The organism is Curtobacterium sp. NPDC098951 (genome assembly GCF_044759965.1).
Classification (GTDB): Bacteria; Actinomycetota; Actinomycetes; order Actinomycetales; family Microbacteriaceae; genus Curtobacterium.
This window is the reverse complement of sequence record NZ_JBIWAG010000002.1, coordinates 738767-796112: the sequence shown is the minus strand read 5'-3', so window position 1 is coordinate 796112 and position 57346 is coordinate 738767. Positions and strand designations below refer to the sequence as shown.

The following is a 57346-nucleotide window of genomic DNA, read 5'->3' as shown; positions in this document are numbered from 1 at the left end:
CGGTCCGGCGGCGGTCACCGCCCGGTCGTGGAGCTCGCGCACGACGGAGTGGTCGGCGGGCAGCGCGAGGCGGCTGATCCGGTTGACCTGCCCGAACCGCCAGCTGCGTCCGGTGAGGAACCGCGTGCCGGCCTCGTCCTCCGGCACGGCGCCGTGGCCGGTGGGCGGCACGAGGTACCCGGGGCCGGAGGCCGGGCCGACCTGGCTCGACACCGCGTACGTCTTCCACTGCGTGCGGCCGTCGGCGCGGGCGAGTCGTTCGAGGTGGTCGGCCAGCAGCGTGCCGATGCCGCGGCGCTGGTGCTCGGGTGCGACGGCGACCGCGAGCCAGCAGTTCGGGGTGCCCGCGGCCTGCTTCGTGTCGTAGGAGCCGGCGGCCACGACCTCCCCGCCGGCGTCCCGGACCACGAAGAGCCGGCTCGGTGCCGCGCTGTCGAGCAGGTACGGCAGCTGCTCCTCGGGGGTCCAGAGGATCTCGGGCAACCCGGTGACGGCGACCTCGGCGGCGTTCTGCACGCGGACCCAGTCGCGGAAGGACTGCACCGTCGCGGGGTCGTCGCCCATCGTCACGGGCACGTCGATCTCGTGCACGGTGTACGCGGTCATGTCGTTCCTCCCGGCCGTGTGACGCCGCCCGACGCTGGGCAGCCTCGCAGCTTACCGGCGCCCGTGCGGCTGCCGCTAGGCTCGTCGCGTGCTGCTCTCCGACCGCGACATCACCGCCCAGCTCGCCGAGGGCCGGATCGGCCTCGACCCGTACGACGCCTCGCTCGTCCAGCCGTCGAGCATCGACGTCCGGCTCGACAAGTTCTTCCGGCTGTTCGACAACCACAAGTACCCGCACATCGACCCGGCGACGGACCAGCCCGACCTCACCCGGCTGGTGGAGACCGACCCGGACGAGGCGTTCGTGCTGCACCCGGGGGAGTTCGTCCTCGGCTCGACGTACGAGGTCGTGACGCTCCCCGACGACATCGCGGCGCGGCTCGAGGGCAAGAGCTCGCTCGGTCGCCTCGGGCTCCTGACCCACTCGACGGCGGGCTTCATCGACCCGGGCTTCTCCGGCCACGTCACGCTCGAGCTCTCGAACGTGGCGACCCTGCCCATCAAGCTCTGGCCGGGCATGAAGATCGGCCAGCTCTGCTTCTTCCAGCTCTCGAGCCCGGCCGAGAAGCCCTACGGTTCGGCCGAGTACCAGTCGCGCTACCAGGGCCAGCGGGGGCCGACACCGTCCCGCTCGGCGCAGAACTTCCTGCGGACGGACGTCTCCCGCCGCCCCTGACGCCGGTCGACCGGACGACATTTCGCATTCTGTGTATCGTGGCGACATGTCCGTAGCCACCCCACGACCCGTGCTGCCAGTGTCGGCCGCCGGGCTCATCCGGGACGCCCGTCTCCGCGCCGAACTCACCCAGGTGCAGCTCGCGGAGCGCGCCGGCGTCACGCAGAGCGTCATCAGCACCTACGAGAACGGGCGTCGCGAGCCGTCCCTCGCCGCGCTGCAACGCCTCCTGCTCGCCGCCGGGTTCACCACCGAGATCGACCTGCACCCCGTCGAGGAGTCGCCCCCGCTCCGCGAGCGGGTGATGGCAGCGCGGCGTGACCTGGTCGCGATCGTCACGCGACTCGGCGGCCGGAACCCCCGGCTGTTCGGCAGTGTCGCCCGTGGCGACGACGGTCCGGCGAGCGACGTTGACCTCATGGTGGACCTCGAGGCGGGGCTCGGCATCTTCGCGCTCATGCGGATCCAGGACGAGGCCGAGCAGCTCCTCGGCGTCCGGGTCGACGTCGTGGACGCGGCCGGCATGGGCGCCGACGCCGTCCGCGACGCGGTGCCGCTGTGAGCCGTGACCTCGAGGACCGGCTCGAGGACGTCATCCACGCGTGTGGGGTCATCGGGCGGTACGTCGACGACGATGCGCTGCCGGAGGACCTCGTGTACGACGCGGTCCGGATGCGGCTGGTCGAGATCGGCGAGGCGGTGCGGATGCTCCCGAGCGCGGTGACGTCGACCGAACCCGGCATCCCGTGGTCGCGTGTCTCGCTCCTCGGCGAGCGGCTCACCCGGCGGTACTTCGACACCACGCCGGCCGTCGTGTTCGGGACGGCGCGGGTGGACGTGCCCTCGCTCTGCGCGGCGGTGCAGCGCCTGCGCGCCGCGCACACGGCGCGCGGTGACCGACGGAGCGCGACCGGGGCGGTGGACCGGACCGGCTGACGGACGCGGGATGCGAGTCGCCCGGAACCGTGCCTCCCGTCCGCACGAGGCTCGGCCGACGGACGTTCCCGGTCGTGGCGCTGACCGTCCTGGTTCGCGATCACCGGGTTCCGTGAACCGGAACGGTCACCGTCGCAGGAGAGAACGGTGCACCGCGAACGCGGGACGGCCCCGTCTCGCCGGAGCGAGACGGGGCCGTCGTCGTGCTGTGATCGGGGAGATCAGCCCTTCTTGGCGAGAGCCTCGAGGGTGTCGTTGCCCTTGTAGGCCTCGACCGCGTTCTCCTTGGTGACGAGGACCGGGGTCAGCTCGATCGCCGGGACCGTCTTGACGCCGTTGTAGTTGTTCGTCTTGTCGATCTTGGTGTCGGGCTTGTCACCCTTCGACAGCGTCGAGACGAGGTCGATGGCGGCCTGCGCCTCTTCGGTGGTGTTCTTGTAGATCGTCGAGTACTGCGTGCCCTGCATGATGAGCGGGATCGACGCGGTCTCGGAGTCCTGACCGGTGACGACGGGGTTCGGCTTGCCGGCGGCCTTCGTCGCGGTGAGGATGGCGCGGGCGAGCGTGTCGTTCGGCGACAGGACGCCGTCGAGCTTGGTGTCACCCGAGTAGTACTGCGAGAGCAGGTCGGTCATGCGCGACTGGGCGTTCTGCGCGAGCCAGCCCTTGGTCTGGACCTTCTGGAACGTCTCCTGGCCGGACGTGACCTTGACGGTGCCGTCCTTGATCTTCGGCTCGAGCACGTTCATCGCACCGTTGAAGAACACGGTCGCGTTCGCGTCGTCCGCCGAACCGGCGAAGAGCTCGATGTTGTAGGGGCCGTCACCCTTCTCGGCCTTGAGGCCGTCGAGGAGTGCCTGCGCCTGCAGCTGGCCGACCTTGTAGTTGTTGAACGCCACGTAGTAGTCGACGTTCTTGGTGTTCAGGATGTTGCGGTCCCAGGCGATGACGGTGACGCCCTTCGCCTTGGCGGCCTTGACCTGCGAGCCGAGCTGCGAACCGTCGGCGGCGCCGATGATGACGACCTTCGCACCCTTGGTGACCATGCCCGAGATCTGCGACTGCTGGTCCGGGACGGGGTTGCCGGCGTTGGCGTACTGGATGTCGGCCTTGAAGCCGGCGTCCTCGATCGACTTCTCGAACGCGGCGCCCGCGAGCACCCAGTTCTGCGAGGTCTTGGCCGGCAGGGCGACACCGATCAGGTCACCCTTCTTGATCTCCGTGCTGGCGGAGTCCGAACCGGAGGTCCCGCGTGCGGAGCAGCCGCTGAGGGCGAGGCCCGCGACGAGGGCCAGGCCGATGCCGGCGATGAGCTTCTTGCGCATGAGATTGCTTTCTCTTCGTTGAGGGGTGGTGCTGTGGTGGTGGGGATTCGTGCGCCGGGCGGACTGAACCGCCCGGCGCCACGTTCTACTGGGTGTTGACCTTCTGCGGCTGGTCCTCGATGGACCGCGGCTGCTGGGCCTCGACCGTGTTCTGTTCGGTGTCCTTGCGCTGGAACTGGCGCATCATGCCGCCGATCAGCGACGGACGACCCTGGGACTTCGAGTAGACGTCGAAGGCGACCGCGACGAGGAGCACGAGACCACGGATGATCTGCACCTTGTTCGACTCGATGCCCATGAGCTGGAGACCGTTGGACAGGAGCGCCATCACGAGACCACCGATGATCGACCCGGAGATGGTGCCGATGCCACCGGCGACCGCGGCGCCACCGACGAACACGGCGGCGATCGCGTCGAGCTCCCAGCCGGTGCCGTCAGCAGGGCCGGAGGCGTTCGAGTAGCCGACGAAGACCATGCCGGCGACGGCGGCCAGGACCGACATGTTCGCCATCACGAAGAAGTTGACCTTGCGGGCACTGACGCCGGAGAGGACCGCGGCGCTGGCGTTGCCACCGACGGCGTAGACCTGGCGGCCGAAGATCGTGTTCTTCGTGATGAAGCCGTAGATGATCGTGAGGACGCCGAGGATGATCGCGACGATCGGGATCGACGTGCCGACGGGGCCGGCGGCGAACAGGTAGGTCGCGACGAGCGTGACGGCGACGAGGATGCCCGTGCGGACGATCGACACCCACAGCGGCGGGACCTCGGCCTGCATCTTCTTGCGGCGGCCGCGGCCACGCACCTCGATGACGATGAGCGCGATGATCGTGGCGAGGCCGATGAGCAGCGTGCCGTTCGAGAAGCCGAAGTCCGGGCCGAAGTCGCCGAGGTAGCCGGCACCGATGACGTTGTACGAGTCCGGGGTCGGCACCGAGGTCGACTGTCCGATGATCTGGTTCGCACCGCGGAAGATGAGCTGACCGGCGAGCGTCACGATGAAGGCGGGCACGCGGACGAACGCCACCCAGAAGCCCTGCCAGGCACCGACGAGCGCACCCACGGCGAGGCCGAGGATGATCGCGGCCCAGACCGGCCAGTGCCACACGGAGATCGACTGCGCGACGATGATGCCGACGAACGCCGCGACCGAACCGACCGAGAGGTCGATGTGGCCCGCGATGATCACCATCACCATGCCGAGCGCGAGGATGAGGATGTAGGAGTACTGCAGGAACAGGTTGATGACGTTCGTCGGCTCGAGGATCAGGCCGTTCGTCGTGATCGAGAAGAAGATCACGATCGCGATCAACGCGATGATCATGCCGTACTGGCCGATGCTGTTGCCCTTGCCGAACAGCAGTTTCAGGTTCTTCATGAGACGAGAGCGCCCTTCCGCGCGGAGGTCATGCTGCGCATGAGCGTTTCTGGATCGGCCTGTTCCGAGGGGATGTCGGCCGTGATCTGGCCCTCGAAGATCGTGTAGATCCGGTCGGAGAGGCCGAGGAGTTCGGGGAGCTCGGAGGAGATGAGGATGATGCCCTTCCCCTCTGCGGCGAGCTGCTGGATGATGCCGTAGATCTCGAACTTGGCGCCCACGTCGATGCCGCGGGTCGGCTCGTCGAGGATGAGGATGTCCGGGTCGGTGAACATCCACTTCGACAGGACGACCTTCTGCTGGTTCCCGCCGGAGAGCTTCCCGACGTTCTCCTCGACGGTCGGCACCTTGGTGCGGAGCATCTTGCGGTACTTCTCGGCGACGTTGTACTCCTCGAGGGAGTCCACGACGCCGGCCTTGGAGATCTTCGGCAGGTCGGCCGCGACGGTCGACCGCTTGACGGTGTCGAGCAGGTTGAGGCCGAGCGCCTTGCGGTCCTCGGAGACGTACCCGATGCCGTGCTCGATCGCCTGCTGGACGTTGGCGACCTTGATCTCCTCGCCGTCCTTGATGATCTGGCCGCCGAGCCACGTGCCGTAGGAGCGGCCGAAGATGCTCATCGCGAGCTCGGTGCGGCCGGCGCCCATCAGGCCCGCGAAGCCGACGATCTCGCCGCGCTTGACGTGGAAGTTCGAGCCCTTGCAGACCAGACGCGAGGAGTCGAGCGGGTGCTGGACGGTCCAGTCGCGGACCTCGAAGAAGGTCTCGCCGATCTTCGGGGTGCGGTCCGGGAAGCGGCTCTCGAGCGAGCGCCCGACCATGCCGCGGATGATGCGGTCCTCGTTGACGCCGTCGCCCTTGACGTTCAGGGTCTCGATGGTCTTGCCGTCGCGGATGATCGTGATCTCGTCGGCGATCTGCTCGATCTCGTTCAGCTTGTGGCTGATGATGATGCTCGAGATGCCCTTGGCCTTCAGCCCGACGATGAGGTCGAGCAGGTGCTGGGAGTCGTTCTCGTTCAGGGCCGCGGTCGGCTCGTCGAGGATGAGGAGCTTGACGTCCTTGTGCAGGGCCTTGGCGATCTCGACGAGCTGCTGCTTGCCGACACCGATGTTCTTGATCTGCGTGTCCGGGTCGTCGGCGAGGCCGACGCGGGCGAGCAGGTCCTGGGCGCGGAGCTGGGCGCTGGTCCAGTCGATCACGCCGAACTTGCCCGGCTCGTTGCCGAGGAACAGGTTCTCGGTGATCGAGAGCTCCGGGATGAGCGCGAGCTCCTGGTGGATGATCACGATGCCGGCCTGCTCGGACTGCTTGATGTCCTTGAAGCGGACCTCTTCGCCCTCGAAGACGATCTCGCCCTCGTAGGTGCCGTACGGGTAGACGCCGGAGAGGACCTTCATGAGGGTCGACTTGCCCGCGCCGTTCTCGCCGCAGATCGCGTGGATCTCGCCGGCACGGACGCTGAGCGAGACGTCGGAGAGCGCCTTGACACCAGGGAACTCCTTGGTGATCGAGCGCATCTCGAGGATCGTCTCGGGTGCGGTGATCGACCGGGTCTCGAGTCCGGTGTCGATCGGGGTTGACGCCACGGTGCATCTCCTTCTGCCGCTGCGATGCGGCAGTCCTTCGGGTGGTCCTGCTTGCGGCAGCGAAGGCACAGGAGGTCTGTGTGGACTTCGTTGTCGCGTCCGGTGTCCTGCCTGTGTGACGGTCCATGTGACCGTTCACATCGGCGGAACGGAGGTAATACTACGCACGGGATCGGCGCGCCTGTCAATTCGGATTGGTCGCGTTTTCGTAACGGCCCGCGTGATCTGGCGGAACGCGGGTCCGCACGTCCCCCGCGTTGGGGTACCGGGGCGGGTCCACAGGGGCCGGGAGGCGCGGCTCGGCTCCACTCGGCACCCCGCGTCCGTTCCGTGGTGCGGGAACACGCACGGTGCTGGGCAGCGCGTCGGCGCTTGCGCGGGGGCGGCGCGTCAGCGCTTGCGCGGGGCGGCGGGTCGGCGCTTGCGCGGGGGCGGCGGGTCAGCGCTTGCGCGGCGCGCTCGTGGAGCCGCGGACGACCAGCTGCGGCACGAGGTCGATCGGGCGGAGCATCGCCGCGTCGTCCCCGGGGAGCAGCTGCTCGACGCAGCGCCGACCGAGCTCGGGGAAGTCCACCTGCACGGTCGTCAGCGGTGGCCAGAGGTGCTTCGCCTCCGGGATGTCGTCGTAGCCCACCACGGACAGGTCACCCGGCACGTCGAGGCCGTACGACCGGGCCGCGTGCATGACCCCGAGCGCCATCGCGTCGTTCGAGCAGAAGATCGCCGTGCAGTCGCGGTAGCGCAGCAGCTCGCGGCCGGCGTGGTACCCGAAGTCCGCGGTCCAGTCCCCGAGGATCGGCGGCACGACGGGCATGTCGCGGTCGGACATCTCGCGCAGGAAGCCCTGCATCCGCGCCTCGGCCTCGATCCAGTCCTGTGGTCCGGCGATGTGCCGCACGTACTCGTGGCCGAGGTCGAGCAGGTGCGCGGTGGCGAGCCGGGCGCCCTCCATCTGGTCGATGAAGAGCGTCGACGGACCGTCGGCGTGGCTCGTGCGGAGCGCGACGTAGGGCGTCCGCATGCCGAGTTCCTCGATGAGGTCGAACACCCGCTGCTGCGGCGCGATGACGATGATGCCCTCGACGTCCTGGTCGAGCAGGTGGCCGAGGCCGTCCCGCACCGCCTCGTCGGTCGCCGCGGCGATGTTCGCCGTCGTGACCGAGTACCCGCGCCTCACCGCGGCGTCCTCGATCGCCTGCATCGTGGCCGCGGGACCGTAGTGCGACCGCTGCGCCGTGAGCACGCCGATCGTGTGCGTGCGGCTCGTCACCAGTGCCCGCGCGGCGCGGTTCGGCCGGTACTGCAGCTGCTCCATCGCCGCGAGGACCTTGTCGCGGGTCTCCGCGACGACGGCGTCCGAGTTGTTGAGGACCCGTGAGACGGTCTGGTGCGACACCCCGGCGACCCGCGCCACGTCGCGGATGCTGGGCGACCGCGGTTGTTGTGTCCGCGTCGACGCCATTGCTACTCGTTCCTGCCCGGGGCCGAAGCACGTCGATGTGCACGTTCACATTCCGAGCCAGATCATTATGCACGCCTCCGGCATGCATGCCACCTGAGTTGTCGTTTCCGGATCCGATGGGTTACCGTCAACCCGTATCCGGCATATCGCCCGAGCCGGAGCACACAACTGCAGATCGGCCGTCCGCCCGCGGACGGTAGTCGCTCCAGACCTCAGAGAACAGCCACACCCGCAGCGCACCAGCGCTGGGGTGTCGCTGTTCTCTTTTTTGCGTCCACCGAACCCCCACCCACCACGAAGGAGTGGTCTTGACCAGAGCCCGCAGACTGACGAGCTTCATCGTCCTGTCGATGACCGGCGGTGCGATCTTCCAGGTCGCGTACATCCGGTTCGTGTTCCTCGCGGACACCGCGCACGCGCTCCACCTCAGCATCCAGCGCTACGGCGAGATCACGTCGGTCTTCGGCGCCGTCGCCGTGCTCATGTACTTCTGCGGCGGCTGGTTCGCCGACCGCTTCTCGCCCAGGGCGCTCATCGTGATCGCGCTCGCGGGGATGGGCGCCGTCGACCTCTGGCTGTCCACGGTCCCCGGCGAGACCGGCATCGTCGTCGCGCACGTGCTCATGGCCGTCCTCGGCATGGGGCTCTACTGGTCGTCGCTCGTCAAGCTCGTCTCGATGCTCGGGAACGCCGACGAGCAGGGCAAGCTGTTCGGCTGGCTCGAGGGCGTCCGCGGCATCACGTCCACCGTCGTGGGCTTCATCGGCGCCGCCATCGTCGCCGCGGCGATCGCGGACACCGGCGGCGTCCTCTGGGTGATGCGCATCTACGGCGTGCTCTGCCTGGCGTTCGCGGTGCTCGTCCTCGTCGTCGTCCGGACCGACCGCGACGCCCTCGGCCAGGTCGGGCGGCAGACGGTCACCCTCCGGGAGCTCGGCGCGGCGGCCCGCAACAAGTACACCTGGCTGATCGGCGCCTCGATCATGCTCATGTACTGCTTCTACACGCTGCTCGGGTACCTCACCCCGCTGCTGCAGGACGGCTTCGCGGTGCCCGTCGTGCTCCTCGGCGCGATCGGCGTCGTGCGCACCTACGTCTTCCAGATCGTCGGCGGACCGGTCGGCGGCGTGCTCGTCGACCGGTGGACGAGGTCGTCGCCCGCGTTCCTCCGGTGGGCGTTCGTCGTCGCCGCGGTGAGCGCCGTCGGGTTCCTCGTCCTGCCGCACGAGCCGGCGCTCGTCTGGGTCGCCGTGGCCCTCATGACCGTGATGTGCCTCGCGGTCTTCACCTCGCGCGGGATCTACTGGGCGCAGGTCGGCGAGGTCGAGGTCCCGCTCGCCCAGCGCGGCGGCGTGATCGGGCTCGCGTCGGGCATCGCCTACCTGCCGGACGCGTTCCTCCCCGCCCTCGGCGCCTGGTGGGTCGGCGACCCGTCGAACGGCGTCCCGCAGCAGGGCGGCGGCTACACCACGATGTTCGCCGTCCTCGTCGGCGCAGCCGTCCTCGGCGTCCTCCTCACCACCCTCACCATGCGCGTCCGCGCGCGGGAACTCCGGAACCGTCGGCCGTCCGACGTCGCCGTCGCCGTCTGACCCACCTCGAAAGGACACTGCACACCCCATGGACATCCGCGACTTCTCGATGGACCTGTTCTCGCTCGCCGGCAAGCGGGCCATCGTCACCGGCGGGAACTCCGGCCTCGGCCAGGCCTTCTCGCTCGCACTCGCCAAGGCCGGCGCCGACGTGTTCGTGCCGAGCGTCGTCGACGACGACGGCACCACGCGGGCGCTCGTCGAGGCCGAGGGGCGCCGCTACGCGTTCCTCGAGGTCGACCTCACCGCCCCCGACGCCCCGACCCGGATCGTCGACGCGTGCACCCGGGCGCTCGGCGGCATCGACGTGCTCGTCAACTCGGCCGGCATCTGCCTGCTCGACGACGTCGAGGCGTTCGACCGCGCGAAGTGGGACCCGATGGTCGCCGTGAACCTCACCGCGCCGTTCGCCCTCGGGCACGCGGTCGGCAAGCACCTCGTGGCGCAGGGCTCCGGCAAGATCATCAACATCGCGTCGCTGTTCGCGTTCCTCGGCGGCCAGTGGTCGCCCGCGTACGCCGCGACGAAGCACGGGATCGTCGGCTTCACGAAGGCGTACTGCGACGAGCTGGCGCAGCACGGCGTGCAGGTCAACGCGATCGCGCCCGGGTACTTCGCCACGAAGATCACCGAGCAGACCCGCACCGACCCGGTGACGAACCAGCGCGTCCTCGACCACATCCCGGCCGGCCGCTGGGGAGACGTCGCCGACCTCATGGGTGCGACCGTCTTCCTCGCCTCGGGCGCCTCCGACTACGTGAACGGGCACACCCTCACCGTCGACGGCGGGTACCTCGTCCGCTAGTCCCTCCCACCGCACACCCGACCCACACCACCGAAGGGCTCACCACCATGATCGAATCGACCGCCACCCTCGACCGCGCCGGGATCCTCGAGCGTCTCGCGACCATCGTCCGTCCCGACCAGCTCGACACCGACGAGCAGCACCTGCTGGACGCCAGCGTCGACCGGTTCAAGAAGTACCAGTCCGTGCACGGCATCCACGACGCTCCGACGCCCGTCGCGATCGTCAACGCCGAGTCCACCGAGGACGTCGCCGCGATCCTCGCCTTCGCCGACGAGCACGTCGTGAACATCGTCCCCCGCACCGGCCGCACCGGCACCGAGGGCGGCCTCGAGACGAGCGTCGTCGACACGGTCGTCCTCGACTGCTCCCGCATGGACGCCGTCCTGCACGTCGACCCGGAGAACATGCAGGTCACGGTGCAGGCGGGCGTGCCACTCCAGCGACTCGAGGACGAGCTCCGCCTGCAGGGCCTCACCACGGGGCACTCGCCGCAGTCCAAGCCCCTCGCCCAGTACGGCGGCCTCGTCGCCACCCGGTCGATCGGGCAGTTCTCCACGCTCTACGGCGCGATCGAGGACATGGTCACCGGACTCGAGGCCGTGTTCCCCGGCGGTCGCGTCCGTCGGATCAAGTCGGTCCCGCGCCGCTCGGCCGGCCCGGACATCCGCCACGTCGTGATCGGCAACGAGGGTGCGCTCTGCGTGATCACCGAGGTCACGATCAAGGTCTTCAAGTACATGCCGGAGAACAACGAGTTCCACGGCGCGCTCGTCGACGACATGCGCACCGGGGTCGCGATCATCCGCGAGGTCGTCGTGAACGGCTTCCGCCCGTCCGTCGTGCGCCTGTACTCGCCGGAGGACGCGAACCAGCACTTCTCGCACTTCTCGAAGGGCAAGTGCGTGGTGGTGTTCGTCGCCGAGGGACCGAAGGGCATCGTCCGCGCAACGAGCGAGGAGATCCAGCGCGTCCTCGGCCAGCACGAGCACGAGCCGGTCGACCCGTCGCTCATCGAGTCCTGGTTCGAGCACCTCAACTGGGGGCAGGACAAGATCGACGCCGAGAAGCAGGCCATGCTCACCGACCGGCACCTCGGGTACACGACCGAGGTCTCCGCGGACTGGTCCGCCGTCGCCGACCTGTACGACGCGGTCATGCGCCGCATCCGCGAGGAGTACCCGTACGCCGACGACCTGACGATGCTCGGCGGCCACTCGTCGCACAGCTACCAGACCGGCACGAACATGTACTTCGTCTACGACTACCGCATCGACTGCGCGCCCGAGGAGGAGATCGAGAAGTACCACATCCCCCTCAACGCGATCATCGTGGAGGAGGCCCTCCGCCACGGCGGGTCGATGGTCCACCACCACGGCGTCGGCAAGTACCGCACCCCGTGGGTCGAGGAGGAGCACGGCTCGGCGTTCGCGATCATGCAGGGGCTCAAGGCGCAGTTCGACCCGAAGGGCATCATGAACAAGGGCACGATCTTCCCGGCACCCGGTGCGATCCAGGCGGCCGCCGCCGACCCGGACACGTCGTTCCGGCGCGCGAGCGCATGACCCGGTACGTCGTCGGCATCGACAACGGCTCGCAGTCGTCGAAGGTCACGGTCTTCGACGAGCGGGGCGGGGTCGTGTCCGAGGGGCGCGTGCCACTGCGGCCGAACCGGTCGCCGGCCCCCGGCGTGGTCGAGCATCCGGACGACGACCTGTGGGACTCGATCGCCGCGGCGTGCCGGATCGCGATGGCGGCGTTCCCCGGCGACCCGTCCGAGATCGTCGGCGTCGGTCTCTGCACCATCCGGTTCTGCCGGGCGGTGCTCCGCGCCGACGGGTCGCTCGCCCAGCCCGTGATGAGCTGGATGGACGCCCGCGTCGGCCGGCCGTTCGTCGCCGAGCAGGACGACGTCGGCTGGGTCACCACCTCGTCGGGCTACGTCACCCACCGGCTCACCGGGACGTTCCGGGACACCGCCGCGAACTACCAGGGCATGTGGCCGATCGACACCGACACGTGGCGCTGGAGCGAAGACGGGGCCGCGTATGCCGCAACGGGCATGCATCGCGCGCAGTTGTTCGAGCTCGTCGACCCGGGTGCGGTCCTCGGCGCCGTGACGCCCGATGCCGCGGCGGCGACGGGCCTGCCGGTCGGCCTGCCGGTGGTCGCGACGGCGAACGACAAGGCCGTCGAGGCGCTCGGCTGCGGGCTCCTCGACCCGACGACGCTGCTGGTGTCGCTCGGCACCTACATCGCCGGCATGTCGGTCGGGACCCGGAACGTGGCGGACGCGACGGACTTCTGGACCAACTTCGGGGCCGAGCCCGGGCGGTACCTCTACGAGTCCGGCGGGATCCGTCGCGGCATGTGGACCGTGAGCTGGTTCCGCGACCTGCTCGGAGCGGACTTCGCCGAGGCGGCCGAACGGACGGGTGAACGCGCCGAGGACCGGCTGAACCGCGAGGCCTCGGCGGTCCCGGCAGGATCGGACGGCCTGCTCACCGTGCTCGACTGGCTCGCGCCGGCCGATGCGACGTTCCGGAAGGGCTCGATCCTCGGCTTCGACGGACGCCAGGGCCGCGCCCACGTCTACCGGTCGATCCTCGAGGGCATCGCGATGACGATGCGCGACCGCGGCGACGCGATGGCCGCCGAGCTCGAGACCCCGTACGAGCGCGTCGTCGTCTCGGGTGGGGGATCGTCCTCCGACCTGATGATGCAGATCGTGTCGGACGTGTTCCAGGTGCCGACGATCCGGGTGGTGGGGGACAGCGCTGCGGGGCGCGGTGCGGCGATCTGCGCGGCGGTCGCGACCGGGGTGCACCCGTCGTTCGCGGCGGCCGCACGGGCGATGGTCGTCGAGCGGGACCGCTTCGGTCCCGACCCGTCGACCGCGGCCGTGTACGACGCGCTGCGCGCCGTGCACGCGGACGTGACCGCGCACACCGACGAGGTCTACCGGCGGACGGCGGCCATCGTCGGCTGACGCCCGACGAGCGGCCCGGTGCGGGACGGGAGGCGCGGTGCGGGCCCGCACCGCGCCTCCCGTCCCCTCGCCCCGCGACTACAGCCAGTTGCGCTTGCGGAAGATCGCCCAGAGCACGCCCATCAGCGCGAGCATGCCGAGGATCGCGACCGGGTACCCGTAGCGCCAGTGCAACTCGGGCATGTGGTCGAAGTTCATGCCGTAGACCCCCGCGATGAGTCCGGGAGCGAAGAGGATCGCGGCCCACGAGGAGATCTTCTTGACCTCCTCGCCCTGACGGTGCGCGGCCCGCGCGAGCTGTCGGCTCTCCTCGCCCTGCGCCAGACTGGCGCTCGTCATCCGGCGCATGGCCTCGTTCTGCTCCTGGGACACCAGGGTCGAGTGCAGCGTCAGGGCGTTCTCGAGCAGCGCCCGGAACGAGTCCACCCGCTCGGTCACCCGGAACGCGTGGTCGAGCACGTTGCGCAGCCGGTGCTGGACCTCGTCGTCGACGCCGTACTTGTCCGCCCCGCGGAGCAGGCCCTTCACCATCGCCGGTACCGGCTTCGTGGCGCGCTGGAACGCCAGGACCTCGCTGAGGAGCTGGTAGATCCGCTTCGAGACGCCGGGGTCGACCTGGCCGGCGAAGAGTTGGTCCTCGATGGCGTCGATGTGGTCCTGCAGGATCTCGACCACGGGGGCGTACCCGTCGACGACCTCGTCGAGCACGGCGGCGGTGACGGCCTCGGAGCCCCGCGCGAGGAACTCCGGGTCGGCCTCCACACGGGCGCGGAGCGCCGCCAGGTCTGGCCGCTCGGCGTGCCGGACGCTCACGACGAACCGGTCGCCGACGAACAGGTGCACCTCGCCGAACTCGACGGTCTCGGCCCGGGTGTCGAACCACGCCGGGCGCAGCACGAGGAAGAGCGTGTCGCCGTAGCGCTCGAGCTTGGCGCGCTGGTGGCCCTTGCGGGCGTCCTCCACCGCGTTCTCGTGCAGGTCGAACTCGACCGCGACGGCCTCGAGCTCGGCATCGTCGGGTCGGAAGAGCCCGATCCACGCGAGGTCACCCCGCGTGGCGAGCGACAGGGTCGACGGGGACTCGACGCGTCGTCCCGCGACGTCCACCGCGTTGTCGATCAGTGCCATGTGCGTGCTCCTCTCGGGAGCAGGCAGGCGCGATTCCCGGGGCACCGGGGAGCAGGCGTGGTTCAGCGAACGGGCGCGCAGATCGTCCGGGACCGGAGCCGGGGCACGATCTGCTGGCCCGATCGAGGATGGTCACCCGACATCGCGCCTCACCTGCCCTTCTCCTGGTCCGTCGGCCGCGGACGGCGGCCTCGCGGCCACACCCGTGGCCGACGTCCGACCCTACTCCGCTGGCCCGGTCGAGCCAAGTGAACGAACGCTCACATGCCCCAGACGTCGCGGTCGGACGACGCCACCGCGACCGCTCCGGCACCGAGCGCGGCCACCACGTCGGCCTTGTCGCACACCAGGCCGCCGGCGATGATCGGCACGTCCGTGTCCTGGCGCAGCCAGGTGATCACGCGCGGCATGCACCCGGGGAGGATCTCGATCGCGTCCGGCCCGGCCTGCTCGACCACGCGGGGGAGCTGGTGGTACGAGAACGAGTCGACGAGGAAGAACCGCTGCACGGCCACGAGTCCGGCACGCTTGGCGGCGCGGACCAGGTTCGACTTCGTCGAGAGCACGCCGTCCGCACGGGTGTGCTCGGCGATCCAGGTGACCACGACCTCGCGCGCCGCGAACCCGTCGAGCAGGTCGACGTCCACGAACACGGTCTTGCCGGCGTCCTTCGCCCGGGCCACGATGTCCGCGACGTCGAGCACGCTGCCGTAGAGCACGAAGACGACGCCCCGGTCGGACGCGAGGACCTCCTGCAGGGCGGACGCGTCCTTGATGCTCGCGATCACGGGGTCGTCACGGAGTGCGTCGAGCACCGGTCGCGCGACATCGCGTTCCGTCGTCGTCATACCGACCATTGTCGATGGCGCGGGGTGGTGGCCGCTGCCCGCTCGGCGGATCCGTCAGCGGGTGATGTGCAGGCCCTGGGTGGCGAGCTCGGTGAGCTGCCAGCCGAGCCAAGGGCTCCACGCGAAGGGCGCACCGGCCACCGACTCGCGGAGCGCCGCCTCGGAGACCCAGGCATACTCGGCGACCTCGTCGTCGGCCGGGGCCGGGACGTCGTCCGTGACCGCACGGAACACCGGGCAGACCTCGTTCTCGACGATGCCCGACGCGTCCACCGCGCGGTACCGGAAGTCGGGCAGCACGAGCTCGACGTCGCGGACGGTGATCCCGAGTTCACGCGATGCCCGCCGGGCGATGGCGTCCTCGAACGACTCGTCCGGCCCCGGGTGGCCGCAGAACGTGTTCGTCCACACGCCGGGCCACGTCTTCTTCGTCAGCGCACGACGGGTCACGAGGACGTCGCCGTCGGTGTTCCGGACGTGGCAGGAGAAGGCCAGGTGGAGGGGCGTGTGGTCGGTGTGGACCGTGAACTTGTCGGCCGTGCCGATCGGGACACGGTCATCGGCCAGCAGGACCACGGATTCAGGAAAAGTCGTCATCAGCTTGGATAGGTTAGGCCAATGAGCGAGGAAGCGGCCACCGTGGCGCACATCGACCTCGCGCTCGTCGACGACTGCCTCGAGCGCTTCTTCGCCGTGTCGTCGGCCCGCGCCGAGCGGTACGGACGCCCGTCGGAAGAACTCTGGCGGGTGCTCCGCAAGGCGAGCATGGGCGGCAAGCGCTTCCGACCGCGCATGGTGCTCACCGCGTACACCGGCCTCGGGGGTGACGACCTGCACGCTGCCGCGCACGTCGGGGCCGCCTACGAGCTGCTGCACACCGCGCTCGTCGTGCACGACGACGTCATCGACCGCGACTGGTCGCGCCGCGGGCAGCCGAACGTCGCCGGGTCCTTCCGCGACACCGGCACGACGGGTGGTCTGCCGCTGCCCACCGCCGAGCACCGCGGCATGAGCGCCGCCGTGATCGCCGGCGACCTCGCGCTCGCCGGTGCGCCCCGGTTCATCGAGTCCGCCGGCGTCACGGGCGACCGACGCGCCCGGCTGCTCGAACTCCTCGACGAAGCCGTGTTCGCCAGCGCCGCCGGTGAGATGACCGACGTCGACCTCGCGCTCGGCGTGATGCCGACGGTGGACGAGGTCCTCCGGATGGAGCGTGCGAAGACGAGCGTCTACTCGTTCGAGGCGCCCCTGCAGTCCGGCGCGGTCCTCGCGGGGGCCCCGGAACCCGTCGTGCAGGCACTCGGTGCGTTCGGCCGCGAGATCGGCATCGCCTACCAGATCGTCGACGACCTCCTCGGGGTGTTCGGCGACGAGGGCACGACCGGCAAGACCGTCCTCGGCGACCTCCGCGAAGGCAAGCGCACCATGCTCATCGCGTACGCCGCGACCACCGACTGCTGGCCGGACATCGCGCCGTACCTCGGCGATCCGCACCTCAGCGAGGAACGCGCGGCCGAACTCCGTGCGACCCTTGTCACCTGCGGTGCCCGGGCCGCCGCCGAATCGCGGATCGCCGAGCACACCGCACTCGCCCGTGCCGAGCTCGCCGGACTGCCGTACGAACTCGCCGACCGCCTGGAGGCCCTCGTGACCGAACTCGTGGAGCGCGCCCGGTGACCCACAGCCGAACGGAGCCGCGTCCCACGACCCGGCTCCCGCTGTACGACGCCACGGCCGAGGCCGCCTCCGGGGTCGTGATCGACCGGTACTCGACGTCCTTCGGACTCGCCAGCCGGCTGCTCACGAAGGACACCCGCGAGCGCATCCGCAACGTCTACGCCCTCGTCCGGGTCGCCGACGAGGTCGTCGACGGCCCCGCGACCGAGGCCGGGCTGGACCACGAGCTCGCCCGGACCGTCCTCGACGAGCTCGAGGCCGACACCGAGCGGGCGATCGCGATGGGCTTCTCCGTCAACCCGGTGGTGCACGCCTTCGCGCGGACCGCCCGGGTCACGGGGTTCGGTCCGGAGCTGACGCGTCCGTTCTTCGCCTCGATGCGGATGGACCTCGAGCGCACCGAGCACGACCAGGAGTCCTTCGACCGCTACGTCTACGGATCGGCCGAGGTCGTCGGGCTGATGTGCCTCCGTGCGTTCGTGCACCGTGCCGGCACGCCGACCTTCGACGACTCGGTGCTCGTGGACGGAGCGCGGGCCCTCGGCGCGGCGTTCCAGAAGGTGAACTTCCTCCGCGACCTGCACGCCGACTTCGAGGTGCTCGGCCGCTCCTACTTCCCCGGAGTCGACATCCGGAGCTTCGACGAGGCCACCAAGTGGCGACTGGTCGACGACGTCCAGGCCGACCTCGACCGGGCCGCCCGCACCGTCCGGCTGCTGCCGGCCGACGCGCGGAACGCCGTCGGACTCGCCCACGCGCTGTTCCAGGAACTCAACGACCGCATCGCCGCGACGCCGGCCGACCGCCTGGTCACGACCCGGGTCCGCGTGCCGAACCCGGTGAAGGCACGCCTCGCCGCGCAGGTGCTCGCCGGACGTGCGCCGCTGCGGTCGCGCGCGACCCACCACCGGACGGGAGGCACGGCGTGACCCCGCCCCGCGCGTCCGGGCCGGCACAGGCCGGCTCCACGACCACGCGCAAGGTCCCCGCGCGTCGCGCCGTCGTCATCGGCGGCGGCATCAGCGGGCTCGCGTCCGCGGCGCTCCTCGCGCGGGACGGCTTCTCGGTGACCGTGCTCGAGCAGCGCGGGCAGCTCGGCGGCCGAGCCGGATCGTGGGAGCGGGACGGCTTCCGGTTCGACACCGGGCCGTCCTGGTACCTCATGCCCGAGGTGTTCGACCACTTCTTCCAGCTGCTCGGCACGACGGCCGACGCCGAACTCGACCTGGTGAAGCTCGACCCCGGGTACCGCGTGTACAGCGAGGGCAACGACGAACCGATCGACCTGCGCGCCGACGCCGAGGCGAACATCGCGCTGTTCGAGTCCGTCGAGCCCGGTGCGGGCAAGAGGATGCGCAAGTACCTCGCGTCGGCCGAGGACACCTACGCGATGGCCGTCCGCCGCTTCCTGTACACGACGTTCCAGGACCTCACGAAGCTCGCGGCACCCGACGTCCTCCGGCGCCTGCCGAAGCTCGCACGCCTGCTGCTGCAGCCGCTGTCGGCGTTCGCGAGCACGGCGGTCAAGGACCGTCGCCTCTGGCAGATCCTCGGGTACCCGGCGGTGTTCCTCGGCACCAGCCCGTACGCCGCGCCGAGCATGTACCACCTGATGAGCCACCTCGACCTCGCCGACGGGGTGCTCTACCCGAAGGGCGGGATCACCGAGGTCATCGCGGCCGTCGAGCGGGTCGCCCGCGCCGAGGGCGCGAAGATCATCGCCGGTGCGAAGGTGGAGCGGATCGTCGTCGAGGACGGCGTCGCCACCGGTGTCGTGCACCGCGACCGGGACGGCGTGCAGCACACCGCCCCCGCCGACCTCGTGGTGAGCGCCGCCGACCTGCAGCACACCGAGATGCAGCTGCTCGACCGCGAGCACCGCACCCACGGCGCCGAGCACTGGAAGACGCGCGACCCGGGGCCGAGCGCGGTCCTGGTGTACCTCGGCATCGACGGCCCGACCCCGGGGCTCCTGCACCACACCCTGGTCTTCACGGAGGACTGGAAGGCGAACTTCGGCGCCATCTTCGGCAAGGACCGGCACGTGCCGGACCCGGCGTCGATCTACGTCTGCGCACCGTCCGAGACCGACCCGTCCGTCGCACCGCGGGGTTCGAGCAACCTCTTCATCCTGGTGCCGCTGCCCGCCGACCTGTCCATCGGCAAGGGCGGGATCGACGGCGCCGGCGACTTCCAGGTCGAGCAGATCGCGGACCGCGCCATCGACGTCGTCGCGGAGCGTGCCGGGGTGCCGGACCTGCGGGACCGCATCCGGGTCCGGCGCACCATCGGACCGCGCGACTTCGCGGACGACCTCAACGCCTGGAACGGCTCGATGCTCGGCCCGGCGCACACCCTGAAGCAGAGCGCCTTCTTCCGCGAGAAGAACGCGTCCACCAAGGTCGACGGGCTCTACTACGCCGGCGCCTCGACGATCCCGGGCATCGGGCTCCCGATGTGCCTCATCAGCGCCGAGGTGCTCCTCAAGCGCATCCACGGCGACACCACCACCGAACCGCTCCCGGCACCGCTGCCGCGGCCCGGCACCCCCGGCTGATGCCCGGGCTGTACCTCGCCGGGCTGCTCGTGTCGCTCGTGGGCATGACGGTCCTCGACGCCCGCCTGCACCTGTTCTTCTGGCGGGCGCCGTGGCGTGCGGCCGCCGTGATGGTGGTGGGCGTCGCGTTCTTCATGCTGTGGGACGTCCTCGGGGTCGCGCTCGGCATCTTCTTCATCGGGCCGCAGAACCTGCTGACCGGGGTGCTCCTCGCCCCCGAGGTCCCGCTCGAGGAGCTCTTCTTCCTGCTGCTGCTCTGCTACACGACGATGAACCTGGTCGGCTTCGTGCAGCCGCTGGTCGCCCGGGGCCTCCGGCGGTCCGAGCGAGGCGGCTCGTGACCGGGTCCGGTGCGTACGCGCTGCTCGCGCTCCCGTTCTTCGCGGCGGTGGCGGTGGTCGCCGTCGTCGCCGGGATCGTCGCCGCACGACGGGCCCGTGCCGCCGGCCGACGGTCCGCGACCGGACGGCGGATCGCCCTCGTCACGGGGCTGGCCGCCGGCATCGCCCTGCTCGTGATGACGATCGTCTTCGACAACGTCATCGTCACGCTGCGCATCGTCGCGTACGACCCGGCACTCATCAGCGGCGTCAAGCTCGGCGCGATCCCGATCGAGGACCTCGCGTACTCGATCGCGGCGATCGTGCTGCTGCCGAGCCTGTGGGTCCTGTTCGCCCGCCCCACCCGGCCATCCCAGGAAGAAGAACCGACCCGATGAACGCCAGCACCGCCTCCCGGCCCTCGACCGTGCGCGCGCTGTTCGTGTCGTCGCGCCCGATCAGCTGGGTGAACACCGCGTACCCGTTCGGCGCCGCCTACCTGCTCGGCAGCGGGGTCGGCGTCGAGGGCGGCGGCGGGTTCTCGCTCGTCGCGTTCCTCGTCGGGGTCGTGTACTTCCTCGTGCCCTACAACCTCGCGATGTACGGCATCAACGACGTCTTCGACTACGAGTCCGACCTGCGCAACCCGCGCAAGGGCGGGGTCGAGGGCGCCCTGCTCGACAAGAGCGTGCACCGCACCACGCTCTGGGCGGTCGTCGTCACGAACGTGCCCTTCCTCGTCGCGCTCGTCGTGCTCGGCGCCGTGTCCGGCAACGGGCCGTGGTCGTGGCTCGTCCTCGCGATCAGCGTGTTCGCGGTCATCGCCTACTCCGCCCCGGGGCTGCGCTTCAAGGAGAAGCCGTTCCTCGACTCGCTGACCTCGTCGACCCACTTCGTGTCGCCGGCGATCTACGGCCTGGCGCTCGCCGGCCCGCACTGGACGGGGCAGCTCGTCGCCGTGTGCGTGGCGTTCTTCCTGTGGGGTGTCGCGTCGCACGCGTTCGGTGCGGTGCAGGACGTGCTCGCCGACCGCGCGGGCGGGATCGGCTCGGTCGCGACCGTCATCGGCGCCCGGGCCACCGTGCGCCTGGCGTTCGTTGCGTACCTCGTCGCCGGCGTCGCCCTGCTGTTCTCGGCGTTCCCGGGGCCGATCGCCGCGGTCGTCGTCATCCCGTACGCGCTGAACGTGCTGCCGTGGTGGAACGTCACCGACGACGGGGCCGAGTCCGCGAACGCCGGGTGGAAGCGCTTCCTCTGGATCAACTACCTGGCCGGCTTCATCGTCACGATGGCGCTCATCGCCTACGCGTTCACGCACTGACGTCGCACCCTGACAGACTGGACGCACGCGCCGCGGGAGTCGTGGCGCCCCAGCCACGAAGGAGTGCACGCATGACGGTCCGGATCATCCACGTCGGTCTCGGAGGGTGGGGCGGCAACTGGGCCCGCACCGCCATCCCAGAGGTCACCGAAGTGGAGGTGGTCGGGATCGTCGACCCGGTCCCGGCGACGCTCGACGCCGTCCGGACGGACCTCGGGCTGCCGGCATCGGCGGCGTTCGCGTCCCTCACCGAGGCTCTCGCCGGGGTCGAGGCCGACGCCGTCGTCATCACGGCCCCCGCCGTCACGCACGTGCCGCTCGCGCTCGAGGCGCTCGAGGCCGGCAAGCACGTCCTCGTCGAGAAGCCGTTCGCGAACTCCACCGACGAGGCCGTCACCGCGGTCCGTCGCGCCGAGGAACTCGGGCTGGTGCTGCAGGTCAGCCAGAACTACCGCTGGTACCCGGCGCCCCGGGTGGTCACCGACCTGCTCGCCGCGGGGACGGTCGGGGAGCTCTCGGCCATCTCGATCGACTTCCGGCAGTGGGACAACGACCTCGCCTTCGAGGAGCACCCGCACTACCGGTTCCCGCACGCGATGATCAACGACATGGCGATCCACCACTTCGACCTCCTCCGGATGATCACCGGTCAGGAGGCCGTCCGGGTGTTCGCGAAGTCGTCCTACCCGTCGTACAGCAAGTACCAGGACGAGGCCGTCGCGTCGATGATCATCGAGCTCGACGACGGGCTCGTGGTGAGCTACCGCGGCAGCTGGCTCTCGCGCGCACCCCGCACGGCGTGGGCGGGCGAGTGGAGCATCCAGGGCGAGGACGGCGAGGTCTGGTTCACCAGCCGTTCCGGGGAGCCGAACGCGGTGGCCGGCGACCGGGTGACCGTCCGCCGGACCCAGGACGACGACGCCGAGACGGTCGAACTGCCGACGATGCCGCACACCGACCGGCAGGGCGGCCTGCAGGCGTTCGCGCGGTCCGTCGAGGGCGGGCCGGCCCCGGCGACGAGCGGGCGGGACAACCTGCGGAGCCTGGCGCTCATGGAGGCGGCCGGTCGCTCCGCGGCCTCCGGCCTGCCCGAGGACGTCGTCGTCCCGTCCTGACACCCGGCGGACGGGAGGCGCGGTGCGGCCCCGCCCCGCGCCTCCCGTCCCGTGCGCGCGCCCGCACGCACGCGCGCCCGCACGCACGCGCGCCCGCACGCACGCGCGCCCTCACGGGCGCGTTCTCACGCGCACAGCGACAGTTCACGCGGTCGTACGCGCGTGAACTGTCGCCCAGCGCGAAAGCCCGCTCGCGTCGGCGGCAGCATCGTCCGACGCGCGCGAGGGGACGACCGGACTGGGCGAGACCCCGGCTCGTGCGTGTACGAAATGGGGAATGGCCAAGGACAGTCTCCCCGAGCTCGAACTCGCGAACGTCCGCACACGTGAGGGCATCACGGACACCGTGACCGAGATCCGTCGTCGTGCGGACATCCCGGCGCGCACCCGCCTGGCGATCGCGAAGACCAAGCAACGCTGGCACCGCGACCCCACTCCGCTCGTCGCGATGGGTGTGACCGCCGCCGCCGGTGTCGCGGCGATCATCGTCGGCATCGCGATCCGGAACGACCCCGCCGGGCACCTCGCCCGGCCGCCCGCGTCGTCGGCCTTCACCGCGCTGCTGCCGTTCGGCGCCCGCGGCGGCGACGGCCCCGGTGCGGTCGAGCAGAGCCAGCCAGGACGCAAGGGGCGCAAGGCCCGTGCGAAGGCCGCCGAGGAGTCGCTCGAACGCGACCCGCAGCACCGGGCCCGCGTCAAGCAGCGCGCCGGCATCGCCGCGGTGCAGCGGCGTGCGGCGAAGAACCGCAAGCAGGCGGCGAAGCGCTCGAAGCAGGCGCTGAAGGCGAGGGGGTAGTCCCGTGGCACGCGAGCAGCAGAAGCCCGACGCCGACGACCCCCGCAAGCCCGACAGCCCGTCGGACCTCACGAAGCCGACGCTCGTCTACACGCTGAAGAAGACGCTCCGCGAGTTCTCCGGCGACCAGTGCACCGACCTCGCCGCGAGCCTGACGTACTACACGGTGCTCGCGCTCTTCCCCGGGCTGCTGGCCGTGGTGTCGATCCTCGGGCTCGTCTCCGACCCGAAGGAGACCGTCGAGACCCTGCTCGACATCGTCACGGGCATCGGCGGCGGGCAGGTCGCCGAGCTCCTCCGCGACCCCATCGAGGGACTCGTCCGGTCGCCCGCGGCACCGATCACGTTCGTCGTCGGTGTCATCGGTGCGCTCTGGTCGGCCTCCGGGTACGTCGGTGCCTTCGGCCGGGCGATGAACCGGATCTACAACGTCCGCGAGGGTCGCCCGATCTGGAAGCTCCGCCCGACCATGCTCGGCGTCACACTCTTCACCGTGGTGCTGCTCGTCGTCGGCCTGCTCGCGCTCGTGTCCGGCCCCCTCGCGCGGAGCTTCGGCGACGTGATCGGTCTCGGCGAGGTCGCCGCCACGGTCCTCAGCATCGTGCAGTGGCCGATCCTGCTCGTCATCGCGATCGTCGTCGTCGCCGTGCTCTACTACTGGGCGCCGAACGTCAAGCAGCCGAAGTTCCGGTGGGTGAGCGGTGGGTCGATCCTCGCCATCCTCATCCTCGTCGTGGCCAGCGTCGGGTTCGGGTTCTACGTCGCCAACTTCTCGAACTACAACGCCACCTACGGCTCGCTCGGCGGGGTGATCGTCTTCCTGCTGTGGGTGTGGATCACGAACAACGCGCTGCTGTTCGGGGCGGAGTTCGACGCCGAACTCGAGCGTGGTCGGCAGCTGCAGGCCGGCATCCGCGCGGAGGAGGACATCCAGCTCCCCGAGCGCGACACCCGGCAGATCGAGAAGCAGGACGAGAAGCGGGCGCAGGACGTCCTCGACGGCATCAAGATCCGCGAGGGCGCCGACCGCAGCTGATCGACCCGGTGCGTCGCCGCGGCGGCGTCGCGCCGTCGCGGCGTCGCGGTGATGCGCTCGACGGGCCTGGAGGCGCGGTTCGGCCTGGGCAGACGGCTTCCGTAGGGTGGGACGCATGACCGACACCGCGCCTCCCGTCCGTCCGACCGCCCTCGTCACGGGCGCGACCCGTGGGATCGGCCGGGCGATCGCGCTCGACCTCGGCCGGACGCACCACGTGCTCGTCGGCGGCCGCACCGCCGCGGCGGTCGACGCGCTCGTCGCCGAGCTGCCGAGCGCGGCGCCCTTCGTGGGCGACCTCGGCGCGGGTGCGGTCCCGCCGCTGCCGGAGCGCCTCGACGTCCTCGTGCACTCCGCCGGGGTGGAGCAGGGGACGACCATCGCCGACACCGAACGCGCCGTCTGGGAGCAGGTCTTCGCCACGAACCTGTTCGCCGTCGCCGAGCTGACCCGGCTCGCGCTCCCGGCACTCCGGGCCGCGCGCGGCATCATCGTGCCGATCAACAGCGGGTCCGGGTTCACCGCGGGCCCCGGCGGCGGCGTGTACGCCGCGTCGAAGTTCGCGCTGCGGGCCTTCGCCGACGCCCTCCGCGAGGAGGAGCGGGGCAACGGCGTGCGGGTCTCGAGCGTGCACCCGGGCCGGACGGACTCCGACATGCAGCGTGCCCTCACCGAGAAGCTCGGCGAGGACTACGACACCGCGTACTACCTCGCGCCGTCGGACGTGGCCGTCGCCGTCCGGACCGTCGTCGACCTGCCGGAGCGCGGCACGATCGAGTCCCTGGCGATCCGGCCGACGCGGCGGCGCTGACGGGACGGCCCACGGGTCGCCGCTGATGAGACCGCGCACGGGTCGCCGCTGACGGGACGGCTCACGCCAGCTCGATGCGGGTCGTGAGGTCGAGTCGGTCCAGGAAGTCCTCGTCGTGGCTCACCACCACGAGCGCCCCGCGGTACGCCCGGAGCGCGTCCACGAGCTGGTCGACACTCGTCAGGTCGAGGTCGTTCGTCGGCTCGTCGAGCACCAGCAGCTGCGGCGGCGGCTCCGCGAGCACGAGGCTCGCGAGCGCTACACGGAACCGCTCGCCGCCGGACAGCGCCCCGGCCGGGCGGTCCACGGTGTCCCCGCGGACGAGGAACTCCGCGAGGCGGTTCCGCACCTCGGCCGACGGCACGTGCGGGGCGTCACGCCGGACGTTGTCGAGGACCGACACGGCGTCGTCGAGCGAGTCCTTCCGCTGCGGCAGGTAGCCGACGCGGTCGACGTGCGGGACCGCAGTCGTGTCGGGCAACGGGTGCCTCCGCGCACCGGGGACCCCGACGATCTGCTCGAGGAGCGTGGTCTTGCCGACGCCGTTGTCCCCGGTGACGGCGACGCGTTCGGGACCCTGCACGATCGACTCGCGGCCCCGCACCCGGATCGTCGCGATCTGCCGGGATGCCGGGACGGCCGGATCGGGGAGGGTCACGTGGATGGACTCGTCCGCCCGCAGCCGCCCCTCGGCCTCGCGCTTGGTGGCGAGTGCGGCGGCCTCGTCCTCGGCGTACCCGGTGCGGAGTCGGCCGGCGGTCTGTTCGCCGCGCTTCCGCATCTCGTTCGCGAACATCTTCGGCATGCCCTCGGCGGCCTTCACCCCGGACCGGGCCCGGCGGGCGATCTTCGTCTCGGCCTCGATGCGCTGCCGCTTCTCGGTGCGGTGCCGCTGCTCGGCGACCCGGACCTCGCGCTCGACGGCGGCCTGCTGCACGGCGAGGTGCTCCTCGAACGCGCTGAACGTCCCGCCGAACACCGTCATGCCGCCCGCGCGGAGCTCCGCCACCTCGTCGACGTGCTCGAGGAGCTCGCGGTCGTGACTGACGACGACGAGGGTGCCGTGCCAGTCGTCGACCATGCCGAGCAGCAGCGCACGGGCGCGGCGGTCGAGGTTGTTCGTCGGCTCGTCGAGGAACGCGATCGGCAGCCCTCGCAATCGGATGCCGGCGACGGCGACGAGCACCGCCTGTCCACCGGAGAGCGTGTGCACCGGACGCTCCAGGACGTCCCGGTCCGAGCCGAGGGCGGCACCGACCCCGATGGCGTCGAGCGCCGCGGCCGCACGCTCCTCGAGGTCCCAGTCGTCCCCGACGACGTCGAAGTGCTCCGGGGCGGCGTCACCGCCGAGGATCGCCCGGAGTGCCGTCAGGGTGGGGCGGATGCGCAGGAGGTCGGCGACCGCGTCGTCGTTCTGCGGTTGCAGCCGTTGCGGCAGGTGGTCGACCGGCCCGGACGTCGTGACGGAGCCCGACGTGGGGTGGAGCCGACCCGTGACCAGCCGGACCAGCGTCGACTTGCCGGCACCGTTCCTCCCGACCAGGCCGGTCCGGCCACGGCCGAAGGCGGTGGTGAGGTGGCTGAGCGCGACGGTGCCGTCGGGCCAGGCGAAACTGAGGTCGTTCAGGACGACGGACGGACTGATGGGCATACGGGTGCCTCCCCGGTGGTCGATGCTGGGCGCACGACACCGGACCCGCCACGGGAGGGCGGAGCGCCCGACGGGGCGCGACGATCACGGTGTCAGCGCGAGGGCTGAGCAGATCCGGTGATCGACAGCAATTCGTCCACTTCCGTCGGGGAGCCCTGCGTGACCGCCATCCGGACCGCCGATCGGTCGTCCCGCACCGGTGGCCTCGCGATGACGACGAGGACCCGATCACGCTACGCCGGGAGCCGCGCGCCGCGCAAGACCCCCGGACCGTGACAGGCTGGAGGCATGCCGGAGAACCTGCTGCCGAACCCGACCGCGAACCCCGAGACGCTCCTCCCCGCCGAACCGGAGGTGACCGCCGCCCTCGCCGCCGACGCACCCGTCGCGAGCGTGGTGGTGTCGCACCCGGCGTCGAGCCTGGCGTGGGCGATGCTCGCCGACGAGGCGTGGGAGCGCGGGGCCACCCTCGAGTCCTACGCCTACGCCCGGGTGGGCTACCACCGTGGCCTCGACGCGCTGCGGAAGGCGGGGTGGCGGGGTGCCGGGCCGGTCCCGTGGTCGCACGAGCCGAACCGGGGCGTGCTGCGGGCGCTGTTCGCGCTGCGGCGGGCGGCTTCGGCGATCGAGGAGCCGGGCGAGCCCGAGCGGCTGACGGCGTTCCTCGATGCGTCCGACCCGGCGGCGATCCCGGCGCTGAGCGCCTAGCGCCGCGCCGCCGGCGCTCGCGCGCCGCGCGCTGCCGCGCCGCGCTGGTGCGTGCGACCAGCGCACAACGCAAGTCACCCCGAACCGCGTTTCCGACTGGTTCGGGGTGACTTGCGTTGTGCGGAGCGCGCGGCTCCCGGAGCGCGCGGCCCCGGGAGCGCGCGGCACCCGGGGCGCGCGGCCCCGGGACGCAGCGCGCCGCCGCCGGCCGCAGCCGCTAGCGCCCGGCCGCCGCCGCGCGCCGCCGCCGCGCGACCGAGATCCACGCGCCCGCCGCCAGCAGCAGCGCCGCCACCGCGCCGGCCACGAGGACGCTCCGCCCGGACGCCCCCGTGTACGCCAGCGCACTCCGGGCACCCGCGGGCTCAGCCGCCCCTCGGACGACGGACCCGGTCCCCGCACCGGCTCCCGTCGCGCCGGTGTCCGTGCCCGAACCGGTGCCGGTCCCGGGCGCGGGCGACGGCACCGCGGTCGGCGACGGCGTCGGCGGGACGACCACCGACCCGCCCGACTCCACGGCGACCCGGATCGTCGCCACGACGGTCTGCCCCGCGTCCGTCGTCACCTGGTACCGCACGGGGGTGGCCGATCCGGAGAACGTCGGCTCCGGCGTGAAGGTCACCCGTCCGTCGGCGCCGACGGTCCAGACACCCTCGCCGGGGACCCGGAGCCGCTTGCCGTCCGCCGAGAGCTCCGCCCCGTCGATCCCGTCGCCGCTCAACCGCAGCGAGCCGGGGTCCGCCGCGCTCCCGTCGAGCGGGTCGTTGCCGAGGACGTCGATCGTCAGCGGCCGACCCGGTTCCGCGGTGCCCTCGTCGTCGACTGCGACAGCCTCGGGCAGGACCACTTCGAACGCGGCGGTGTCGGCGTTGTTCGTCAGGTCGACGTCACTCACCGACCCGTCGAGCGCGATCGCCGAGCGTGCCGTGTCGAGCCGGCCGGCGTCGAAGTCGGTGACGCTCTCGAACGGTAGCGTCCACCGTCCCGAGCGGGTCGTCACGGGCACCGTGCCCCGCACCGTGAGCGTGATCCCACTCCCGGGCGGCCCCGCCCAGTCGGCGTCCTCCGCGCCCGTGCCGCTCGGGGACGCGCACGTCGCCCCGGCGTCCGCGCGACACGTCCACCGCACGTCCGTCAGCGGCACGCCGGCGGTGACCGCCACGGTGCGCGCGAGCGCGTCGGCCGCACCGCCGATGGTGGCGGGGCCGTGGTTCTCGGACCGCACCTCGAACACGGCGTCCGCGCCGGCGCGGACCGGCTGGTCCGTGAGGGTCCGGGCGGTCGTCACGACGTCGGTGGGCTGCGTGGCCCGCAGCCCCCGGATCTCGTGGAACTGCGACCGACCGCCCGTCGACGCGCTGAAGCCGAAGCGCAGCCGGTCGGGCAGCGACGTCCCGGGGAGCTCGGCGGTGACGATCTCGCGGAGCGCTCCGGGGGCGGCGTCGGGGGCGACGGGGTCGGACATCGCGACCCGTACCCGGATGCCGTCGGCGTCGGTCGGCAGGACGTCGATCTGCACGTGCCGGTGGGTCGCGGCCGCTGCGGTGGTCTCACGGTCCTCGAGGAACCCCTCGCCGAGGTCCCCGGTGGTCGCGAGGACGGGGTAGCAGTCGCGTTCGGCCCCGCGGATCGTGACCGCGTTCGGCACGACGTCGGGCCGGGCGAAGTTGCCGAACCGGTCGAAGCCGACCCCGACGACGCCTCCGTCGAGGCCGTCGGCGCACGGTCGGGTCCCGTCGTGGTAGCCGAGTCCTGCGCCGACGGGGCCGATCGAGTCCAGCGGGACGGCGGCGTCCTGCAGGAAGAACCCGATGCCGTCGGCGTACCCGGTGTCCGTCGTGCTCCACATCCGCTCGTCGAACGCGACGCTCAGCCCCTGGCTGGAGTCGTAGGGCGACTCGTCGAACACCGCGGAGCTCACCCGCTTCGTGTCGTCGGTCAGTCGCAGCCACCGCCCGGCCGGGCCGTGGTCGACGATCGTCGCCTGGTCGTCGTCGGAGGCGATGCGGGTCCATCCGGCGGGCATGGTCGTGCCGAGCGGCAACCCGGCGAACGGGTCGGACACCGGGAAGGGCGCGACCGCGTGCGCGGGGGAGGGTGTGGTGACCGTCGCCGCGAGGCCGCCGCCGACCACCACGAGGGCGGTCAGGGCGGCGCTCACGACGGCGCGCCTCGGAGTGCTGGGCATGGGGTCCTCTCTGCTGGTGGTGCGGAGACGACCCTTCCCGACGCCCGCGGGGCGCGCAAGGAATATGTATCAGATATGTGAGTTCCGGACTGCGATCAGCCGAGGACGACGCTCCACGAGGACGCCTGCGGCCAGAGCTGGTGCTCCGGGAGCACGTCGAGGCCGCACGCGCGTGACCCGAGGCCGTGCTGCGCGAAGTCGAGGTACAGGTACAGGTGGTCGGACGCCGGCAGCTCGTACGGGTGCTCCGCGCGGTCGATCTGCTGCGCGGTCCACGGCGTCAGCGTGAAGCCCGCGCGGTGCCGCCCGACGGTGGACACGGTCAGGTCGCCGACGGACAGCGACCGCAGGGCCGGACGGTGTCCGTTCTCCTGGGGGCGCGAGTACTCGACACCGAGTGATCGGACCGGTGCGGTGAACCGGCCGACCCGTGCGGCGTGCGACGAGTCCGCGTAGGACTCCAGCGGCCCGGTCCCGAACCAGGTGGCGTCCAGGTCCGTCAGAGCGGTCGGCAGGTCGAACCGCACCCCGATGCGCGGCCAGGTGACGTCCCACGCGCCGAACGGGACGGCGTCGGTCTGCAGCAGCAGCCCCTCGTCCGTCCGGGTCCAGCGGTGCGTCACGTCCACGCCCCAGCCGCTGTTCGCCGCCGCGACGCGCACCCGCTGCTCGAGGCCGGTGGCGGTCCGGTCCACCGACACGAGCCGGTGCGTCAGCCGGTCGAGTCCGCGCTGGCGCCAGCGGGTCGCCGAGGCCGGCGCGTCCGGGTCGCCGACGCCGTGCGTCAGCACCGGGTCGGCGGTCTCGTAGCCGCCCTGCGACGCCAGGCTGTCGTTGTCGGTCGGTGCGCGCCAGAGCTCGAAGCGCGGACCCTCGACCTCGTGTCCCTTCCAGGACACCAGGTCGCCCCGTGCCGAGAAGGTCCCGTCGCCGAGTCGGTCGCCGTCCCACCCCTGACGGGAGGCGCGGGGGACGTCCGCCGCGCGCGATGCGACGAGCGTCTGGGTGCGTGCCACGACGTGGCCGGTGTCCGCCCAGGTCGTCGGGCCGGCAAGTTCGGCGGTCACGTCGAACCAGAGCTCCTCGCCGGGAGCCAGCGTCCGGGCGCGGGCGTCGAGGACGGCGTCGGGCACCGGGACGGTGGCTGACGAGCGTGCCGCGATGACGCCGGGCGCGAACCGGCCCTCGTGCTCGACCACGCCGTTCCGCGACAGGGTCCAGTGGAACCGCAGTCCCGCGGTCGACGCCGAGTGGTACCGGTTCTCGATGAGCACGGTGGTGTCCGACGCGGACAGTCGGATCGGCGCCACGACTGCGGCGAACTCGGCCAGCCCCGGCGTCGGGGTGTCATCGGGCAGCACGAGGCCGTCCATCACGAAGTTGCCGTCGTGGACGACCTCGTGGAAGTCGCCCCCGTACGCGTAGTAGGGCCGTCCGTCCGGCGTGTGCGCGAGCAGCCCGTGGTCCCGCCACTCCCACACGAACCCACCGTGCAGGCGCGGGTAGGTGTCCACGAGCGCCTCGTACTCGGCGATCTGCCCGGGACCGTTGCCCATCGCGTGCACGTACTCGCAGTGGATGAACGGCTTCGACCGCTGCCGGGCGGCCTCGGCCGGGCCGCAGCCGAGCAGGGGCGTGGCCGGACCGCCGCCGATCGACTCGGTCTCCTGCAGCGTCGGGTACATCCGCGAGTACACGTCGGTGTACTCGCCCGTGTAGTCGCCCTCGTAGTGGACCGGACGCTCGTCGTCGCGGTCGTGCACCCACTGCGCCATCGCGGCGAGGTTCCGGCCGGTCCCGGACTCGTTGCCGAGCGACCACATCACGATCGACGCGTGGTTCTTGTCGCGCTCCACCGTCCGCGCGATGCGGTCGAGGTACGCGTCGCGCCAGGTGGGGTCGTCCGACGGGTTGCCGACCCAGTCGGTGAAGAGGAAGCCGTGCGTCTCGAGGTCGCATTCCAGGACAACCCAGAAGCCCAGCTCGTCGGCGAGGTCGAGCACGCGGGGGTGGGGCGGGTAGTGCGAGGTGCGGATCGCGTTGACGTTGTTCCGCTTCATGAGCGCCATGTCCGCGCGCGCGTGCTCCTCGTCGAAGACCCGCCCGCGCACGGGGTGCGTCTCGTGCCGGTTGACGCCGTGGAACACGACCCGTTCGCCGTTCACCAGGAACCGGTCGCCGACGATCTCGACGGTGCGGAAGCCGAGCCGGAGCGACACGGTCTCACCGCCGGCGCTCCCACCGGCAGCGGTCCCGGTCGACAGGGTCGCGTCGTACAGCCGCGGGAGCTCGGCGCTCCACGGCTCGACGCCGTCGACCTCGATCGGCGCGACGTCGTCGGGACCCGCCCACACGACGTCCACGCCGAGCGACGGCACCGCGAACCGCACCGGGAATGCCGCGTCCAGCGTCGGGAAGGAGATCGTCCCCGTACCGGTGGCCGGCCGGCCGGACGCCGCGGTCCCGGCGCTCGCCGCGTCCCCGAGCACGGCGGTCCACCCGGCCCGCACGAACACGTCGTCGATCGATGCCGTCGGCCGCGCCACCAGCGTGACGTCACGGAAGATGCCCGGCAGCCACCACTGGTCCTGGTCCTCGAGGTACGAGGCCGCCGACCACTGGTGCACGCGGACACGGACCTCGTTCGCCCCCGGTCGCAGCACTGACGTGACGTCGAACTCGGTCGCGAGCCGCGACCCGGTCGACCATCCGATGAGGGCGCCGTTCACCCACACCCGGAAGTGCGACTCCACCCCGTCGAACCGGAGCAGCACCCGGGCCGCGGCGTCGAACGACGACGGCACCGTGAACGTGCGGCGGTGGTCGGCGGTCGGGTTCTCCTCCGGCGGGTGCGGCGGGTCGATCGGGAACGGGTACTGCAGGTTCGTGTAGCTCGGGGCGCCGTGCCCGTGCAGGACCCAGTGCGACGGCACCGGGATGGTGCCCCACTCGTCCTCCGGACCCGGGTCCGGGACGTCCGCGACCGGTGACCACCGGAAGTCCCACTCGCCGTTCAGCGACAGGGTGGGAGCGTCCGTGTGCAGCCAGGCCCGAGGGGCCAGCCGGGTGTCGGAGCCGGGCGCGGTGGAGGAGAGTGCGGCGATGGTCAACCCTTGACCGATCCTTCCGTGAGGCCCCCGCGCCAGAAGCGCTGCAGGACGATGATGGCGATGACGAGCGGGATGACCGAGACGAGCACCCCGCCGGTGGTGAGCTGGTAGAACTCCGGCAGCCGGTCGACCTGCGAGCGCCAGTTGTTCAGCCCGAGGGTGATCGGGTAGAGCTTCTGGTCGGCCAGCATGATGAGCGGCAGGAAGAAGTTGTTCCAGATGCCGACGACCTGGAACAGGAACACGGTCACGAGCGCCGGCGTCATCTGCCGCAGCACGATCGTGTGGAAGATCCGGAGCTCGCCGGCACCGTCGATGCGGGCCTGCTCGAGGAGCGCCGTGTCCACCGACGCCGCGGCGTACACGCGGCAGAGGAACAGGCCGAACGGCGAGACGAGGCTCGGGATGAGCACGCTCCAGTACGTGTCGGTCAGCCCGAGCGTCGAGAACAGCAGGAACAGCGGCAGCGCCGTCGCGGTCCCCGGCACGAGCACGCCGCCGAGGATCGTGCCGAACACGACCTGCCGACCGCGGAACTCGTACTTCGCGAGCGCGTACCCGCCTGCGGCCGCGAAGTAGGTCGCGAGGACCGCTCCGACGCCCGAGTACAGGATGCTGTTCGCGATCCAGCGGACGAAGATGCCGCCGTCGTACGTGAACACCTGCTGCAGGTTGCTGAAGAGCGCGAAGTCGCCGCCGAACCAGAACCCGTTCGTGGCGAACAGGGCCCCGGTGGTCTTCGTCGCGGCGATCACCACCCAGTACAGCGGGACCAGGAAGTAGATCGCGACGATGACGAGGATGCCCGTCACCACGATCTGCGACCTGCCGGAGCGGTCGAGCTTGCGGCGCTGGTGCGCCGAGATCGACGTGGTGTCGACCGGGACCGCGGTCTTCGCGGTGGCAGGTGCCTGGACGGCTTCGCTGGTCATCGGTTGTCCCCCTCGGCCCGGAGGCGCGGTGCGGCCCCGGTGGTCGTGCTGCGGTTCGCGACGCCGGTCGCCGGACGCGACCCGTCGGCGGTGGCGACGCGCGTCTGGAGGGCGCGCCGCGCCTCCTGGCCGTCGCGCTTGGCGCGCTTCCTCTGGTCCCGCTCGTTCTTCGGCGGACGGTTCGTCAACGCGAGGAACGCGAACGACAGGATGAACGCGGCCAGCGCGATGATGACCGCCTGCGCACTCGCGACGCCGTACTCGTTGAACGCGAACGCGTTCGTGTAGGCGGCGTAGTTCGGCGTGTACTCGGTGTCGATGGCCGGGGCGACCGTGGACAGGATCTGCGGCTCGGCGAAGAGCTGCAGGGTGCCGATGATCGAGAAGACCGTCGTGAGCACGAGCGCCGGTGCGATCAGCGGGATCTGGATCCGGCAGGCGACCTGGAACGCGTTCGCGCCGTCGACCTTGGCGGCCTCGTAGACCTCGCCGGGGATGGACTTCAGCTGGGCCACGATGATGAGCATGTTGTAGCCGGTGTACGTCCACGTGACGATGTTCGCGATCGACCACAGCACGCTGTTCGCGCCGAGGAAGTCCGGCTGCAGGCCGATCCCCTGCAGCAGCGACACGATCGGCGACAGGCCGGGCACGTACAGGAACGACCAGAGGATCGTCGCGATGACCCCGGGGACGCCGTAGGGCATGAAGTAGATCGCACGGAAGAACCCGGGCCAGCGGGCGCTCGCCGACTCGAGCAGCAGCGCGAGGATCGTGCAGGCGATGATCATCACCGGGACCTGCACGACGCCGAACAGCAGCATGCGGCCGATCGAGGCGACGAAGCCGGAGTCCTGCAGCGCGATCGCGTAGTTGTCGAACCCGGCGAACCGGCCGACCACGCCGTCCTCGCCGAAGAGCCCCTCGCGGTCGACGGTCGTGAACGACTGGAACAGCGCGCTGATGATCGGGATGATGAACGTCAGCAGGAACAGGGCGAGGAAGGGTGCGAGCAGGATCCAGGGGGCCCGCTTCTGGGCGACCGTGGCCTTCGTGCTCGTGCGGAAGCCGTTCTTCGGCTGTGTCGTGGTCATCGTGCCGTCCTGACGCTCAGGCCCTTGTCCTTGAAGGACTGGACGATCTCCTTCTGGGCGAGCTCCACCGCGTCGGTGAGCTTCAGGCCGCTGGTGAGCTTGCGGCGGAACTGGTTCTGCAGGCTCGTGAACGCCGACTGCGTGACCGGGGACCACGACCAGTCGACGTTCTGCTCCTGCGATGCGGGCACGAAGACGTCCTCGTTGTAGTTCTGGCCGGAGAACCACTTGCTCGGCTGCTCGCGCTGCTTGCCGATGTAGTCCTTGGCGGGCGACCACCCGATGCCGCAGTACTTGATCATCGCGTCGATGCCTTCCTTCGAGGTGGTCATCCAGGTGATGAACTCGAGCGCTTCCTTCGGGTGCTTCGCGTTGGCGAGCACGGCGGCCGTCGAGCCGCCGATCGCGCTCGACCCGAACCCGGTGTCGCCCCACTTCTGCATCGGTGCGACCTTCCACTTGCCCTCGCCGCCCTGCACGGACTCGATGAGGGCGTCGCCCCAGCTCGCGCTCGTGACGGCGGCGATCTTGCCGCTCGCCGCCGCGGCGTACCAGCCGGGGGAGTACGCACCGGCACTCGTGTCGACGAGCTTGTCGTCGATGACGCCGTCGAAGAAGTCGGCGACCATCATGGTCTTGTCGTCGGTCATGTCGACGACCCACTCGTCGCCGTCGACCTTGAACCACCGGGCGCCGGCCTGCTGCGCGTACGCGGCGAAGGGGGAGGCGTCGGCGACGGGGAAGACCTCGAGGTAGTTCTGGGCCCCGGTCGACCGGACCTTCTCGGCGAGGTCGCGCCACTCGTCCCACGTCGTCGGGGGTTCGCCGCCGGCCTGCTCGAGGATCGCCGTCTGGTAGTAGAAGCCCATCGGGCCGGTGTCCTGCGGGATGCCGTAGATGCCGTCCACGAACGACACCTGCGCCCAGGCCGCGTCGTCGTACTTCGACTCGAAGTCCTTCGCACCGTACCGGGCGAGGTCGGTGAGGCCGTTGGCGAGCATGAACTCGGGGATCTGCCGGAGCTCGACCTGGCCGATGTCGGGGCCACCGCCGGCCGCGAGCGCCGAGTACATCTTCTGGTAGCCGCCGCTGTTGCCGCCGGGGATCCAGTTGGCCGTGACCTGGATGTCCGGGTGCGACTCGTTCCAGACGTCGCACACCTTCTGCAGGTCCTTGAGCCAGGCCCAGTAGGTCAGCTCGACCTTCTGCCCGCTCGCCGCGGCGGGGATGAGCGCCGCCTTGTTCACGTTGGTGGAGCCCGGCACGGCACACCCGGCCAGGAGTCCGGCGGCAGCGGTGCCCAGGCCGAAGCCCAACAGCTGTCGTCTCGATATCGCGCTTCGGTTCGCTTGTGGCCGCATTGCCTGGACTCCGGTTCGTCGTCGATCGGGGTGCCCTCCACCCAACCACAAAACCGAGCAGGGCTGTACTTTCACGCAGACTCTGGGTGTTCGCTCCGGGCCGTGGGCGACGAGGACCGAACAGGTGGAGTGTGGGCGCACACGAAACGTCGGGGTTCGTGACAGCCCCGGCGACCGTCCGAGAGGAGCTGCCATGACGTCGACCAACGCGACGAGTGAACTGCACGAGATCCTGGGACAGCGGCTGGAGGGCGGTGGGACCTGGGCCTGGGCGTACGCCGACGTCTCCGGCAACGTGGACGACCCGAGACGGCAGGCGGCGCTGCGGCTCCGTGTCGTCGAGGAGGCGCTCCGGAAGCAGGGCGCGGCCGACGACGTGGTCGACCTCGTCGCCGGCGAGTTCGAGCAGGCACCGGGGGTCCCGTCGCCCGTCACCCGGTACGTCCTCGTGCACGACGGCACGCTCGTGATCAGCGAGGTGCTCCCCGGCACGCTGCACGGCCCGGAGTCCGTCGGGGTCGGCGACGTCCCCGACCTCGTCCCGCTGGTCGCCCACCGTCCGGTCGACCTGCCGTTCCTGGTGGTCCACGCCGGCAAGGAGGGCGGGGCGTTCCGCGCCTACCGACTCGGCCACGCACCGGTGTCGCACGACGAGCAGCAGGTGCAGGGACACAACGACACGCTGCACTACGCCAAGGCGGGGACGGGCTGGAAGCAGCCGCACTGGCAGCAGCACACCGAGGAGATCTGGAAGCAGAACTCCGCCGAGACCGCCGCTGCCGTCGACGAGGCCGTCCGGACCCTCCGGCCGGGGCTCGTCGTGGTGGCCGGGGACGTCACCGCACGCGAACTCCTCGTGAAGGCGCTGTCGTCGGAGACCCGCGGACTCACCTCCGTCTTCCCGGGAGACCCCCGCGCGGACGCCGCGTCGAAGCAGGCCTTCGTCGAGCACGTCGAGACCGCTCTCGCCCGTGTGGTGGCCACCCGACGGCACGACCTCGAGCAGCTGCTCCGCACCCACGTCGGCCGTGGTGACAACCTCGCCGTGACGGGGCTCGGCGCCGTCGTCGGGGCGCTGCAGCAGGCGCAGGGCGCGGTCGTCGCGCTCGACGCGGTGGCCGTCGGGGACAAGACGCTCCTCGCGCTCGCCGGAGCCCCGTGGGTCGCGACCGCGCCGGAGCAGGCCGGCGGGACGCCCGTGATCGGCGCGGTACCGGCCGTGTGCGCGCTCGTCCGGGCGGCCGTCCTGACCGACGCGGAGCTCGTGCTCGTCAACGCCGCGTCGCTGCCGGGCGGGGTCGCCGCGGCCGCGCTGCTGCGGTGGCCGGTCGGTCCGGCCGTCCCCGCCTGATCCCGGCCCGGGGCGGGCCCGGTCGCGGGCCCGCCCCGGGCGCGCCCGGTCGGAACGTGCGTACCTGGTCGGAACGGGCGTCCTTGGTCGGAACGGGCGTCCCTGGTCGATCCGTTCGACCCGGTACGCCCGTTCCGGCTCCCCATCGCAAGCGTTCTGGGAAGTCTCAGTCCTGCAGGGACCGGTCGCGCCGGGGGACCAGCGGCAGCGCCAGCAGCGGCAGCACCCCGACGACCCCGAACGACGCCGCGAACCCGACCGCCCCGACGAGCGCACCGATCCCGGGGCCGACGGCGCTCGCCGCGATGAACTGCCCGGTGTTCTGCGCCCCGAGCGCCCGCCCCGACCAGAACGGCCCGGCAGCCTCGGCGACCGACGTGTAGGCCAGGCCGTTGTCCGCGACGGTCACGCTCGTCGCGACGACCAGGAACACCGCGGCGGCCGCGAGGTGCGTGGCATCCACCAGGGCCAGCAGCCCCATCACCGCCGCGGCGCTCACGGCGACGATCCGCAGGGGGCCGACCCGGGACGCGGCGCGGTCGCTCCAGGCGCCGACGAGGATCCGGCCGATCGCCCCGACGAACTGCGAGGCGCCGACGAGCAGTCCGGCGGCCGGGGTCGACCAGCCGAGGCCGACGAGCCACACCAGCCCGTAGGTCGACAGCGTGAACTGCGGCACGACCAGCAGGACCGACACGGCGTGGATCCGCCAGAGGAAGCCGTCCGCGCGGTACGGGTTCGCGACGTGCGCCACCGCCGCGTCGGCGCGGGACGGCCTCGGCGGGTTCCGGATGCCGATCGCGCAGGCGACGGCGAGCACGGCGCACAGCAGGATCGGCAGGACGAGGGCCGCACGGAGGTCCACCGCCTCGGCCAGCTGCGGGACCGTGACCGCCGCGAGCGTCACCCCGAGGGGCTGCGACATCTGCCGGATCCCCATCGCCAGTCCGCGCCGCTCCTTCGGGAACCACCCGACGACGACCCGGCCACTCGCGGCGTTCGTCGAGGCGCTCGTCATGCCCGCGGCGAGGAAGGCCAGGCCGAGCAGCACGGGGTTGCCCGCGGCAGCCCAGGCGCCGACGACCGCCAGGGTCGTGAGGACGAGCCCGCCCGCGATGACCACGCGTTCGCCGATGCGGTCGGTGACCGCACCCCACGCGATGAGCGTGAGGACCATGCCGAACGTCGGTGCCGCGGCGAGGAGCCCCGCGAGGGCGAGCGGCGTGCCGTGCGCGTGCAGGAACGGGATGAGCAGGGCGGGTGCGGACACCACGAGGGTGCCGGCCGCCTGGGCGGCGACGCCGAGGGCGAGCATCGTCCAGGCGCGCGTGGTGGAGGTCACGGAGTCGTCCCGTCGTGGAACTGATTGGTATACCACAACGGTATACCATCCGGCCCCGAACGCCGCTAGGCTGACCGAGACGACCGAACCAGCGCCCGTGTCGCAGACGAGCCAGCTCTACGACAACCTCCGTGCCGCGATCCTCACGCTCGAGATCGCCCCGGGGGAGCGCATCTCCGAACGCGGGCTCGAAGCGCGGTTCCACGCCTCGCGGACCCCGGTCCGAGCGGCGCTGTCCCGGCTCGAGCGCGAGGGGCTCATCCTGCACGAGGGACGCTCGTGGACGGTCACGCCGATCGACCTCGACGAGATCGCGTCGCTCGCGGAACTCCGGGGCGTCCTCGAGCCCGCCGCCGCTCGGCTCGCCGTGGCGCGGGCGTCCGGCGCGCAGCTCGACGAGGTCCGCGCGCACCTCGACAGCCTCCGACCGACCCCGGACCGGCAGGCCGGCATCCGGATGGGCTCGACGTTCCACCTCGACCTCGCAGCGCTCGGCGGCAACCGGTTCATCACCGACGCCATCGCCGACGCGCTCACCCGCCTGGAGCGCACGCGGTGGATCGAGGTGCGCACACCCGAGGCACGCGACGCGGCGTGGGAGGAGCACAGCGCCATCATCGACGCCGTGCGCGCAGGCGACGCCGACCGCGCGGCCGAGCTGTTGGCGGCACACGTCGCGGGCACGAACGATCGACTGCTGGCGTGGATCGCGCAGGAGCGCCGGCGGCTGCGGGGTGCCGGGATGGCGATCGTGGGCAGCACCGAACGCTGACGCGCCGACCGCGCACTCACGCGACGGATCTAGCGACCGCGCGCTCACGCGACTGACGCGCCGACCGGGCGCTGACGCGACGCACCTGCCGACCGCGCGCTGACACGACGGACCTGCCGACCGCGCGCTGACGCGACGGACCTGCCGTGGGCGCGACCGACCGGTCGGGCGCGGTGCGCGGCGGATCCGCACCGCGCCTCCGCGGACCGCTACGGTTTCGTCGCGCCGTCCTCGGCCGAGTCGATCTGGTCGAAGATCCAGGCGTTGCCGCCGTCGGAGTGGTCGAGCAGTGCGTCGCGCACCTCGGCCTCGTCGGTGGTGAGCCGGATCGCGCTCTTGCTGCCGGACCGTGTCGATTGGGACATCGCGTCTTCTCCTGTGTGTGTGGGCACCGTGGCGGTGCGCTTCCTCACGGGACGTGCTGAGGTCGTGACAGTGTGGCGCGCCCTGTCCGGATCGCGCAAGGGGTTTCCGGCACATGTGGGAAAGTCCCGGTGGGCTCCATGCCTAGGATGGTCCGGCCGCGCGGCTCGCGGCACGCGAGCAGCGGACGTCGGACGGGAGGCACGGCTTGGCCGAGCAGCGCACCGCACCTCCCACGGTCTACGACGTGGCATCCGCGGCGGGCGTCTCCATCGCCACCGTGTCGCGCGTGCTCCGCACGCCCGACGCCGTCCGTGAGGGCACCCGCGACCGCGTCCAGGCGGCCATCCGGACGCTCGGGTACGTCCCCTCGGGCAACGCCCGCGCGCTCGCGGGCAAGCGCACCGGCGTGGTCGGCCTGCTGCTGCCGGGGTTCGACGTCGTGCCGGACGAGCGGCCGGACCTGGTGACCGACGGTGGTGTCCGGGTCGTCGACGACCGGCGGCACGTGACGCAGCCGTTCTCCTCCAACCTGTACTTCGACGAGGTCCTGCGCGGTGCCGAGACCGAGGCCTGGCAGCGCGGGCTCGCGCTGATGGTGGCGGCGGGGCGGGGCTCCTCCCGGGACGTCATCGTCAACGACGTCGCCGGCCGGGTCGACGGACTCGCGGTCCTCGCGCAGACGGTCCCGGACGACCTGCTCGAGCACGTCGCCCGCCGGATCCCGGTCGTCGTGCTCGCGGACGACCGGCGCTCGCACGGCTTCGACTCGGTGAGCGTCGACAACGCCGCGGGCATGCGGACGCTCGGCGCGCACGTCATCGGACGGCTCGGCATCCGGTCGCTCGTGTACCTGGCGGGGCCGATCGACTCACCCGACGACATGGAGCGCTCGGCCGGGTTCCGCCAGGCGCTCGACGACCACGGGGTCCCGGCGTCGTCGGTGCGCGTCGTGCACGGCGACTTCGGGCGTGCGCGGGCCCGGGAGCTCGCGGCGCAGCTGCTCGACGGCGACGCCGTCCCGCGGGCGATCGTCTGCTCGAACGACCAGTCGGCGCTCGGCGTGCTCGACGCCGCGGGGGCGCGGGGCGTCCGGGTGCCGGACGACCTCGTCGTGACCGGCTTCGACGGCATCGACGCGGGGCGGTTCTCGTCGCCCCGGCTGACCACCGTGCACCAGCCGATGGGGGAGCTCGGGCGTGCCGCGGTGCGGGCGATCGTGGACCGGCTGGAGCGGCGCGACGGGCCGCCGCGGGCGGTGCGCCTGCCGGTCGAGGTGCTGCTGCGCGAGAGCTGCCCCCCGACGCTCTAGCCCGCCGGGTCCGCCCGCCCGCCGCTCCTCCCGCGCCTCCTGCCGGCCGGTCCTCCTGCTGGCCGGTCCTCCTGCTGGCTGTCCCTCCCGCGCGCCGCTGGGTACTGCTCGGCCATTCCTCCCGCGCGCCGCACCGTGCCGCCTTGCTCATCCCGTGCGCCCTTGCCCGCTCGGTGCGGCCTTGTCGCGCCGCACGCAGCGCGCAACCCCGCACCGGCCGGCGAGTCCCGCACCGTGCGCCGCATCGACCGCCCCCGCAACCCCGCACCGGCCGACGAAGCCCGCACCGCCGCCGCGCCACTCGACCCCGCAACCGCGCACGGTGCGAGGCGGGGCTGCACCGCGCCTCCTGGCCCCAGCTGCCCGTTCGCGTCTCGATCGACCCGTCCACCCATCGCGGCCTCGTGCCTCTCGCACTCGCCGCACCGTGCCGCCTCGCTCGTCCCGTGCGGCGTTGCTCGCTGGGTGAGGCCCTGTCGCGCCGCACACAGCGTGCAACCTCGCACCGGCCGATGGAGCCCGCACGGTGAGCCGCACCGGCCGCACCGAGCGCCTCTCGGCCGGGGCGCCAGCACCCAAGTCCGCAACCGCGCCCACTCGCACTCGCGCTCGCCGCACCGTGCCGCCGTGCTCATCCCGTGCGGTGCTGCTCGCTGGGTGCGGCCCTGTCGCGCCGCATACAGCGTGAAACCTCGCACCGGCCGATGGGGCCCGCACGGTGCGTCACGCTCACCGGCCCCGCGCCGGCCCCGCACCCGCCCGCCACCCGCGCCCGCCCCGCACCCGCCCGCCACCCGCGCCCGCCCCGCACCCACCCACCCACCCACGCATCCACCCGGCCCCGCGCCCGCCACCTCCGCCCCGCACACGTACCGCCCCGAGAAACAACCCGCACGGTTGCGCGCCGCGATGTAAGCGCATACATTGTCTCCGTACCGACTCGACACGGAGGTCGACCGAGCAATGACGCTTCCCCCACAGCGCGTCCCAGCGCGCACCCCGGGCACCCGCCGGGGACGGCGAGGCCGCCTCATCGCGGCTATCGCCGGCATCGCGGTCGTGGCCCTCGCGGCCACCGGCTGCAGCATCCAGGTCCGCTCCCAGCCGGACCCGAGCATCGGCAAGGACACCATGCTCATCAACGCGGACCACGGCAACCCGCTGTTCGACCGCAACTTCAACCCGTACATCGCCAACGCCCGCACTGCGAGCAAGTGGATGTACGAGCCGCTCATCGAGATCAACCCGCTCGACGGCAAGGGCACCCCGTGGCTCGCGAGCAGCTGGAGCCAGCCGGACGCCCGCACGATCGACATGACGATCCGCAAGGGCGTCGAGTGGTCGGACGGCACCCCGTTCAGCGCGAAGGACGTCGTCTTCACGTTCGACCTGCTGAAGAAGTTCCCGGCGATGGACGTCAAGGGCGCCTGGCAGCACATCGACCGCATCGAGAGCAAGGACGGCCACGTCGTCTTCCACCTCAAGAGCGACGACGTGCCGAGCCTCAACATCATCGGCGCGACGTACATCCTGGGTGCGAAGCACTACGGCGGCGTGCAGGACCCGACGACGTGGCGCGACCCGAACCCCATCGGGACCGGCCCGTTCGTGCTCGGCAACTACACCGACCAGCAGTACTCGATGGACAAGAACCCGCGATACTGGCAGGCCGACAAGATCGCCATCAAGCACCTCATCCTGCCGGCGACGAACACGCAGCTCGACACGGTCACGCGCGGCTACGACTGGGCGTACTCCTTCATCTCCGACGTGAAGGGCACCTGGGGGGCGGCGTCGAAGACCAACACCTGGTGGTTCCCCGCCGGCGGCGTCATCGGTCTCATCCCGAACCTGACGAAGGCGCCGTACAACGACGTCAACGTCCGGAAGGGCATCTCGCTCGCACTCGACCGCGACGACATCGCCGAGACGGCCACCGAGGGCAACCTGGCGGCAGCCGGCCAGACGGGCCTGATCCTGCCGAACCAGGAGCAGTACCTCAACGGATCGATCCCCGACAAGGGCATGGTCACGCAGGACGTCGACGCCGCGAAGCGCGCGTTCGCGAAGTCCGGCTACACCGAGCAGGACGGCAAGCTCGTCAAGGACGGCAAGCAGCTCACGATCACGATCATGACCGCGAACGGTTACTCGGACTGGCTCCGTGCCGCGCAGACCGTGCAGCGCAACCTCACGGCGATCGGCATCAAGGTGTCGATCCAGGCGCCGCAGCCCGCGGGCTACCAGTCGAACCTCAACAACGGTCAGTTCGACATGGCGATGGGCGGCATGGGCAACGGCGACGTCTACCAGGCGTTCAACTCGCTGCTGAGCTCGGACTTCTACCAGCCGGTCGGCAAGTCGACGGTGAACAACTACGAGCGGTACCAGAACGCCGACACCCAAAAGCTCCTCGACGAGTACAAGGCGACGACGGACACCGCGAAACAGCAGGAGATCCTCGACCAGCTCCAGGAGATCGTGTACGACGACCTGCCCGTGATCGGCATGTACTACGGCGGACTCTGGGGCCTGTTCAACACCGGCAAGTTCGTCGGCTGGCCGAGCGCCGAGGACCCGTACATGGCACCGCAGAACTACGACTCGGCTCCGCTGCTGATCTTCTCGAAGCTGCGGCTCCGTGACAGCGCAGCGGGCAAGCAGATCCTGCAGGAGCAGAAGGCCCAGGAGGACCAGCAGTGAAGTACATCCTCCAGAAACTCGTCCTCTTCGTCCTGACCCTCTGGGCCGCGGTCACGCTGAACTTCGTGCTCCCGCGACTCATGCCGGGCAGCCCGACCGACGCCGCGCTGGCGAAGCTCAGCCAGAACGGGCCCGTCACCGACGCCACCAAGAAGGCCATCGAGGCGCAGCTCGGCGTCCCGAGCGGCAACCTCTGGGACCAGTACGTCAGCTACCTGCACCAGGTCATCACCCTCGACTTCGGCACGAGCTACACGTTCTACCCGCAGCCCGTCGGTGATCTCGTCGCCCAGGCCCTGCCGTACACGCTCATCCTCGTCGGCGTGGTGACGATCCTCGCCTTCGTCCTCGGCACCCTGATCGGCGTCGGCGCAGCGTGGAAGCGCGGCACCTGGCTCGACTCCCTGCCGACGCTGTCCGGATCGTTCATGTCGACGTTCCCCTACTTCTGGACGGCGCTCCTGCTGCTGTTCTTCCTCGGCTACGTCCTGCACTGGTTCCCGACCACGGGTGCCTACTCCGCGACGACGACCCCCGGCCTCAGCGGGGCGTTCCTCGGAGACGCGCTGCAGCACGCGGTCCTGCCGGCGGTCACGATCCTCGTGACGAGCCTCGGCGGCTGGATCATCGGCATGCGCAACGCCATGATCAACACGCTCGGCGACGACTACGTGACCTTCGCCGAGGCGAACGGCCTGCGCGGGCGCACGGTCGCGGTCCGGTACGCGGCGCGCAACGCGATCCTGCCGAACCTGACCGGCTTCGGTCTGGCGCTCGGTGGCGTGGTCGGCGGGTCCGTCCTGGTCGAGCAGGTGTTCGGCTACCCGGGCATCGGCTACCTGCTGTTCAACGCCGTGATCGGGCAGGACTACCCCCTCATGCAGGCCCTCTTCCTGATGATCACCGTGTCGGTGCTCATCGCCAACTTCATCGTGGACGTCCTGTACGGCGTCCTGGACCCAAGGACGCGCCGATGACCACAACGTCGCGATGGGCGGCGTGCTCTGCCCACAACCACCACCCGAGGACGCGCCGATGACCACGATCGCAGTTCGCACGCAAGAAGAAGAACCCACCGCCCCGTCCAAGCTCAAGGCCGCCGCCCGCCAGTTCGGCGTCGTGTGGTCGAACACCAAGGCCCGGATCGGCATCATCATCCTCGGCGTCTTCGTCGTGGTCGCGCTCGCCGCCCCGCTCCTCGCCCCCTACGGCGCGAGCCAGAACGGGTTCGCCCGGAGCGCCGACGCCACCTGGGCGCACTGGATGGGCACGACCGCCGCAGGCGAGGACGTCCTCTCCCAGATCATCTACGGCGCGAGGATCTCGGTCCTCGTCGGCGCCGTCGCGGGCCTGCTGTCCACGCTCGTCGCGGTCGCGATCGGCCTGAGCTGGGGCTACGTCCGGGGCTGGATCGCCGAGGTCATCGGGTTCATCGTGAACCTCTTCCTCGTCATCCCGGGCCTCCCGCTCATGATCGTCATCGCGGCGTACCTGCAGAACGGCGGCATCGCGGTCATCATCGCGGTGATCGTGGTCACCGGCTGGGCCTGGGGCGCGCGCGTCCTGCGCAGCCAGACGCAGTCGCTCCGCGGTCGTGACTTCGTGACCGCGGCCCAGTTCTCCGGCGACGGCGCGACGCGCATCGTGTTCCGCGAGATCCTCCCGAACATGACGAGCCTCATCGTCGGCTCGTTCTTCGGTGCGGCGACGAGCGCCATCCTCGCCGAGGCGGGCCTCGAGTTCCTCGGACTCGGCGACTCGTCCATCGTCAGCTGGGGCACGATCCTCTACTGGGCGCAGAACTCGAACGCGCTGCTCACCGGCCAGTGGATCCTGCTGTTCGCCCCGGGTCTCTGCATCGCCCTCCTCGCGATGAGCCTGACCCTGATCAACTTCGGCGTCGACGCCGTGTCCAACCCGCGACTGCGCGACGGCGCGCGTCGCAAGCGCAAGGAGGCCACCGCATGAGCGGCGCACCCACGCACGCATCGGACGGCCTGGAGGCGCGGGACGGCGCCGCCACGCGCCTCCCGTCCGACCCGCACCGCGCCACGAGCGTGACGCAGGACGTCCTGCTGGACGTCCGCGACCTGTCGGTCGTGTACGAGTCGGCCGGCCAGGAGGCCGTCCAGGCCGTCGACCACGTGTCCTTCAGCCTGCGGAAGGGCGAGTTCGTCGGCCTGGTCGGCGAGTCCGGCTCGGGCAAGTCGACCCTCGGCTACGCGCTGACCCGACTGCAGAAGCCGCCGGCGCGCACGAACGGCGGCAGCATCGTCTTCGGCGGACACGACATCCGCGACCTCGACGAGGAAGCCCTCCGGCAGCAGCGCCAGGGCGGCTTCGCGATGGTGCTGCAGTCCGGCATGAACGCGCTCAACCCGGTGCGGACCATCCGCAACCACTTCATCGACGTGTTCAAGGCGCACGGCCACGTGTCGCGGGACCGCTGGGACGCCCGGATGAAGGAGCTCATCGAGAAGGTGAAGCTGCCGACGTCGATGCTCGCCCGGTTCCCCGGCGAGCTCTCCGGCGGCATGCGGCAGCGCGTCTCGATCGCCCTCGCGCTGTCGCTCGAACCGCAGCTCATGGTGTTCGACGAGCCGACCACCGCGCTCGACGTCCTCGTGCAGCACGCCGTGATGGACACGATCATCGAGCTGCAGCAGTCCGAGGGGTTCACGGCCATCCTGATCAGCCACGACCTCGGCATCGTCCTCGAGGCGACCGAGCGCGTGCTCGTCATGCACGAGGGGCGGATCGTCGAGGACGGCGGTTCGAAGGAGATCCTGCGCGACCCGCAGGACGACTACACGAAGATGCTGCTGTCGCACTACGCCGACCCGCGCGCCGAGGTCGTGAGCCTGCCCGGGTTCCCCGATCGGTCGCAGCGCTCGTCCGACGGGGCGACGCGCCAGGAGACGACGAGCTCGTTCAGCACGGTCGGGTCCCGTGAGCGCAGTGCGGCACGCAACCCGATCGTCGTCGACCACCTCGTGAAGACGTACCCGGCACCCCGCCGCGGCGAGCAGCCGGTGCAGGCGGTGCGCGACGTGTCGTTCACCCTCGAGCCCGGGCAGTCGCTCGCCCTGGTCGGGCAGTCCGGCTCGGGCAAGTCCACGATCGCGAAGCTGCTGACCGGCGTCGAGAAGCCGACGTCGGGCACGGTCCGGTTCGGGGACACGGACGTCGCGAAGCTCGGGCGCCGCGGCCTCAAGGACCTCCGCTCCGAGGTCCAGATGGTGTTCCAGGACCCGTACTCGGCGCTCAACCCGCTGCACACGGTGGAGTACACGCTGTCCCGGCCGATCGCGAACTTCACGGACCTCCGCGGACGCGATGCCCGTCGGCGGGTGCTCGAGCTGCTCGAGACCGTCGGCCTGACCCCGGTGGAGCAGTTCGCGCAGAAGCTGCCGCACCAGCTCTCGGGCGGCCAGCGGCAGCGCGTGGTCATCGCCCGGGCGCTGGCGAGCGACCCGCAGGTCATCATCGCCGACGAGCCGGTGTCGATGCTCGACGTGACGCTCCGCGCCGGGGTGCTCGCCCTGCTCGAGGACCTCCGCGAGCAGTGGGGCGTCTCGCTCCTCTACATCACGCACGACCTGTTGAGTGCGCGCCTCATCACCGACGACATCATGGTGCTGCACGACGGCGCCGTGGTCGAGCGGGGGCACACGGCCGAGGTGCTGCAGCACCCGCAGGACGACTACACCGTGGCGTTGCTCGACGCCGTGCCGAACCCGCGGAGGACACTGCTGGCATGAGCACCCTCCACGACTTCCCGACGGTCCCGCCGTTCGGCCACCTGCCCACCCCCGACGGCGTCGACGTCGTCGGGATCGACCTCCCCGTCGGTCGGCTCACCGCCTACCGCGTCGTGCCGTCCGGGCCCAGCAAGGGCAAAGTGCTCGTCGTCCCCGGGTACACCGGGTCGAAGGAGGACTGGCGGACGTTCATGCCGCTCCTCCGGGACGCCGGCTGGACCGCGGTCGCGATCACCCGGCGCGGGCAGGCCGACTCGGCGCGGGCGTCCGGACCCGCGGGCTACACGCTCGACGAGGAAGCGGCCGACGTCGTCCGGGTGGCACGGCTGCTCGACGACGGCGCGCCGGTGCACCTGATCGGCCACTCGCTCGGCGGCGTGATCGTGCGCGAGGCCGCGATCGCCGACCCGAGCGCGTTCCGCGACGTCGTGCAGTTCTGCTCCGGTCCGTACGGCTGGCCCTACCGCAAGGTGACCGAGCTGACGATCCTGCACGACACCGCCGGCAACCTCCGCCAGCTCTTCGACTCGACGAACCCGCTCTGGGCGTACCGGCCCGACGAGGAGCTCCCCGACGACCCCCGCTTCGTCCGCGACCGCTTCGACGCGCACGACCCCGCGAGCGTCGTCGCCGGCGGGCACATCCTCGAGGACCACACCGACTCGTCCGCCGAGCTCCGCGCAACCGGGCTACCGGTGCTCGTGACGCACGGCGAGTGGGACGGCGCCTGGCCGATCCCGTGGCAGCGGCAGATGGCGCTCGACACGGGCGCCGCCTACGAGGTCATCCCGGAGAGCTACCACGGTCCCCAGGTCGAGAACCCGACGGCGACGCTCGCGGTCTTCGACACCTTCATGAGTCAGCACTGACCTGACCGAGCACGCACCGAAAGGCACCATCATCACCACGCTGCAGTTCCCCGACGGCTTCCTCTGGGGCGCCGCCACCGCCGCCCACCAGATCGAGGGCAACAACGTCAACAGCAACTGGTGGGTGCACGAGCACGAGCCCGACACCACCATCGTCGAACCCTCCGGGGACGCGGCGGACAGCTACCACCGCTACCGCGAGGACATCCGGATCGCCGCCGACCTCGGCCTGAACTCCTACCGGTTCAGCATCGAGTGGGCGCGCATCGAGCCCGAGCGGGGCTTCGTGTCGCGCGCGGAGATCGACCACTACCGCCGCATGGTCGAGGCCTGCCACGAGTTCGGCATCGAGCCGATCGTCACGCTCATGCACTTCACCGTTCCCCGCTGGTTCGAGCGCGACGGCTTCTGGCGCGCCCCCGACGCCGCCGACCTGTTCGCCCGCTACACCGAGGCGGCGCTCCCCGTCGTCCAGGACGGCGTGCGCTACGTCTGCACGATCAACGAGCCGAACATCGCCGCGATGCTCGCCGGGGGAGAGGATGCCCGGAACCTCGTCGCCTACGGCCTGCCGAACCCGGACCTCGGCGTCGCCGACGCCCTGCTCGCTTCGCACAAGCGGTCGCGAGAGGTCCTCTCGCAGGTGTCCGGCCTGCAGTCCGGATGGACGATCGCGACGCAGGCGTTCCGGTCGAACGGGGAGCCGGGTGCCGACGAGATGCTCCGCGAGTACGGGTACCCGCGCGACGACTGGTACCTCGAGAACGCCGCCGGGGACGACTTCCTCGGCGTGCAGGCGTACACCCGCACCTTCATCGGCCCGTCCGGCCCGTTGCCCGTGGCAGACGACGTCGAGACGACCCTGACCGGCTGGGAGTTCTACCCCGAGGCCTCGGCCGACGGACTCCGCAGCGCGTGGGAGCTCTCCGGCCACGTCCCGCTGATGATCACCGAGAACGGCATCGCCACCGCCGACGACTCCCGCCGGGTCGCCTACACGCAGGGCGCCCTCGAGGGGATCCACCGCTGCATCGAGGACGGCATCGAAGTCCTCGGCTACCAGCACTGGTCGCTCCTCGACAACTACGAGTGGGCGTCGGGCTTCCGCCCGACCTTCGGACTCGTCGCCTGGGACCCGGAGACGTTCGAGCGCACGCCGAAGGACTCGGCGCACTGGTACGGGCGGGTCGCCGCCGCCAACGCGCTCACCGTCTGAGCAGCGACCGGACAGCGGACGGGAGGCGCGGTGCCAGCTGGCACCGCGCCTCCCGTCTCGCCCTAGTCGCCCTGGTCCGTGTCGTGCGCCGGCCGGTCGAACCAGGCCAGGAGGACCTCCTCCGCCTTCCGCGCACCTCGTTCGTGGGCGATGTCCATCGCGGTCCGCCCCGCGGCGTCCTCGACCCGGACGTCCGCCCCGCGTTCCAGCAGCGCCTCGGTCGTGCCGCGGTTGTCGAACCACACCGCGGCGTGCAACGGCGCGAAGCCCCACCGCGGGTCGACCTCGTCGATCCCGGCTGGGTCCTGACCGATGCCGTCCAGCGCCAGGGAGAGCCCGCCGACGTCGCCGTGCGCTGCCGCACGCACCGCGGGGGTCGCCCACTCGACCCAGCCGTCCGGCACCGGGCCCCGCCAGCCGTGCACGGGGCGACGCTCGAGGTCGGACCAGACCGCCTCGTCCACCGGCCGGACCTCGATCACGACGTCGCGGAAGTGGACGGCGAGCTCGCCGGTCGGGGAGACGAGCAGCCGGAGCTCCCAGACGTCCGCGTCGACGTGCGCGATCTCGCCGCGTGAGACGTGGACGTCACCGGCCAGCAGGTCGAGTGCGTCCGTGTCGCCGGGGTCGAGCACGGCCCGGTCGAACCGGAGCGAGACCCGCGCGTGGTTCCAGCGCCGCCAGAGGCCGTCCGGGGTGTCCAGGACCTCGTCGTTCCGCACGACGAAGACCGCGTGCACGGTGTGGGTCGGTGTCGCGTCGACGCCGGCGTCCCCGTGCCGGCCGGCCTCCTCGATCCGCCAGCTCTGCACGCGCGACTCGCTCCACGTCACCGAGGCGAGCGCGGCGATCGAGGGCGGTGCGTCGGTGACCAGGCGCGCGAGGTGCTCGGGGTAGCCGTCGACGTCCTCGAGGGAGACGTACCCGACGGCGGGCCAGCCAACTCGACTCCATCGCACACGTCGACCTTAGGGGCATCACACGTGCTTTGGAATCGCACTTGATATTTCTCATACCGATATGTAATCTTGGAGGGCAGCCACGAGAGACAGGAACAGCAGATGCCCTCGCACCCGAACGCCTCCGCAGCACCGACCGCGACCATCGCGCCGACCGCCTCGCTCGGCGACGGCGTCCGCGTCTGGGACGGCTCGCACGTCGAGGCCGGTGCCGTCATCGGCGCCGAGACCCTCGTCGGTCGCGGGGTGACGATCGGCGCCGGCGTCGTCGTCGGCGCCCGCTGCAAGATCCAGAACGCCGCCCTCGTCTACGGCCCGGCCGTCCTCGGCGCCGGTGTCTTCATCGGCCCCGGTGCCGTGCTCACGAACGACAACGTGCCCCGCGCCGTCAACCCCGACGGCACCAAGCAGGACGCGTCCCACTGGCAGCCCACCGCCGTCGTCGTCGAGGACGGCGCGTCGATCGGCGCCGGCGCGATCTGCGTCGCCCCGGTCCACGTCGGCCGCTGGGCGATGGTCGCCGCGGGTGCCGTGGTGACCCACGACGTCCCGGACCACGCACTCGTCGCCGGTGTGCCGGCCCGCCGCATCGGCTGGGTCGGACGCACCGGTGCCCGACTCGTCGCCTCCGCAGGCGACGCACTGACCTGCCCCGCAACGGGCGACCGCTTCCGGCTCTCCGCAGCCGGCGACCAGATCGAGGTGTCCCGATGACCCCCGTGCAGACCACCGCACCGCTCCGCACCACCCCCGACCTCATCCCCGCGGCCAAGCCGCTCATCGGCCAGGACGAACGTCGCGCCGTCGATGCCGTCCTCGCCTCGGGCGGGCTCGCCCAGGGTCCCGAGGTCGCCGCGTTCGAGCGCGAGTTCGGCCAGGTGCTCGTCGAAGGACGCTCCGTCGTCGCCGTCAACAGCGGCACCGCGGCGCTGCACCTCGCGCTCGTCGCCCTCGGCATCGGTCCCGGCGACGAGGTGATCGTCCCCTCGTTCACCTTCGCGGCCACCGCCAACGCGGTCCGGCTCGTCGGTGCCACCCCGGTCTTCGTCGACATCGACCCGGTCTCCTACTGCGTCGACCCCGCCGCCGTCCGCCGCGCGGTCACGCCGGCCACCCGTGCCCTCATGCCGGTGCACCTCTACGGACACCCGGCCGACATGACGGCCCTGGCCGCGATCGCCGCCGAGCACGACCTGCTCGTGGTCGAGGACGCGGCCCAGGCCCACGGCGCCCGCTGGGCCGGCCGGCGGGTCGGCAGCACGTCCGACGCCAGCGCCTTCAGCCTCTACCCGACGAAGAACATGACGGCGGGCGAGGGCGGCATGGTGTCCACGACCTCGCCCGAGGTCGACCGCACGCTGCGACTCCTCCGCAACCAGGGCATGGAGCAGCGCTACGCGAACGAGATCATCGGCTTCAACGCCCGGATGTCCGACATCCACGCCGCCATCGGCCGCGTCCAGCTCGGCAAGGTGCTCAGCTGGACGGCGCAGCGCCAGGCCAACGCGGCCTACCTCGCCCGTGAACTCCGCGGCGTGGTCGTGCCGACGGTGCACCCCGACGCCGAGCACGTCTTCCACCAGTTCGTCGTCCGTGTCCCCGAGGACCGCGACGGCCTGGCCGAGGCGCTCCGCTCGGAGTTCGGCGTCGGCACCGGCGTGTACTACCCGACCCCGGTCCACCGCCTGCCCTCGTTCGGCCTCGAGCTCGACCTGCCCGAGACCGAGCGCGCTGCCGGCGAGGTCCTGGCGCTGCCGGTCTACCCGACGCTCACGCTCGCCCAGCTCGACCGCATCGTCGACGGCGTCAACACCCTCGTGGGAGCAGGCCGATGACCGCCCGCGTCCTCCGGGCCGGCGTGATCGGTCTCGGCATGATGGGCCGCCACCACGCCCGCGTGCTCCAGTCGGTCGAAGGTGTCGAGTTCGTCGGCGCCGCCGATGCCCTCGGCGACCGCCACGGCGCAGCAGGGAGCGCGCCCGTCGTCGCGACCGTGCAGGAGCTCGTCGCGCTCGGGATCGACACGGCCGTCGTGGCCGTCCCCACCGCCTTCCACGAAGCGGTCGGGCTCGAACTCGCCGCCGCCGGGGTCCACGCCCTCATCGAGAAGCCGGTCGCGGTCGACGAACAGGCCGCCGCGCGACTCGTCAGCGCGTTCGACGCCGCCGGACTCGTCGGCGCCGTCGGACACATCGAGCGCTACAACCCGGCGCTCCGCGCACTCCGCACCCGGCTCGACGCCGGCGAGCTCGGCGAGGTCTACCAGATCGCGACCCGTCGGCAGGGGCCGTTCCCGGCACGCATCGCCGACGTCGGCGTGGTGAAGGACCTCGCGACCCACGACATCGACGCGACCGCGTGGATCGCCCGGTCGCCGTTCGTCCACGTCGGCGCGCTCGCCTGCACCAAGAGCGGTCGCCCGCACGAGGACCTCGTGACCGTCACCGGGCAGCTCGCGGACGGCACCGTCACCTCGCACCTGGTCAACTGGCTGACGCCGTTCAAGGAGCGGCTCATCGTCGTGACCGGCGAGCGCGGGGCCTTCGTCGCCGACACGCTGCACGCCGACCTCACGTTCCACGAGAACGGGACCACCGCCACCGCCTGGGACCAGGTCGCGGCCTTCCGCGGGGTCGCCGAGGGGGCGAGCACCCGCTTCGCGATCGAGAAGCGCGAGCCGCTGCTCGTCGAGCACGAGGCGTTCCGCGACGCCGTCCTCGGACGCGGAGACGACATCGTGACGCTCGCCGAGGGTGCCCGCACGGTCGCCGTCGCCGAGGCCGTGCTCCGTTCCGCGCAGACCCGCACCGCACTCCACCTCGCGGCCTGACCGCACCCGCCCGCACCCGTCCGCACCGGACCACCAGAACCCGTCCCGGCCCCGCCGGAGAGAGCAGCACACCATGAACGTCGTCGTCGTCGGCCTCGGCAAGATCGGCCTCCCGCTGGCCGTCCAGTACGCCCGATCGGGCGCGACCGTCACCGGACTCGACGTGGCACCCGCCGTCGTCGAGTCGGTGAACGCCGCGGTCGAACCCTTCCCCGGTGAGCACGGGCTCGCCGCCGGCCTCGCCGAGGTCGTCCCCGCCGGGATGCTCCGCGCCACCACCGACCCCGCCGACGCGATCCCGACGGCCGACGTCGTCGTGGTCGTCGTGCCGCTCTTCGTCGGCCAGGACGGTGCCCCCGACTTCGGCTGGATGGACGCTGCGACGGAGTCGATCGGCGCGCACCTCCGCCCCGGCACGCTCGTCGCCTACGAGACCACGCTGCCGGTCGGCACCACCCGCACCCGGTGGGCGCCGATGCTCGAGCGCGCCTCCGGGCTCACCGAGGGCCGCGACTTCCACGTCGTGTTCTCGCCGGAGCGGGTGCTCACCGGGCGGGTCTTCGCGGACCTCCGGCGCTACCCGAAGCTCATCGGTGCGCTCTCCGGAGCCGGAGCCGACCTCGCCGACGACTTCTACCGGGCGGTCCTGCAGTTCGACGACCGGTCCGACCTGCCGCGCCGGAACGGCGTGTGGGACCTCGGGTCCGCCGAGGCCGCCGAGATGGCGAAGCTCGCCGAGACGACCTTCCGCGACGTCAACATCGCGCTCGCCAACGAGTTCGCGGTGTTCGCCGGGCGGAACGACATCGACGTCGCCAAGGTGATCGAGGCCTGCAACTCGCAGCCGTACAGCCACATCCACCAGCCGGGCATCGCCGTCGGCGGCCACTGCATCCCGGTCTACCCGCAGCTCTACCTCTGGAACGACCCGGACGCCACCGTGGTGCGCGCCGCCCGTGCGCGGAACCAGGCGATGCCCGACCACGCGGTCGACCTCCTCGCGCGCCTCCACGGCGACCTCGCGGGCCAGCGTGTCGTCGTGCTCGGTGCCGCCTACCGCGGGGGCGTCAAGGAGACCGCGTTCTCCGGGGTCTACGGCACGGTCACCGCGCTCGAGCAGCGCGGTGCGACGGTCACGGTCTCCGACCCGCTGTACTCCTCGTCGGAGCTCGAGCGGCTCGGCTTCACGGCGCACGTGCCGGGGGAGCCGGTCGACGCAGCGGTGGTCCAGGCCGACCACGCCGAGTACCGGACGATGGACCACGGCTCCCTGCCGGGCGTCCGCACCGTCGTCGACGGTCGACGCGTCCTCGACACGGCCAAGTGGGACTGCGTCGTCGTCGCCATCGGGGCACCTGCCGCGAACTGACATGCAACATGTGCAGAACTGCCGTCCGGGAGGTCTGCGCACCTAGCCTGCGGTCATGGACTCCAGGCCCCGTCCGTTCGACATCGTGCACGTGTCGAGCGCCCATCCGTGGACGGACAACCGTGTGCACCTCCGATCCGCAGCCACCGCGGCCGCGACCGGGTACCGGACCGCTCTGGTCGCCGTCTCGACCGACGGCCGCGCCGATCGTGACTGGGACGACCCCGATCCGACGACGGGCGTCTACGTCCGACGGCTCCGACGGCGACGACGCGCCGCCCGAGTGACGCTCTCGACCGCCCAGGCCGTCCGAGCGGCGTGGTCGTCCCGTGCCCGGGTCGTGCACCTGCACGACCCGGAACTCCTCTGGTCGGTACCGCTCCTGCGTGCGGCCGGTCGCGCGGTCGTCTACGACGCGCACGAAGACCTCCCCGCCCAGGTCGCCGGCAAGGAGTACCTCGGCCGGGCTGGTCGACGGCTCGCCGTGCCGATCGCGCACGCTGCGATCGCCGTGGCACGCCGAGCCTCGTTCGTGGTCGCGGCGACCCCGACGATCGCGGAACGGTTCGATCCGAGGTCGACCGAGGTGGTCCGGAACTTCCCCCGGCTCCGAGCGGTCGACCACGGGCTCCCGCCGTCCCAGCGCCGACGACGCATCGCCTACCTCGGTGCGTTGAACCGTGACCGCGGGCTGTCGGTCGTGACGGCGCTCGCCGACTCCCTGCACCGGGCACCCGGGTGGTCGCTCGTCGTCGCCGGGCAGATCGATGCGGCCGTCGATCGCCGCGCCTTCGACGCACAGATCGCGACCGGGCGGATCGCCTACGCCGGCGTCCTCGCTCCCGATGCGGCACGCGACGTGTTGCTCGATGCGCGCATCGGGATCGTCCCCCTCCTACCGACGCCGGCGTTCCGGACCTCGATCCCGACGAAGCTCCTCGAGTACCTCGCGGCCGGTCTGGCCGTGATCGCGACCGACGTCCCCGCCTGGCGTGCGCTCGTCGACGGCTTCGACTGTGTGACGTGGGTCCCACCGGATGACCCGGAGGCGATCCTCCGCGCCGTTCAGGCGTACGACGACGACCCGGCGCTGCTCGACCGACACGGTCGTGCGGCGGCCGAGGCCGCTCGCACCCGGCTGCACTGGGGACGCGAGTCGGGGCGGCTCACAGGGGTCTACCGCCGCCTGGGCCTCCCGGACCCGATCGGAGGCCTTTGCCATGGCATGTGATATTCTGTATCTCGACGGCCACGCAACGATGGTCGAGGACGGAAGGTCGACCCATGCGCCGGATCAGGACGCGCCGAGTCAGGGCACGGAGACTGCCCGCCGTCGCGGTGATCCTGTCGGGCACGCTGATCGGGCAGGGGACCGTCATCGCCGTGTCGCCACTGCTGACGCGCGCGTACGGGCCGTCGGACTTCGGCGCGCTCGCGGTGATCACGGCCCTGTGCTCGATCCTCGGCGCGTTCGCCACCACGGGGACGGACCGCGCGCTGATGGTCGCCCCGACGGATCGCGCGGTGCGGCACCTCGTGCTCTTCGGACTGACGACCTCGGCCGTCGTCGCGGGAGCCGTCGGGACGGCGGCCTGGTCCTTACGGGACGCCCTCGCCGCGGGCTTCGACGCCCCGTCGCTCGCGGAGCTCTGGTGGCTCTTCCCCCTGACGACCGTCGCGATCAGTGCCTTCCGGATCGTGAGTGCGACCGTCGCGCGACGGCAGCGCTACACCGACCTGGCCACCCGGAACGCGGTGCAGGGGCTGGCACAGACCGCGTGGAACCTGCTCGCCGCACCACTCGGACCCGTCGGCCTGCTCGCTGGCCTGTCGGTGGGCCGACTGGCGGGGGTGCTCGGCTCCCTACCCGGATCCCGTCGCCGCATGCTCGAGGCGTCGGCGTCGGCGTCGGCGTCGGCGTCGGCGTCGGCGTCGGCGTCGGCGTCGGCGTCGGCACCCGCTTCGGTGTCCGTGTCGCGATCGGACCGCATGGCGGCGACGCTCGGCGCACACCGGCGGTTCCTGCTCGTGACGCCCTGGTCCGCGCTCCTCAACGTCCTCGGGCAGCAGGGACCCAGTGTCCTCATCGCCCTCGCCCTGGGCAGCACGTCGGCCGGGTACGTCGCCCTCACGATGCGTGTGCTTGGTACACCCGTAGGCATGCTCGCGGACGCGGTCGCGCAGTGGTCCGGCGGCGTGTTCGGGCGCTCGGTCCGCTCCGGCACACCGGTGGACCGGCTGCTCAGACGGATCGTGCTGCGGCTGGCGGTCGCGGGTGCCGCCGGGACACTCCTCGTCCTCGTCTTCGCACCGACGGCGTTCTCCGTCGTCTTCGGCTCGCAGTGGACGCTGTCGGGCACCTACGCCCAGGTCCTCGTGCCGGCGTTCGCCGTGCAGGTCGTCGCGTCGCCGGTGACCCAGCTGCTCTCCCTGCTCGGCCGACAGCTGACGCAACTGTGGTGGGACGGCGGTCGACTGGTCCTGACGT

At 71.4% G+C, this 57346-nt stretch carries 49 protein-coding genes and 1 pseudogene (2 of these 50 cut by a window edge); 33 read left to right on the top strand and 17 right to left on the bottom strand.

Translation table 11 applies throughout. The features are described from left to right. Positions 1 to 606 carry the 5' portion of a GNAT family N-acetyltransferase gene (locus ACIQUC_RS08355; RefSeq protein WP_402265421.1) on the bottom strand. Its footprint begins 486 nt before the window's first position, so the window shows 606 of its 1092 coding nt (coding positions 1-606); the start codon lies at positions 604 to 606; its stop codon lies off the left edge, out of view. 88 nt (positions 607 to 694) lie between these two features. Here ACIQUC_RS08355 and dcd point away from each other — a divergent pair, with 88 nt between their 5' ends. The 3 genes from dcd to ACIQUC_RS08340 are packed head-to-tail and all read left to right on the top strand — an operon-like array spanning position 695 to position 2218. After that, on the top strand, positions 695 to 1282 hold the full coding sequence (gene dcd / locus ACIQUC_RS08350) for a dCTP deaminase (RefSeq protein ID WP_402265418.1): 588 nt from the start codon (positions 695 to 697) through the stop codon (positions 1280 to 1282). 46 nt (positions 1283 to 1328) lie between these two features. Then, positions 1329 to 1844, top strand: coding sequence for a helix-turn-helix domain-containing protein (locus ACIQUC_RS08345; protein ID WP_402265415.1), 516 nt, complete (start codon positions 1329 to 1331; stop codon positions 1842 to 1844). Next, positions 1841 to 2218 carry a DUF86 domain-containing protein gene (locus ACIQUC_RS08340; RefSeq protein WP_402265412.1) on the top strand — a complete coding sequence of 126 codons (378 nt, stop codon included), beginning with the start codon at positions 1841 to 1843 and terminating at the stop codon, positions 2216 to 2218. Before ACIQUC_RS08345 ends, ACIQUC_RS08340 begins: the two co-directional genes overlap by 4 nt. Before the next feature lie 221 nt (positions 2219 to 2439). Here ACIQUC_RS08340 and ACIQUC_RS08335 read toward each other — a convergent pair whose 3' ends face one another. The 4 genes from ACIQUC_RS08335 to ACIQUC_RS08320 form a co-directional block, all read right to left on the bottom strand. Continuing rightward, positions 2440 to 3543 (bottom strand): sugar-binding protein, encoded by a 1104-nt coding sequence (locus tag ACIQUC_RS08335; RefSeq protein WP_022907053.1) that lies wholly within the window; start codon positions 3541 to 3543, stop codon positions 2440 to 2442. Between the two features lie 85 nt (positions 3544 to 3628). Then, the gene (gene mmsB / locus ACIQUC_RS08330) at positions 3629 to 4921 is read right to left on the bottom strand and encodes a multiple monosaccharide ABC transporter permease (protein ID WP_402265409.1); all 1293 of its coding nucleotides are present in this window, start codon (positions 4919 to 4921) and stop codon (positions 3629 to 3631) included. After that, the gene (gene mmsA / locus ACIQUC_RS08325) at positions 4918 to 6441 is read right to left on the bottom strand and encodes a multiple monosaccharide ABC transporter ATP-binding protein (RefSeq protein WP_402265725.1); all 1524 of its coding nucleotides are present in this window, start codon (positions 6439 to 6441) and stop codon (positions 4918 to 4920) included. Before mmsA ends, mmsB begins: the two co-directional genes overlap by 4 nt. A 508-nt stretch (positions 6442 to 6949) precedes the next feature. Beyond that, positions 6950 to 7972, bottom strand: coding sequence for a LacI family DNA-binding transcriptional regulator (locus ACIQUC_RS08320; protein ID WP_402265407.1), 1023 nt, complete (start codon positions 7970 to 7972; stop codon positions 6950 to 6952). Positions 7973 to 8280: 308 nt separating this feature from the next. On the opposite strand from ACIQUC_RS08320, the gene ACIQUC_RS08315 reads away from it, so the two are divergent. The 4 genes from ACIQUC_RS08315 to ACIQUC_RS08300 are packed head-to-tail and all read left to right on the top strand — an operon-like array spanning position 8281 to position 13358. Next, the gene (locus tag ACIQUC_RS08315; protein WP_187290517.1) at positions 8281 to 9564 is read left to right on the top strand and encodes a nitrate/nitrite transporter; all 1284 of its coding nucleotides are present in this window, start codon (positions 8281 to 8283) and stop codon (positions 9562 to 9564) included. A 28-nt stretch (positions 9565 to 9592) separates the two neighbouring features. Then, positions 9593 to 10369 carry an SDR family oxidoreductase gene (locus ACIQUC_RS08310; protein WP_022907719.1) on the top strand — a complete coding sequence of 259 codons (777 nt, stop codon included), beginning with the start codon at positions 9593 to 9595 and terminating at the stop codon, positions 10367 to 10369. 47 nt (positions 10370 to 10416) lie between these two features. Beyond that, positions 10417 to 11934 carry an FAD-binding oxidoreductase gene (locus ACIQUC_RS08305; RefSeq protein ID WP_402265403.1) on the top strand — a complete coding sequence of 506 codons (1518 nt, stop codon included), beginning with the start codon at positions 10417 to 10419 and terminating at the stop codon, positions 11932 to 11934. Next, positions 11931 to 13358: an FGGY-family carbohydrate kinase gene (locus ACIQUC_RS08300; RefSeq protein ID WP_402265401.1), complete on the top strand. Its 1428-nt coding sequence runs from the start codon at positions 11931 to 11933 to the stop codon at positions 13356 to 13358. Before ACIQUC_RS08305 ends, ACIQUC_RS08300 begins: the two co-directional genes overlap by 4 nt. A 78-nt stretch (positions 13359 to 13436) precedes the next feature. Here the strand turns inward: ACIQUC_RS08300 and ACIQUC_RS08295 are convergent, their stop codons facing one another. From ACIQUC_RS08295 to idi, 3 genes are all read right to left on the bottom strand, one after another. Further along, a complete protein-coding gene (locus ACIQUC_RS08295) occupies positions 13437 to 14486 on the bottom strand; it encodes a magnesium and cobalt transport protein CorA (RefSeq protein WP_402265398.1) in 1050 nt (349 codons plus the stop codon). A gap of 260 nt (positions 14487 to 14746) precedes the next feature. After that, a complete protein-coding gene (locus ACIQUC_RS08290) occupies positions 14747 to 15334 on the bottom strand; it encodes a glycerol-3-phosphate responsive antiterminator (RefSeq protein ID WP_402265395.1) in 588 nt (195 codons plus the stop codon). 54 nt (positions 15335 to 15388) lie between these two features. After that, a complete protein-coding gene (gene idi / locus ACIQUC_RS08285; protein ID WP_031262885.1) occupies positions 15389 to 15931 on the bottom strand; it encodes an isopentenyl-diphosphate Delta-isomerase in 543 nt (180 codons plus the stop codon). A 21-nt stretch (positions 15932 to 15952) separates the two neighbouring features. Here idi and ACIQUC_RS08280 point away from each other — a divergent pair, with 21 nt between their 5' ends. The 10 genes from ACIQUC_RS08280 to ACIQUC_RS08235 all read left to right on the top strand — a co-directional run bounded on the left by ACIQUC_RS08280 (position 15953) and on the right by ACIQUC_RS08235 (position 24967). Beyond that, a complete protein-coding gene (locus ACIQUC_RS08280) occupies positions 15953 to 17011 on the top strand; it encodes a polyprenyl synthetase family protein (RefSeq protein WP_022907725.1) in 1059 nt (352 codons plus the stop codon). Then, positions 17008 to 17940 (top strand): phytoene/squalene synthase family protein, encoded by a 933-nt coding sequence (locus ACIQUC_RS08275; protein WP_402265391.1) that lies wholly within the window; start codon positions 17008 to 17010, stop codon positions 17938 to 17940. The genes ACIQUC_RS08280 and ACIQUC_RS08275 overlap by 4 nt, the downstream gene beginning before the upstream one ends. Further along, positions 17937 to 19568, top strand: coding sequence for a phytoene desaturase family protein (gene crtI / locus ACIQUC_RS08270; RefSeq protein WP_402265389.1), 1632 nt, complete (start codon positions 17937 to 17939; stop codon positions 19566 to 19568). The genes ACIQUC_RS08275 and crtI overlap by 4 nt, the downstream gene beginning before the upstream one ends. Beyond that, positions 19568 to 19909 carry a lycopene cyclase domain-containing protein gene (locus tag ACIQUC_RS08265; RefSeq protein WP_402265386.1) on the top strand — a complete coding sequence of 114 codons (342 nt, stop codon included), beginning with the start codon at positions 19568 to 19570 and terminating at the stop codon, positions 19907 to 19909. Before crtI ends, ACIQUC_RS08265 begins: the two co-directional genes overlap by 1 nt. Next, complete coding sequence (locus ACIQUC_RS08260) at positions 19906 to 20286, top strand: lycopene cyclase domain-containing protein (protein ID WP_402265383.1); 381 nt, start codon at positions 19906 to 19908, stop codon at positions 20284 to 20286. The genes ACIQUC_RS08265 and ACIQUC_RS08260 overlap by 4 nt, the downstream gene beginning before the upstream one ends. Beyond that, the gene (locus ACIQUC_RS08255; RefSeq protein WP_031262891.1) at positions 20283 to 21209 is read left to right on the top strand and encodes a prenyltransferase; all 927 of its coding nucleotides are present in this window, start codon (positions 20283 to 20285) and stop codon (positions 21207 to 21209) included. The genes ACIQUC_RS08260 and ACIQUC_RS08255 overlap by 4 nt, the downstream gene beginning before the upstream one ends. A gap of 71 nt (positions 21210 to 21280) precedes the next feature. Next, entirely contained in the window at positions 21281 to 22324 is a 1044-nt protein-coding gene (locus ACIQUC_RS08250) for a Gfo/Idh/MocA family protein (protein WP_022907727.1), read from the top strand. A 277-nt stretch (positions 22325 to 22601) separates the two neighbouring features. Further along, positions 22602 to 23120, top strand: a complete 519-nt coding sequence (locus ACIQUC_RS08245) for a hypothetical protein (protein ID WP_022907728.1) — start codon at positions 22602 to 22604, stop codon at positions 23118 to 23120. A 4-nt stretch (positions 23121 to 23124) separates the two neighbouring features. Then, on the top strand, positions 23125 to 24156 hold the full coding sequence (locus ACIQUC_RS08240; protein ID WP_402265379.1) for a YihY/virulence factor BrkB family protein: 1032 nt from the start codon (positions 23125 to 23127) through the stop codon (positions 24154 to 24156). A gap of 115 nt (positions 24157 to 24271) precedes the next feature. Beyond that, entirely contained in the window at positions 24272 to 24967 is a 696-nt protein-coding gene (locus ACIQUC_RS08235; RefSeq protein WP_402265376.1) for an SDR family oxidoreductase, read from the top strand. A 61-nt stretch (positions 24968 to 25028) separates the two neighbouring features. On the opposite strand, the gene ACIQUC_RS08230 is transcribed toward ACIQUC_RS08235, so the two are convergent. Next, complete coding sequence (locus ACIQUC_RS08230) at positions 25029 to 26618, bottom strand: ABC-F family ATP-binding cassette domain-containing protein (RefSeq protein WP_402265374.1); 1590 nt, start codon at positions 26616 to 26618, stop codon at positions 25029 to 25031. Between the two features lie 288 nt (positions 26619 to 26906). Here ACIQUC_RS08230 and ACIQUC_RS08225 point away from each other — a divergent pair, with 288 nt between their 5' ends. Beyond that, on the top strand, positions 26907 to 27326 hold the full coding sequence (locus tag ACIQUC_RS08225) for a DUF3151 domain-containing protein (protein WP_402265371.1): 420 nt from the start codon (positions 26907 to 26909) through the stop codon (positions 27324 to 27326). Positions 27327 to 27543: 217 nt separating this feature from the next. Here the strand turns inward: ACIQUC_RS08225 and ACIQUC_RS08220 are convergent, their stop codons facing one another. The 5 genes and pseudogenes from ACIQUC_RS08220 to ACIQUC_RS08200 all read right to left on the bottom strand — a co-directional run bounded on the left by ACIQUC_RS08220 (position 27544) and on the right by ACIQUC_RS08200 (position 36011). Beyond that, a complete protein-coding gene (locus tag ACIQUC_RS08220) occupies positions 27544 to 29487 on the bottom strand; it encodes an Ig-like domain-containing protein (protein WP_402265368.1) in 1944 nt (647 codons plus the stop codon). A gap of 122 nt (positions 29488 to 29609) precedes the next feature. Next, complete coding sequence (locus tag ACIQUC_RS08215; protein WP_402265722.1) at positions 29610 to 32618, bottom strand: glycoside hydrolase family 2 TIM barrel-domain containing protein; 3009 nt, start codon at positions 32616 to 32618, stop codon at positions 29610 to 29612. A 2-nt stretch (positions 32619 to 32620) separates the two neighbouring features. Further along, the gene (locus tag ACIQUC_RS08210; RefSeq protein ID WP_022906963.1) at positions 32621 to 33556 is read right to left on the bottom strand and encodes a carbohydrate ABC transporter permease; all 936 of its coding nucleotides are present in this window, start codon (positions 33554 to 33556) and stop codon (positions 32621 to 32623) included. Between the two features lie 176 nt (positions 33557 to 33732). Further along, positions 33733 to 34650: pseudogene (locus tag ACIQUC_RS08205) on the bottom strand (carbohydrate ABC transporter permease); the annotation flags it as partial. Then, positions 34647 to 36011 (bottom strand): extracellular solute-binding protein, encoded by a 1365-nt coding sequence (locus ACIQUC_RS08200; RefSeq protein ID WP_402265365.1) that lies wholly within the window; start codon positions 36009 to 36011, stop codon positions 34647 to 34649. The pseudogene ACIQUC_RS08205 and the gene ACIQUC_RS08200, both read right to left, overlap by 4 nt. Before the next feature lie 193 nt (positions 36012 to 36204). Here ACIQUC_RS08200 and ACIQUC_RS08195 point away from each other — a divergent pair, with 193 nt between their 5' ends. Further along, complete coding sequence (locus ACIQUC_RS08195) at positions 36205 to 37362, top strand: hypothetical protein (protein ID WP_402265362.1); 1158 nt, start codon at positions 36205 to 36207, stop codon at positions 37360 to 37362. Positions 37363 to 37528: 166 nt separating this feature from the next. Here ACIQUC_RS08195 and ACIQUC_RS08190 read toward each other — a convergent pair whose 3' ends face one another. Beyond that, a complete protein-coding gene (locus tag ACIQUC_RS08190; RefSeq protein ID WP_402265719.1) occupies positions 37529 to 38677 on the bottom strand; it encodes an MFS transporter in 1149 nt (382 codons plus the stop codon). Positions 38678 to 38801: 124 nt separating this feature from the next. Here ACIQUC_RS08190 and ACIQUC_RS08185 point away from each other — a divergent pair, with 124 nt between their 5' ends. Further along, complete coding sequence (locus ACIQUC_RS08185; RefSeq protein WP_402265359.1) at positions 38802 to 39476, top strand: GntR family transcriptional regulator; 675 nt, start codon at positions 38802 to 38804, stop codon at positions 39474 to 39476. A gap of 209 nt (positions 39477 to 39685) precedes the next feature. On the opposite strand, the gene ACIQUC_RS08180 is transcribed toward ACIQUC_RS08185, so the two are convergent. Beyond that, the gene (locus ACIQUC_RS08180) at positions 39686 to 39841 is read right to left on the bottom strand and encodes a hypothetical protein (protein WP_022907498.1); all 156 of its coding nucleotides are present in this window, start codon (positions 39839 to 39841) and stop codon (positions 39686 to 39688) included. Positions 39842 to 40086: 245 nt separating this feature from the next. On the opposite strand from ACIQUC_RS08180, the gene ACIQUC_RS08175 reads away from it, so the two are divergent. The 7 genes from ACIQUC_RS08175 to ACIQUC_RS08145 all read left to right on the top strand — a co-directional run bounded on the left by ACIQUC_RS08175 (position 40087) and on the right by ACIQUC_RS08145 (position 49700). Then, on the top strand, positions 40087 to 41151 hold the full coding sequence (locus tag ACIQUC_RS08175; RefSeq protein WP_402265356.1) for a LacI family DNA-binding transcriptional regulator: 1065 nt from the start codon (positions 40087 to 40089) through the stop codon (positions 41149 to 41151). A 963-nt stretch (positions 41152 to 42114) separates the two neighbouring features. After that, positions 42115 to 43854, top strand: a complete 1740-nt coding sequence (locus ACIQUC_RS08170) for an ABC transporter substrate-binding protein (RefSeq protein WP_402265353.1) — start codon at positions 42115 to 42117, stop codon at positions 43852 to 43854. Continuing rightward, positions 43851 to 44831 (top strand): ABC transporter permease, encoded by a 981-nt coding sequence (locus tag ACIQUC_RS08165; RefSeq protein WP_022907212.1) that lies wholly within the window; start codon positions 43851 to 43853, stop codon positions 44829 to 44831. Before ACIQUC_RS08170 ends, ACIQUC_RS08165 begins: the two co-directional genes overlap by 4 nt. A 58-nt stretch (positions 44832 to 44889) precedes the next feature. Beyond that, the gene (locus ACIQUC_RS08160) at positions 44890 to 45822 is read left to right on the top strand and encodes an ABC transporter permease (RefSeq protein ID WP_402265349.1); all 933 of its coding nucleotides are present in this window, start codon (positions 44890 to 44892) and stop codon (positions 45820 to 45822) included. Then, complete coding sequence (locus tag ACIQUC_RS08155; protein ID WP_402265346.1) at positions 45819 to 47615, top strand: ABC transporter ATP-binding protein; 1797 nt, start codon at positions 45819 to 45821, stop codon at positions 47613 to 47615. The genes ACIQUC_RS08160 and ACIQUC_RS08155 overlap by 4 nt, the downstream gene beginning before the upstream one ends. Continuing rightward, entirely contained in the window at positions 47612 to 48484 is an 873-nt protein-coding gene (locus ACIQUC_RS08150) for an alpha/beta fold hydrolase (RefSeq protein ID WP_402265343.1), read from the top strand. The genes ACIQUC_RS08155 and ACIQUC_RS08150 overlap by 4 nt, the downstream gene beginning before the upstream one ends. A 28-nt stretch (positions 48485 to 48512) precedes the next feature. Continuing rightward, positions 48513 to 49700 carry a glycoside hydrolase family 1 protein gene (locus ACIQUC_RS08145; RefSeq protein WP_402265716.1) on the top strand — a complete coding sequence of 396 codons (1188 nt, stop codon included), beginning with the start codon at positions 48513 to 48515 and terminating at the stop codon, positions 49698 to 49700. A 62-nt stretch (positions 49701 to 49762) separates the two neighbouring features. Here ACIQUC_RS08145 and ACIQUC_RS08140 read toward each other — a convergent pair whose 3' ends face one another. Beyond that, positions 49763 to 50659 carry a hypothetical protein gene (locus ACIQUC_RS08140; protein ID WP_402265340.1) on the bottom strand — a complete coding sequence of 299 codons (897 nt, stop codon included), beginning with the start codon at positions 50657 to 50659 and terminating at the stop codon, positions 49763 to 49765. A gap of 102 nt (positions 50660 to 50761) precedes the next feature. On the opposite strand from ACIQUC_RS08140, the gene ACIQUC_RS08135 reads away from it, so the two are divergent. From ACIQUC_RS08135 to ACIQUC_RS08110, 6 genes are all read left to right on the top strand, one after another. Then, complete coding sequence (locus ACIQUC_RS08135; RefSeq protein WP_402265337.1) at positions 50762 to 51373, top strand: acyltransferase; 612 nt, start codon at positions 50762 to 50764, stop codon at positions 51371 to 51373. After that, entirely contained in the window at positions 51370 to 52494 is a 1125-nt protein-coding gene (locus ACIQUC_RS08130; RefSeq protein ID WP_402265334.1) for a DegT/DnrJ/EryC1/StrS family aminotransferase, read from the top strand. The genes ACIQUC_RS08135 and ACIQUC_RS08130 overlap by 4 nt, the downstream gene beginning before the upstream one ends. Next, complete coding sequence (locus tag ACIQUC_RS08125; RefSeq protein WP_402265331.1) at positions 52491 to 53489, top strand: Gfo/Idh/MocA family protein; 999 nt, start codon at positions 52491 to 52493, stop codon at positions 53487 to 53489. Before ACIQUC_RS08130 ends, ACIQUC_RS08125 begins: the two co-directional genes overlap by 4 nt. 73 nt (positions 53490 to 53562) lie before the next feature. After that, on the top strand, positions 53563 to 54858 hold the full coding sequence (locus ACIQUC_RS08120; RefSeq protein ID WP_402265328.1) for a nucleotide sugar dehydrogenase: 1296 nt from the start codon (positions 53563 to 53565) through the stop codon (positions 54856 to 54858). A gap of 55 nt (positions 54859 to 54913) precedes the next feature. Further along, positions 54914 to 56089: a glycosyltransferase gene (locus tag ACIQUC_RS08115; protein ID WP_402265326.1), complete on the top strand. Its 1176-nt coding sequence runs from the start codon at positions 54914 to 54916 to the stop codon at positions 56087 to 56089. A gap of 53 nt (positions 56090 to 56142) precedes the next feature. Beyond that, a protein-coding gene (locus ACIQUC_RS08110) for a lipopolysaccharide biosynthesis protein (protein WP_402265323.1) crosses the window boundary here: on the top strand, positions 56143 to 57346 show its 5' portion. The gene runs 188 nt beyond the window's last position; 1204 of the gene's 1392 nt are visible here — the first part of the coding sequence; its start codon is at positions 56143 to 56145; its stop codon lies beyond the right edge, outside the window.

What these genes read in the sequence shown, in the direction of transcription:
- ACIQUC_RS08345 (WP_402265415.1), top strand. Translation starts at nt 1,329, where the DNA reads ATGTCCGTAGCCACCCCACGACCCGTGCTGCCAGTGTCGGCCGCCGGG.
- ACIQUC_RS08335 (WP_022907053.1), bottom strand. Translation starts at nt 3,543, where the DNA reads ATGCGCAAGAAGCTCATCGCCGGCATCGGCCTGGCCCTCGTCGCGGGC.
- ACIQUC_RS08255 (WP_031262891.1), top strand. Translation starts at nt 20,283, where the DNA reads ATGAACGCCAGCACCGCCTCCCGGCCCTCGACCGTGCGCGCGCTGTTC.
- ACIQUC_RS08120 (WP_402265328.1), top strand. Translation starts at nt 53,563, where the DNA reads ATGAACGTCGTCGTCGTCGGCCTCGGCAAGATCGGCCTCCCGCTGGCC.
- ACIQUC_RS08160 (WP_402265349.1), top strand. Translation starts at nt 44,890, where the DNA reads ATGACCACGATCGCAGTTCGCACGCAAGAAGAAGAACCCACCGCCCCG.
- ACIQUC_RS08115 (WP_402265326.1), top strand. Translation starts at nt 54,914, where the DNA reads ATGGACTCCAGGCCCCGTCCGTTCGACATCGTGCACGTGTCGAGCGCC.
- ACIQUC_RS08235 (WP_402265376.1), top strand. Translation starts at nt 24,272, where the DNA reads ATGACCGACACCGCGCCTCCCGTCCGTCCGACCGCCCTCGTCACGGGC.
- ACIQUC_RS08195 (WP_402265362.1), top strand. Translation starts at nt 36,205, where the DNA reads ATGACGTCGACCAACGCGACGAGTGAACTGCACGAGATCCTGGGACAG.
- ACIQUC_RS08225 (WP_402265371.1), top strand. Translation starts at nt 26,907, where the DNA reads ATGCCGGAGAACCTGCTGCCGAACCCGACCGCGAACCCCGAGACGCTC.
- ACIQUC_RS08155 (WP_402265346.1), top strand. Translation starts at nt 45,819, where the DNA reads ATGAGCGGCGCACCCACGCACGCATCGGACGGCCTGGAGGCGCGGGAC.
- ACIQUC_RS08125 (WP_402265331.1), top strand. Translation starts at nt 52,491, where the DNA reads ATGACCGCCCGCGTCCTCCGGGCCGGCGTGATCGGTCTCGGCATGATG.
- ACIQUC_RS08230 (WP_402265374.1), bottom strand. Translation starts at nt 26,618, where the DNA reads ATGCCCATCAGTCCGTCCGTCGTCCTGAACGACCTCAGTTTCGCCTGG.
- ACIQUC_RS08210 (WP_022906963.1), bottom strand. Translation starts at nt 33,556, where the DNA reads ATGACCAGCGAAGCCGTCCAGGCACCTGCCACCGCGAAGACCGCGGTC.
- ACIQUC_RS08310 (WP_022907719.1), top strand. Translation starts at nt 9,593, where the DNA reads ATGGACATCCGCGACTTCTCGATGGACCTGTTCTCGCTCGCCGGCAAG.
- mmsB (WP_402265409.1), bottom strand. Translation starts at nt 4,921, where the DNA reads ATGAAGAACCTGAAACTGCTGTTCGGCAAGGGCAACAGCATCGGCCAG.
- ACIQUC_RS08280 (WP_022907725.1), top strand. Translation starts at nt 15,953, where the DNA reads ATGAGCGAGGAAGCGGCCACCGTGGCGCACATCGACCTCGCGCTCGTC.
- mmsA (WP_402265725.1), bottom strand. Translation starts at nt 6,441, where the DNA reads ATGCGCTCGATCACCAAGGAGTTCCCTGGTGTCAAGGCGCTCTCCGAC.
- ACIQUC_RS08200 (WP_402265365.1), bottom strand. Translation starts at nt 36,011, where the DNA reads ATGCGGCCACAAGCGAACCGAAGCGCGATATCGAGACGACAGCTGTTG.
- ACIQUC_RS08295 (WP_402265398.1), bottom strand. Translation starts at nt 14,486, where the DNA reads ATGGCACTGATCGACAACGCGGTGGACGTCGCGGGACGACGCGTCGAG.
- ACIQUC_RS08245 (WP_022907728.1), top strand. Translation starts at nt 22,602, where the DNA reads ATGGCCAAGGACAGTCTCCCCGAGCTCGAACTCGCGAACGTCCGCACA.
- ACIQUC_RS08130 (WP_402265334.1), top strand. Translation starts at nt 51,370, where the DNA reads ATGACCCCCGTGCAGACCACCGCACCGCTCCGCACCACCCCCGACCTC.
- ACIQUC_RS08320 (WP_402265407.1), bottom strand. Translation starts at nt 7,972, where the DNA reads ATGGCGTCGACGCGGACACAACAACCGCGGTCGCCCAGCATCCGCGAC.
- idi (WP_031262885.1), bottom strand. Translation starts at nt 15,931, where the DNA reads ATGACGACTTTTCCTGAATCCGTGGTCCTGCTGGCCGATGACCGTGTC.
- ACIQUC_RS08300 (WP_402265401.1), top strand. Translation starts at nt 11,931, where the DNA reads ATGACCCGGTACGTCGTCGGCATCGACAACGGCTCGCAGTCGTCGAAG.
- ACIQUC_RS08150 (WP_402265343.1), top strand. Translation starts at nt 47,612, where the DNA reads ATGAGCACCCTCCACGACTTCCCGACGGTCCCGCCGTTCGGCCACCTG.
- ACIQUC_RS08290 (WP_402265395.1), bottom strand. Translation starts at nt 15,334, where the DNA reads ATGACGACGACGGAACGCGATGTCGCGCGACCGGTGCTCGACGCACTC.
- ACIQUC_RS08135 (WP_402265337.1), top strand. Translation starts at nt 50,762, where the DNA reads ATGCCCTCGCACCCGAACGCCTCCGCAGCACCGACCGCGACCATCGCG.
- ACIQUC_RS08190 (WP_402265719.1), bottom strand. Translation starts at nt 38,677, where the DNA reads ATGCTCGCCCTCGGCGTCGCCGCCCAGGCGGCCGGCACCCTCGTGGTG.
- ACIQUC_RS08305 (WP_402265403.1), top strand. Translation starts at nt 10,417, where the DNA reads ATGATCGAATCGACCGCCACCCTCGACCGCGCCGGGATCCTCGAGCGT.
- ACIQUC_RS08180 (WP_022907498.1), bottom strand. Translation starts at nt 39,841, where the DNA reads ATGTCCCAATCGACACGGTCCGGCAGCAAGAGCGCGATCCGGCTCACC.
- ACIQUC_RS08170 (WP_402265353.1), top strand. Translation starts at nt 42,115, where the DNA reads ATGACGCTTCCCCCACAGCGCGTCCCAGCGCGCACCCCGGGCACCCGC.
- ACIQUC_RS08265 (WP_402265386.1), top strand. Translation starts at nt 19,568, where the DNA reads ATGCCCGGGCTGTACCTCGCCGGGCTGCTCGTGTCGCTCGTGGGCATG.
- ACIQUC_RS08250 (WP_022907727.1), top strand. Translation starts at nt 21,281, where the DNA reads ATGACGGTCCGGATCATCCACGTCGGTCTCGGAGGGTGGGGCGGCAAC.